This window comes from Paralteromonas sediminis (assembly GCF_003820355.1).
Lineage (GTDB): Bacteria > Pseudomonadota > Gammaproteobacteria > Enterobacterales > Alteromonadaceae > Alteromonas_F > Alteromonas_F sediminis.
The window spans coordinates 574,156-631,826 of the sequence record NZ_RPOK01000003.1 but is presented as its reverse complement, the minus strand read 5'-3'; the positions used below and the strand labels follow the sequence as shown (position 1 = coordinate 631,826).

The 57,671-nt window shown below is 44.4% G+C and carries 60 protein-coding genes (1 of these 60 running past the window's edge); 46 read left to right on the top strand and 14 right to left on the bottom strand.

Features of this window, described 5'->3' with window-relative positions; translation table 11 throughout:
- The 4 genes in view from def to trkA are tightly spaced (at most 36 nt apart) and all read left to right on the top strand, a layout consistent with a single transcriptional unit that may run on beyond the window.
- On the top strand, positions 1-168 hold the 3' portion of the coding sequence (gene def / locus DRW07_RS12015; protein ID WP_124028154.1) for a peptide deformylase. Its footprint begins 342 nt before the window's first position; the window shows 168 of its 510 coding nt (coding positions 343-510); the start codon falls outside the window, past its left edge; its stop codon occupies positions 166-168.
- A 13-nt stretch (positions 169-181) separates the two neighbouring features.
- Positions 182-1,111, top strand: coding sequence for a methionyl-tRNA formyltransferase (gene fmt / locus DRW07_RS12010; protein ID WP_124028153.1), 930 nt, complete (start codon positions 182-184; stop codon positions 1,109-1,111).
- Positions 1,108-2,382, top strand: a complete 1,275-nt coding sequence (gene rsmB / locus DRW07_RS12005; protein WP_124028152.1) for a 16S rRNA (cytosine(967)-C(5))-methyltransferase RsmB — start codon at positions 1,108-1,110, stop codon at positions 2,380-2,382. The genes fmt and rsmB overlap by 4 nt, the downstream gene beginning before the upstream one ends.
- Before the next feature lie 36 nt (positions 2,383-2,418).
- The gene (gene trkA / locus DRW07_RS12000) at positions 2,419-3,798 is read left to right on the top strand and encodes a Trk system potassium transporter TrkA (RefSeq protein ID WP_124028151.1); all 1,380 of its coding nucleotides are present in this window, start codon (positions 2,419-2,421) and stop codon (positions 3,796-3,798) included.
- A gap of 12 nt (positions 3,799-3,810) precedes the next feature.
- Here the strand turns inward: trkA and DRW07_RS11995 are convergent, their stop codons facing one another.
- Positions 3,811-5,262: a TrkH family potassium uptake protein gene (locus DRW07_RS11995; RefSeq protein ID WP_124028150.1), complete on the bottom strand. Its 1,452-nt coding sequence runs from the start codon at positions 5,260-5,262 to the stop codon at positions 3,811-3,813.
- 466 nt (positions 5,263-5,728) lie between these two features.
- Between DRW07_RS11995 and polA the strand changes: the two genes are divergently transcribed.
- Positions 5,729-8,500, top strand: a complete 2,772-nt coding sequence (gene polA / locus DRW07_RS11990; RefSeq protein ID WP_124028149.1) for a DNA polymerase I — start codon at positions 5,729-5,731, stop codon at positions 8,498-8,500.
- Between the two features lie 260 nt (positions 8,501-8,760).
- On the opposite strand, the gene yihA is transcribed toward polA, so the two are convergent.
- Positions 8,761-9,366 (bottom strand): ribosome biogenesis GTP-binding protein YihA/YsxC, encoded by a 606-nt coding sequence (gene yihA / locus DRW07_RS11985; RefSeq protein ID WP_124028148.1) that lies wholly within the window; start codon positions 9,364-9,366, stop codon positions 8,761-8,763.
- A 181-nt stretch (positions 9,367-9,547) separates the two neighbouring features.
- On the opposite strand from yihA, the gene DRW07_RS11980 reads away from it, so the two are divergent.
- The 7 genes from DRW07_RS11980 (at position 9,548) to DRW07_RS11950 (ending at position 15,629) form a co-directional block, all read left to right on the top strand.
- Positions 9,548-10,171 carry a c-type cytochrome gene (locus DRW07_RS11980; protein WP_124028147.1) on the top strand — a complete coding sequence of 208 codons (624 nt, stop codon included), beginning with the start codon at positions 9,548-9,550 and terminating at the stop codon, positions 10,169-10,171.
- A gap of 406 nt (positions 10,172-10,577) precedes the next feature.
- Entirely contained in the window at positions 10,578-11,132 is a 555-nt protein-coding gene (locus DRW07_RS11975) for a class I SAM-dependent methyltransferase (RefSeq protein WP_240630596.1), read from the top strand.
- A gap of 42 nt (positions 11,133-11,174) precedes the next feature.
- Positions 11,175-11,666: a Der GTPase-activating protein YihI gene (gene yihI, locus DRW07_RS11970; RefSeq protein WP_124028145.1), complete on the top strand. Its 492-nt coding sequence runs from the start codon at positions 11,175-11,177 to the stop codon at positions 11,664-11,666.
- Positions 11,666-12,115, top strand: a complete 450-nt coding sequence (locus DRW07_RS11965; RefSeq protein ID WP_124028144.1) for a DUF2489 domain-containing protein — start codon at positions 11,666-11,668, stop codon at positions 12,113-12,115. Before yihI ends, DRW07_RS11965 begins: the two co-directional genes overlap by 1 nt.
- Positions 12,116-12,183: 68 nt before the next feature.
- Positions 12,184-13,089 (top strand): glycine--tRNA ligase subunit alpha, encoded by a 906-nt coding sequence (gene glyQ / locus DRW07_RS11960; RefSeq protein WP_124028143.1) that lies wholly within the window; start codon positions 12,184-12,186, stop codon positions 13,087-13,089.
- Between the two features lie 9 nt (positions 13,090-13,098).
- Positions 13,099-15,168, top strand: coding sequence for a glycine--tRNA ligase subunit beta (glyS, locus tag DRW07_RS11955; RefSeq protein WP_124028142.1), 2,070 nt, complete (start codon positions 13,099-13,101; stop codon positions 15,166-15,168).
- Between the two features lie 5 nt (positions 15,169-15,173).
- Positions 15,174-15,629, top strand: coding sequence for an early set domain-containing protein (locus tag DRW07_RS11950; RefSeq protein ID WP_124028141.1), 456 nt, complete (start codon positions 15,174-15,176; stop codon positions 15,627-15,629).
- Here the strand turns inward: DRW07_RS11950 and DRW07_RS11945 are convergent.
- Positions 15,626-16,381 carry a helix-turn-helix domain-containing protein gene (locus tag DRW07_RS11945; protein WP_124028140.1) on the bottom strand — a complete coding sequence of 252 codons (756 nt, stop codon included), beginning with the start codon at positions 16,379-16,381 and terminating at the stop codon, positions 15,626-15,628. The two genes, DRW07_RS11950 and DRW07_RS11945, sit on opposite strands and share 4 nt — an antisense overlap.
- Positions 16,382-16,507: 126 nt before the next feature.
- On the opposite strand from DRW07_RS11945, the gene DRW07_RS11940 reads away from it, so the two are divergent.
- From DRW07_RS11940 to DRW07_RS11920, 5 genes are read left to right on the top strand one after another with little or no spacing between them, the layout of a single operon-like run.
- Positions 16,508-17,689 (top strand): Gfo/Idh/MocA family protein, encoded by a 1,182-nt coding sequence (locus tag DRW07_RS11940; RefSeq protein ID WP_124028139.1) that lies wholly within the window; start codon positions 16,508-16,510, stop codon positions 17,687-17,689.
- 15 nt (positions 17,690-17,704) lie between these two features.
- Entirely contained in the window at positions 17,705-18,757 is a 1,053-nt protein-coding gene (locus DRW07_RS11935; RefSeq protein WP_124028138.1) for a sugar phosphate isomerase/epimerase family protein, read from the top strand.
- 12 nt (positions 18,758-18,769) lie between these two features.
- The gene (locus DRW07_RS11930) at positions 18,770-20,002 is read left to right on the top strand and encodes an MFS transporter (protein WP_124028137.1); all 1,233 of its coding nucleotides are present in this window, start codon (positions 18,770-18,772) and stop codon (positions 20,000-20,002) included.
- Positions 20,003-20,611, top strand: a complete 609-nt coding sequence (locus DRW07_RS11925; protein WP_124028136.1) for a gluconate 2-dehydrogenase subunit 3 family protein — start codon at positions 20,003-20,005, stop codon at positions 20,609-20,611.
- 16 nt (positions 20,612-20,627) lie between these two features.
- A complete protein-coding gene (locus DRW07_RS11920) occupies positions 20,628-22,364 on the top strand; it encodes a GMC oxidoreductase (RefSeq protein ID WP_124028135.1) in 1,737 nt (578 codons plus the stop codon).
- 85 nt (positions 22,365-22,449) lie between these two features.
- Here the strand turns inward: DRW07_RS11920 and gyrB are convergent, their stop codons facing one another.
- The 4 genes from gyrB to dnaA form a co-directional block, all read right to left on the bottom strand.
- Positions 22,450-24,873, bottom strand: a complete 2,424-nt coding sequence (gene gyrB, locus DRW07_RS11915; RefSeq protein WP_124028134.1) for a DNA topoisomerase (ATP-hydrolyzing) subunit B — start codon at positions 24,871-24,873, stop codon at positions 22,450-22,452.
- Between the two features lie 7 nt (positions 24,874-24,880).
- The gene (gene recF, locus DRW07_RS11910) at positions 24,881-25,966 is read right to left on the bottom strand and encodes a DNA replication/repair protein RecF (RefSeq protein ID WP_124028133.1); all 1,086 of its coding nucleotides are present in this window, start codon (positions 25,964-25,966) and stop codon (positions 24,881-24,883) included.
- 63 nt (positions 25,967-26,029) lie between these two features.
- Positions 26,030-27,133 (bottom strand): DNA polymerase III subunit beta, encoded by a 1,104-nt coding sequence (gene dnaN / locus DRW07_RS11905; RefSeq protein ID WP_124028132.1) that lies wholly within the window; start codon positions 27,131-27,133, stop codon positions 26,030-26,032.
- A gap of 58 nt (positions 27,134-27,191) precedes the next feature.
- Entirely contained in the window at positions 27,192-28,628 is a 1,437-nt protein-coding gene (gene dnaA / locus DRW07_RS11900) for a chromosomal replication initiator protein DnaA (RefSeq protein WP_124028131.1), read from the bottom strand.
- Positions 28,629-29,182: 554 nt separating this feature from the next.
- Here dnaA and rpmH point away from each other — a divergent pair.
- From rpmH to DRW07_RS11785, 23 genes are all read left to right on the top strand, one after another.
- Entirely contained in the window at positions 29,183-29,317 is a 135-nt protein-coding gene (gene rpmH / locus DRW07_RS11895) for a 50S ribosomal protein L34 (RefSeq protein ID WP_014290886.1), read from the top strand.
- Positions 29,317-29,697, top strand: coding sequence for a ribonuclease P protein component (rnpA, locus tag DRW07_RS11890; protein ID WP_124028130.1), 381 nt, complete (start codon positions 29,317-29,319; stop codon positions 29,695-29,697). Before rpmH ends, rnpA begins: the two co-directional genes overlap by 1 nt.
- 8 nt (positions 29,698-29,705) lie before the next feature.
- Positions 29,706-29,945, top strand: a complete 240-nt coding sequence (gene yidD, locus DRW07_RS11885; RefSeq protein WP_240630594.1) for a membrane protein insertion efficiency factor YidD — start codon at positions 29,706-29,708, stop codon at positions 29,943-29,945.
- A gap of 10 nt (positions 29,946-29,955) precedes the next feature.
- Positions 29,956-31,632: a membrane protein insertase YidC gene (gene yidC / locus DRW07_RS11880; RefSeq protein WP_124028128.1), complete on the top strand. Its 1,677-nt coding sequence runs from the start codon at positions 29,956-29,958 to the stop codon at positions 31,630-31,632.
- A 21-nt stretch (positions 31,633-31,653) separates the two neighbouring features.
- Positions 31,654-32,136, top strand: a complete 483-nt coding sequence (locus DRW07_RS11875) for a YajQ family cyclic di-GMP-binding protein (protein ID WP_124028127.1) — start codon at positions 31,654-31,656, stop codon at positions 32,134-32,136.
- An 11-nt stretch (positions 32,137-32,147) separates the two neighbouring features.
- Positions 32,148-33,524, top strand: a complete 1,377-nt coding sequence (gene mnmE / locus DRW07_RS11870) for a tRNA uridine-5-carboxymethylaminomethyl(34) synthesis GTPase MnmE (protein WP_124028126.1) — start codon at positions 32,148-32,150, stop codon at positions 33,522-33,524.
- 1 nt (position 33,525) lies between these two features.
- A complete protein-coding gene (gene mioC, locus DRW07_RS11865; protein ID WP_124028125.1) occupies positions 33,526-33,954 on the top strand; it encodes an FMN-binding protein MioC in 429 nt (142 codons plus the stop codon).
- A gap of 5 nt (positions 33,955-33,959) precedes the next feature.
- On the top strand, positions 33,960-34,613 hold the full coding sequence (locus tag DRW07_RS11860; protein ID WP_124028124.1) for a DnaT-like ssDNA-binding domain-containing protein: 654 nt from the start codon (positions 33,960-33,962) through the stop codon (positions 34,611-34,613).
- An 8-nt stretch (positions 34,614-34,621) separates the two neighbouring features.
- The gene (locus DRW07_RS11855) at positions 34,622-35,437 is read left to right on the top strand and encodes an ATP-binding protein (RefSeq protein ID WP_124028123.1); all 816 of its coding nucleotides are present in this window, start codon (positions 34,622-34,624) and stop codon (positions 35,435-35,437) included.
- Positions 35,438-35,503: 66 nt separating this feature from the next.
- Positions 35,504-36,271: a DUF4097 family beta strand repeat-containing protein gene (locus DRW07_RS11850; RefSeq protein ID WP_165870485.1), complete on the top strand. Its 768-nt coding sequence runs from the start codon at positions 35,504-35,506 to the stop codon at positions 36,269-36,271.
- A gap of 437 nt (positions 36,272-36,708) precedes the next feature.
- A complete protein-coding gene (gene mnmG / locus DRW07_RS11845; RefSeq protein WP_124028121.1) occupies positions 36,709-38,613 on the top strand; it encodes a tRNA uridine-5-carboxymethylaminomethyl(34) synthesis enzyme MnmG in 1,905 nt (634 codons plus the stop codon).
- A complete protein-coding gene (rsmG, locus tag DRW07_RS11840) occupies positions 38,613-39,254 on the top strand; it encodes a 16S rRNA (guanine(527)-N(7))-methyltransferase RsmG (RefSeq protein ID WP_124028120.1) in 642 nt (213 codons plus the stop codon). The genes mnmG and rsmG overlap by 1 nt, the downstream gene beginning before the upstream one ends.
- 10 nt (positions 39,255-39,264) lie before the next feature.
- Positions 39,265-40,059: a ParA family protein gene (locus tag DRW07_RS11835; RefSeq protein ID WP_124028119.1), complete on the top strand. Its 795-nt coding sequence runs from the start codon at positions 39,265-39,267 to the stop codon at positions 40,057-40,059.
- A gap of 26 nt (positions 40,060-40,085) precedes the next feature.
- A complete protein-coding gene (locus tag DRW07_RS11830) occupies positions 40,086-40,979 on the top strand; it encodes a ParB/RepB/Spo0J family partition protein (RefSeq protein ID WP_124028118.1) in 894 nt (297 codons plus the stop codon).
- Positions 40,980-41,157: 178 nt separating this feature from the next.
- Positions 41,158-41,556 carry an ATP synthase subunit I gene (locus DRW07_RS11825; RefSeq protein ID WP_165870484.1) on the top strand — a complete coding sequence of 133 codons (399 nt, stop codon included), beginning with the start codon at positions 41,158-41,160 and terminating at the stop codon, positions 41,554-41,556.
- Positions 41,557-41,600: 44 nt separating this feature from the next.
- Positions 41,601-42,431, top strand: a complete 831-nt coding sequence (atpB, locus tag DRW07_RS11820; RefSeq protein WP_124028116.1) for a F0F1 ATP synthase subunit A — start codon at positions 41,601-41,603, stop codon at positions 42,429-42,431.
- A gap of 47 nt (positions 42,432-42,478) precedes the next feature.
- Positions 42,479-42,700: a F0F1 ATP synthase subunit C gene (atpE, locus tag DRW07_RS11815; RefSeq protein ID WP_124028115.1), complete on the top strand. Its 222-nt coding sequence runs from the start codon at positions 42,479-42,481 to the stop codon at positions 42,698-42,700.
- A 40-nt stretch (positions 42,701-42,740) separates the two neighbouring features.
- Complete coding sequence (gene atpF, locus DRW07_RS11810) at positions 42,741-43,211, top strand: F0F1 ATP synthase subunit B (protein WP_124028114.1); 471 nt, start codon at positions 42,741-42,743, stop codon at positions 43,209-43,211.
- Between the two features lie 14 nt (positions 43,212-43,225).
- Entirely contained in the window at positions 43,226-43,759 is a 534-nt protein-coding gene (atpH, locus tag DRW07_RS11805) for a F0F1 ATP synthase subunit delta (RefSeq protein ID WP_124028113.1), read from the top strand.
- A gap of 14 nt (positions 43,760-43,773) precedes the next feature.
- Complete coding sequence (gene atpA, locus DRW07_RS11800) at positions 43,774-45,315, top strand: F0F1 ATP synthase subunit alpha (protein ID WP_124028112.1); 1,542 nt, start codon at positions 43,774-43,776, stop codon at positions 45,313-45,315.
- Positions 45,316-45,343: 28 nt separating this feature from the next.
- Positions 45,344-46,204: a F0F1 ATP synthase subunit gamma gene (gene atpG, locus DRW07_RS11795; RefSeq protein ID WP_124028111.1), complete on the top strand. Its 861-nt coding sequence runs from the start codon at positions 45,344-45,346 to the stop codon at positions 46,202-46,204.
- A 32-nt stretch (positions 46,205-46,236) separates the two neighbouring features.
- On the top strand, positions 46,237-47,622 hold the full coding sequence (gene atpD / locus DRW07_RS11790) for a F0F1 ATP synthase subunit beta (RefSeq protein ID WP_124028110.1): 1,386 nt from the start codon (positions 46,237-46,239) through the stop codon (positions 47,620-47,622).
- 34 nt (positions 47,623-47,656) lie between these two features.
- The gene (locus DRW07_RS11785) at positions 47,657-48,073 is read left to right on the top strand and encodes a F0F1 ATP synthase subunit epsilon (RefSeq protein WP_124028109.1); all 417 of its coding nucleotides are present in this window, start codon (positions 47,657-47,659) and stop codon (positions 48,071-48,073) included.
- Between the two features lie 197 nt (positions 48,074-48,270).
- On the opposite strand, the gene DRW07_RS11780 is transcribed toward DRW07_RS11785, so the two are convergent.
- Entirely contained in the window at positions 48,271-48,822 is a 552-nt protein-coding gene (locus DRW07_RS11780; protein WP_124028108.1) for a YkvA family protein, read from the bottom strand.
- A gap of 106 nt (positions 48,823-48,928) precedes the next feature.
- Positions 48,929-49,537 carry a tRNA-uridine aminocarboxypropyltransferase gene (locus DRW07_RS11775; protein WP_165870483.1) on the bottom strand — a complete coding sequence of 203 codons (609 nt, stop codon included), beginning with the start codon at positions 49,535-49,537 and terminating at the stop codon, positions 48,929-48,931.
- Between DRW07_RS11775 and DRW07_RS11770 the strand changes: the two genes are divergently transcribed.
- The 6 genes from DRW07_RS11770 (at position 49,521) to DRW07_RS11745 (ending at position 55,221) form a co-directional block, all read left to right on the top strand.
- On the top strand, positions 49,521-49,871 hold the full coding sequence (locus tag DRW07_RS11770) for an MGMT family protein (RefSeq protein ID WP_124028106.1): 351 nt from the start codon (positions 49,521-49,523) through the stop codon (positions 49,869-49,871). The genes DRW07_RS11775 and DRW07_RS11770 overlap by 17 nt on opposite strands.
- 89 nt (positions 49,872-49,960) lie before the next feature.
- Positions 49,961-51,154, top strand: a complete 1,194-nt coding sequence (locus tag DRW07_RS11765) for a cyclic di-GMP phosphodiesterase (protein ID WP_124028105.1) — start codon at positions 49,961-49,963, stop codon at positions 51,152-51,154.
- A 78-nt stretch (positions 51,155-51,232) separates the two neighbouring features.
- Positions 51,233-51,871 carry a YiaD family glycine zipper/OmpA-like lipoprotein gene (locus tag DRW07_RS11760; protein ID WP_124028104.1) on the top strand — a complete coding sequence of 213 codons (639 nt, stop codon included), beginning with the start codon at positions 51,233-51,235 and terminating at the stop codon, positions 51,869-51,871.
- Between the two features lie 123 nt (positions 51,872-51,994).
- A complete protein-coding gene (locus DRW07_RS11755) occupies positions 51,995-53,503 on the top strand; it encodes a leucyl aminopeptidase family protein (RefSeq protein ID WP_124028103.1) in 1,509 nt (502 codons plus the stop codon).
- Positions 53,504-53,505: 2 nt separating this feature from the next.
- On the top strand, positions 53,506-54,423 hold the full coding sequence (gene cysD, locus DRW07_RS11750) for a sulfate adenylyltransferase subunit CysD (protein WP_240630592.1): 918 nt from the start codon (positions 53,506-53,508) through the stop codon (positions 54,421-54,423).
- 3 nt (positions 54,424-54,426) lie between these two features.
- A complete protein-coding gene (locus DRW07_RS11745) occupies positions 54,427-55,221 on the top strand; it encodes a DUF6671 family protein (protein WP_124028102.1) in 795 nt (264 codons plus the stop codon).
- Here the strand turns inward: DRW07_RS11745 and DRW07_RS11740 are convergent.
- The 5 genes from DRW07_RS11740 to DRW07_RS11720 form a co-directional block, all read right to left on the bottom strand.
- On the bottom strand, positions 55,218-55,430 hold the full coding sequence (locus DRW07_RS11740) for a hypothetical protein (RefSeq protein ID WP_124028101.1): 213 nt from the start codon (positions 55,428-55,430) through the stop codon (positions 55,218-55,220). The genes DRW07_RS11745 and DRW07_RS11740 overlap by 4 nt on opposite strands.
- Before the next feature lie 45 nt (positions 55,431-55,475).
- Positions 55,476-55,688 carry a hypothetical protein gene (locus DRW07_RS11735; RefSeq protein WP_124028100.1) on the bottom strand — a complete coding sequence of 71 codons (213 nt, stop codon included), beginning with the start codon at positions 55,686-55,688 and terminating at the stop codon, positions 55,476-55,478.
- Positions 55,678-55,857: a hypothetical protein gene (locus DRW07_RS11730; RefSeq protein WP_124028099.1), complete on the bottom strand. Its 180-nt coding sequence runs from the start codon at positions 55,855-55,857 to the stop codon at positions 55,678-55,680. The genes DRW07_RS11735 and DRW07_RS11730 overlap by 11 nt, the downstream gene beginning before the upstream one ends.
- Before the next feature lie 117 nt (positions 55,858-55,974).
- Positions 55,975-56,550: a CIA30 family protein gene (locus DRW07_RS11725; protein WP_124028098.1), complete on the bottom strand. Its 576-nt coding sequence runs from the start codon at positions 56,548-56,550 to the stop codon at positions 55,975-55,977.
- Positions 56,551-56,636: 86 nt separating this feature from the next.
- Positions 56,637-57,500, bottom strand: a complete 864-nt coding sequence (locus DRW07_RS11720; protein ID WP_124028097.1) for a YicC/YloC family endoribonuclease — start codon at positions 57,498-57,500, stop codon at positions 56,637-56,639.
- Between the last annotated feature and the right edge of the window lie 171 nt (positions 57,501-57,671).

Below are 57,671 nucleotides of genomic sequence, written 5' to 3'. Positions count from 1 at the left end.
GAAGGATCACCCTTTGAGTTGGAAGCCGACGGCCTACTCGCAATTTGTATTCAACACGAATTGGACCATTTGGAAGGTAAACTTTTTGTAGATTATCTTTCTCCTTTGAAGCGCCAGCGTATTAAAAAGAAGCTGGAAAAAGAAGCGCGTATGGCCGCCAGGGCATAAGGATAGAAATACCGTGAGAATTATTTTTGCGGGCACACCCGATTTTGCTGCTCGCCATCTTCAAGCATTGCTTGATGCAAACTATGATGTAGTTGCTGTATACACACAACCTGACCGACCTGCGGGACGAGGTAAAAAACTCAAGCCGAGTGAAGTGAAAACACTGGCACTTACCCACGATTTACCCGTTTGCCAGCCGGAAAATTTTAAAGACACGTCTGCCCAAGAAACACTGGCAAAATGGGACGCAGACATCATGGTAGTAGTAGCATATGGCATCATACTTCCTCGCATTATTTTAGATACACCGCGTCTTGGTTGCATTAATGTGCACGGCTCGCTGTTGCCAAAGTGGCGCGGCGCAGCCCCTATTCAGCGGGCTATTTGGGCCGGCGATGAAGAAACGGGGGTAACTATAATGCAAATGGATGCTGGTCTTGATACCGGCGCAATGTTGCACAAACATGCTATTCCTATTGAGCCCAATGACACTAGTGCGTCTCTATACGATAAGCTTTCCGTGGTGGGTCCAACAGCATTAGTCGAGGCGCTGAACAATGTTGCCAACTGGAAACCTGAAGCGCAGTCAGACTCACAAGCAACCTACGCAAAAAAACTCAGTAAAGAAGAAGCTAAAATTAATTGGTCGTTGGGTGCAACCCAACTAAGCCGAAATGTACGTGCCTTTAATCCTTGGCCAGTGAGTTGGTTTGAGCTCAATAATACTGCAATTAAGGTGTGGTCTTTAACAGTGACCTCACAATCCTGTGAAGATTATTCACCAGGAGAAATAATACAGGCAGGCCGAGACGGCCTTTTGGTGGCAACATCGGATTACGCTGTCAAGATCGAACATATCCAAATTCCCGGAAAGAAAGCTGCGCCATTTTTTGACGTTTACAATGCACGGCAGGCGTGGTTTGAGCCTGGTACCCATTTATGAATCTCATACCACCCAAAGGTTACAACTTGCGAGCTGACAGTGCATGGGTAATTTTTCAGGTTTTAGAACAGGGTGTATCAGCACGTGAGTGCCTGCCTAAAGTCTTGGAAAAGTATGTAGAGCCAAGAGATAGGAACTGGCTAAATGAAGTCACTATGGGGGTGTTCAGAACACTCCCCCTTTTACAAAGCTGGCTCAGGCCAATGCTCGCTAAGCCGCTTAAGGGCGATAAGAAAATCATAGAGCACCTGCTCCTAATTGGTTTCTATCAACTGGCTTTCATGCGCGTATCTGAGCATGCTGCCACCAATGAAACCGTTAACGCTGCAGGCGTTCTCAAAGCCAAATCATTGAGCGGATTGGTAAATGGTATTCTCAGACAATTTCAACGGCAAGAACATCCACCTGCAAAAAGTGAAGCTATGAAAGCCGGTTTACCAGGGTGGATTTACAAAAAGCTCGCGGAAGCCTACCCACAAAAACTATCATCGATTATTGATGCAATGAACGCTAAACCGCCTATCTGGTTACGGGTTAATACGCAAAAAACCACTATTACCTCTTTTACTCAGGTATTGACCGAGGCGGGCGTCTCATTTACGACCAGTGATTTACACCCAGATGGGGTGATCATAGGTAAAGGTGATATTACTCAGCTTCCGGGTTTTGAACAGGGCGAATTCACGGTACAGGATGGTGCTGCGCAATTGGCTGCTGAATACCTGTCTCCCCAATCAGGCGACCATATTCTGGATTGCTGTGCCGCGCCAGGCGGTAAAACAACACATCTTTATGCACACGCACCCGACAGTAGCATCGTTGCACTGGAGCTGGAGCCAGCCCGAATTGCTCGGATAAACGAAAATATGTCTCGTCTTGGGGCGCGAGCTCAAGTTGTTCAAGGCGACGCCAGTCAGCCCCATACGTGGTGGGATGGTAAGTACTTTGACCGCATTTTGTTGGATGCTCCCTGCTCTGCTACAGGCATTATTCGTCGGCATCCTGACATTCGCTGGTTAAGAAAAGTCACAGATATTGCACCTTTGGTAAGCTTGCAAGCCAGTATTCTTGATGCCATCTGGCCACTTTTAAAACCCGGCGGCACACTCCTTTATGCCACGTGCTCAATTTTACCTGAAGAAAATCAAGAACAAATTGACCGCTTCCTAGCCCGCACTCCTGACGCAACAGCAGAGGGTGTTATGCAACAAATATTGCCAGGAGAAGCACAAATGGATGGTTTCTATTATGCTCGACTGTTAAAGTCTTAAAAGCTGCTATGCATAACAAATAAACGATAAGACGTCATGAAAATCATTATCTTAGGTGCGGGACAAGTTGGTGGAACGCTAGCTGAGAATCTTGTAGGTGAAAAAAACGAGATAACGGTTATCGATGCTGATCAGGTTACCTTGCGTGCCCTGCAGGACCGCCTCGATTTACAAGTTGTTCACGGTGTAGGTTCACACCCGGATGTTTTACGCAAAGCAGGCGCCGAAGACGCTGACATGTTAATCGCGGTTACCAACAGTGATGAAAGTAACATGCTAGCCTGCCAGGTTGCCTACAGCCTTTTCAAGACACCCACTAAGATCGCACGCGTTCGCTCTGAGCAGTACATCATTTATCAGGAGCAGTTGTATAAGCAGCAAGACATTCCGGTAGACCACATTATCGCACCAGAACAATTGGTCACCCAGGCAATCAAGCGACTAATTGACTATCCCGGTGCATTGCAAGTAGTTGAATTTGCTGGCGGAAAGGCAAGCTTGGTCGCCGTTAAGGCTTATTATGGGGGATTGCTGGTTGGTCACGCACTGTCAGCCCTTAAAGAGCATATGCCGAATGTTGAAACCCGTGTAGCTGCAATTTACCGACGCGGAAAGCCCATCCGGCCACTGGGGTCGACCGTAATTGAGGCTGATGATGAAGTGTTTTTCATCGCCGCGACCAAACATATACGTGCTGTAATGAGTGAGCTACAAAAGCTTGAAAGCAGTTATAAACGGATCATGATAGCGGGCGGTGGACTGATAGGCGCAGGCTTGGCGAAGAAGCTTGAACACAAACACAATGTCAAACTAATAGAATATCATCAGGAGCGCGCAGAGTTTCTTTCGTCGCACTTAGATAAAACCATAGTATTCTGTGGGGATGCGTCAGATTCAGAATTACTCAACGAAGAAAGTGTCGAGAGTGTTGATGCCTTCATTGCGGTAACCAATGACGATGAGGCAAATATCATGTCCGCCATGCTTGCCAAGCGTATGGGTGCGCAAAAAGCCATGGTTCTTATCCAGCGCAGTGCCTATGTCGACTTAGTGCAAGGGGGCGAAATTGACATCGCCTTCTCTCCGCAACAGGCTACAATCTCAGCCTTGCTCACACATGTTAGGCGCGGCGACATTGTTAATGTCTATTCACTGCGAAGAGGTGCCGCAGAAGCAATTGAAGCTATTGCACATGGAGATAAAAACACCTCCAAGGTGGTAGGTCGCCCTATCAGTGAAATAAAAATGCCCCCAGGCACAACCATTGGCGCGATAGTCAGGGAAGACCAGGTCATCATTGCGCACAGCAATACCGTCATTGAAGCCAATGACCATGTCATTCTGTTTCTAGTAGACAAAAAGTTTATCGGTGATGTAGAAAAACTCTTCCAACCTAGCGCCTTTTTCTTTGGGTAAATGCGTTACGGGTTAGCCCCGCCAAAAAGTAGGAGAAAACAGTACCAGTAAGGAAAACACTTCCAAACGACCAAATAACATAGCGAGAATGAGTAACCATTTGCCAGGGTCATTAACACTGGCAAACGTAGAGGAAACCTCACCTAAACCAGGGCCAAGATTGTTGAGAGTGGCAGCCGTCGCAGTAAAGGCTGTTATGTTGTCGAGCCCGGTTGAAATTAAGCCTATCATAATGATCACAAAAACAATGGCATAGGCAGAAAAGAAACCCCATACCGCTTCAACGACTCTGTCAGGCATAGCTCTGTCACCTAACTTTACGGAATAGATAGCTTTAGGATGTACCAAACGGTCAATCTCACGTTTGCCTTGGAGGTAAAGCAAAAACACACGGATGACTTTCAGACCGCCACCGGTTGATCCTGCGCAACCACCAATAAAGCTGGAAAAAATCAATAATATTGGCAGAAAGGCCGGCCACGCAGAAAAGTCTGTTGTGGTAAAACCAGCCGTCGTACTGATAGATACTGCCTGCAACATTGCCTGATCAAGAGCCACTTCGGCGGAGCGGTAATAGTTACTTAGTACTAATGTTAAAAAGCATACGGAAATCAACGCTGCCTGAATAAAGAAGAAGGCTTTAAACTCCGGATCATGTCGATAATTTTGTAACGATCTTGCGCTAACCGCAGCGTAATGCAGCGCAAAGTTAAGGGCAGCAATCCATAAAAAGACCACACAGATGACATTAACCAGCGGACTCTGAAAGTAACCCAAAGACGCATCATAGGTAGAGAAGCCACCAATCGCGATAGTAGAAAAGGCGTGGCATATCGCATCGAACAATGTCATTCCAGCGAGCCAATAAGCTAACGAACATGCAATGGTCAATCCTAAGTAGATAAACCACAAGTGCTTCGCGGTATCAGCTATCCGCGGAGTCATTTTTGAATCCTTTACTGGACCGGGTGTTTCAGCGCGATAAAGCTGCATACCTCCAACGCCCAAAATCGGCAAAATAGCCACCGCCAATACAATGATCCCCATGCCTCCTAACCACTGCAGTTGCTGCCGATAGAATTTAACTGCGTGAGGCAAAAACTCTATACCTTCAATTACAGTCGCGCCGGTTGTGGTTAAGCCAGAGAATGATTCGAAAAACGAGTCAGTAATGCTCATTTGAGGTTGTTCGAGCAGCGCAAAAGGAATGGCACCAAAACTTGCAAGTACTGTCCAGAAAAGCACCACAATGAGAAAGCCTTCTTTGGCTCTTAGATCAGATTTATGTGTACGATTTGGATACCAAAACGCTGTACCCGTTAACAAGCAGAGTATAAACGCCAACACAAAAGGCAAGCCTCCACCATCCTGGTAAATCAGGGAGACTAAAGCAGGCGGGACCATGGTGACGCTAAACAAGGCTACCAACAATCCTAGAATTCTTATTATTGCCCGGTACTGCATGAATACGCGTTCTTTAGTTGAATAGCAGTATTAGCGCAGATTGCGACTTGCGGCTCAACCTTTTTTTCATAATTTGTTCTATCCCTTGTTTTTATTGGCTTATGCATTTATGAACAAAATGTAAACAAACACGAAAAAAATGTTATTAAGAAACACCTGTTCTTTTGACTTGGTTATGATACATTTTTTGACCGCTAGGAATCTAGGCGGATCGTCAGTCAAACCTTTATACACAAATCTAGATTTAAAAACATTTAGTTTAAGCTTCTTTGATAGGGCTTTTTTTCTATATAAATCAAAAATATAGATTTCCCGAAGTATTTTTATCAGTTATTCACTGATCCATTTACATTTTTCTTCACAGAGTTATCCACAAATTATCCAGATCCTTTTTTCTACATACTTGCTTTGACGCTGTGCTGTGGCATTCTGATGCCATTAAATAGTAGGAACAAAAAATAGTCTCATGTCTGATCACGCACCCGCTCCTTTTATTCTGGTCGATGGCTCCTCTTATTTGTTTAGAGCGTTTCATGGCTTACCTCCCTTAACTAACTCTAAGGGAAAAGACACCGGCGCTATTTACGGCGTCGTCAATATGCTGAAAAGCCTGTTGAAAGAATATCAGCCAACACATATGGCAGTGGTTTTTGATGCAAAGGGTAAAACCTTTCGCAATGATATGTATGCAGAGTACAAGGCAAATCGTCCTGAAATGCCACCCGAACTCAGAGATCAAATCGCGCCACTTCATGAGATTATTAAAGCAATGGGTTTGCCGCTGGTTGTAGTGCCAGATGTTGAAGCCGACGATGTCATAGGCACGTTAGCGGCGCAGGCTACGGCTCTTGAGATGGCCTGTCTCATAAGCACGGGCGATAAAGATATGGCACAGCTTGTCAATGACCATGTCACGCTGATCAATACAATGAATAACCAGATTACGGATAGAGAGGGCGTCGTTGAAAAGTTTGGTGTACCCGCAGAATTTATTATTGATTTTCTCGCCCTCAAGGGTGACAAGGTTGACAACATTCCAGGAGTGCCCGGTGTCGGCGATAAAAGTGCCCAAGCTATGATAAACGGCATCGGCGGAATTGATGATATTTACAACAACCTTGATAAGCTCGCCGAACTCTCGTTTAGAGGCGCTAAAACAATGGCAGCTAAAATGGCAGAACACGAGGAACAAGCGCGTCTGTCTTACCAGCTTGCAACTATCGTCACAGATCTTGATTTAACTGTATCACCGCAAACACTTACTCCCTCAGAGCCAGACTTAGATGCATTGATAGCCTTGTATTCAGAGTATGAATTTAAGCGCTGGTTCAGTGAAGCTAGTGCAATTAAATCAAGTGATTCTGGCGATAAAAACACGGAAACCGAGGACGTTGCAGAGGCAGGTGTTACAGAATCAGTGATAAATGCAGATAACTACCAGACCGTTTTTGATGAAGCACAAATAGAAGACTGGATCGCCAAAATTAAAGCATCAACGCTGGTTGCTTTTGATACGGAAACCACCAGTCTCGACTACATGCAAGCTGAGTTAGTTGGCATGTCATTTTGTGTAGCAGAAGGTGAAGCTTGTTATATTCCTGTTGGTCATAAAGACCCTACCGCGCCGCAACAGTTGGATAAAGCATGGGTGCTTTCTAAATTTAAACCGCTATTAGAAGACCCTTCGATTAAAAAAGTAGGTCAACATATTAAGTACGACAAAAATGTGCTGGCAAATGAGGGTATCACTCTAAATGGCATTGCTTTTGACACCATGTTAGAAAGTTATGTACTCAACAGCACAGCAACGCGCCATGACATGGATTCCTTGTCCATGGCTTACCTGCATCACAAAACCATCAGCTTTGAAGAAATTGCCGGTAAAGGTGCTAAGCAGCTTACCTTTGATCTTATTCCTATTGAGCAGGCCGCGCCGTATGCTGCCGAGGATGCTGACATTACTTTGCGGTTACACAATGCGATTTGGCAAAAGCTTGCACCACTTGAAAAACAAAAAGATGTGTTGCTCAACATTGAAATCCCCCTTAGTGGTGTCCTGTCCAGAATAGAGCAGCAAGGTGTAAATATTGACAGTCAACGGCTACAACAGCAAAGCCAGGACTTGGCCGTTCGCATTGCGGAACTTGAAAAAGAGGTGCATGAAAAGGCAGGCGAAGCGTTTAACCTCGGGTCACCTAAACAATTGCAAGCTATATTATTCGATAAACTATCTTTGCCAGTCATAAAAAAGACCCCCAAGGGCGCACCGTCAACCTCTGAAGATGTGTTGCAAGAGCTAGCTGAAGACTATGAATTGCCGCGGATGATTATTGAATATCGCGGTTTGTCTAAATTAAAGTCGACCTATACAGACAAGCTACCCAAAATGGTTAATCACAGAACAGGCCGCGTTCATACCTCATATCATCAGGCAGTTACGGCCACAGGAAGGCTGTCATCTTCGGATCCGAATTTACAGAATATTCCAATTAGAAATGCCGAAGGCCGACGGGTGCGCCAAGCGTTTGTCCCTGATGAAGGCTATGTAATTGTTGCTGCCGACTACTCGCAAATAGAGCTTAGGATCATGGCGCATCTTTCCAAAGACAAAGGATTACTTGATGCTTTCAAACATGGCCTTGATGTTCACCGTGCAACAGCAGCAGAGGTGTTTGGCATACCAACAGAGCAAGTGACGGACAGTCAAAGACGCAGCGCAAAAGCCATTAATTTTGGCCTCATATATGGTATGTCAGCGTTCGGTCTGGCAAAGCAATTGCACATTAGTAGACAGGACGCACAAGGCTATATGAACACCTATTTTGAGCGGTATCCAGGTGTACTCTCTTACATGGAGTCTACCCGAGAGAAAGTGAAGTCTGATGGTTATGTCGAAACAGTTTTTGGCCGACGACTTTACTTGCCAGAGATACGTTCGAGTAATGGCGCAAGGCGAAAAGGTGCAGAACGTGCTGCGATAAACGCCCCTATGCAGGGTACCGCTGCTGACATCATTAAAATGGCCATGATTAAAGTAGATGAGTGGATTCAGGGCCTTAAAGATGACTCAGTTAAAATGATCATGCAGGTTCACGATGAACTCGTTTTTGAAATAAAACAACAAAACGTAGAAGCACACTGCAAAACCATAAAAACCCTGATGGAATCAGCCTCTGAGCTTGACGTGCCGCTTATTGTAGACGTAGGAAAAGGACACAACTGGGACGAAGCGCACTAATTTGTGGTTATTTAATTACAAAAAGCTTGTTTTTTATTCATCTTATTTGTACTATTGCAGTTGTAGGGTACAGAGGTGAGAAGACAGATTCACGCCTTTGATTCAGCCTCGACTTTTTAGTCGGGGCTTTTTTTTGCTCTTTTTTTATTTTTTTACTGTGCAGAATGAACTTTTGAATGGCTAGGTGGGTCTATTTAATCGGTTTTATGTGTGTTTTCTTTTCTTAATAGCCTGGCATTCCTGTGAATACCAGGCTTTTTTTATGCCTCAGCCTGTAAATCCATCCACGCCGAGATGGTAGATTCCAATTCATTCATGCCAATGCCTGACTGCGCAGAAAACGCGTGAACGGTTACATCACCGCAAAATGCCAACGACGCCTCTCTGGCCATGAGTGTTTGTGCTTTTCGTTTACCCGATTTAAGTTTATCGGCCTTGGTAAGTAAAGCCAATACAGGCAGTTTTGCATCGACAGCCCAGTAGATAAGCTCTTGGTCCAAATCTTTAAGAGGATGCCTAATATCCATCAAGACAACCACGCCTTTTAAACACTTACGCTTATGTAAGTACTCACTCAGTGCTGCTTGCCACTTCTTTTTCATCGCCAGTGGAACTTGTGCATATCCGTAACCAGGAAGGTCAATCAATCGCCGGTCTTCATCTAACGAAAACACGTTGATCATCTGGGTTCTTCCTGGGGTCTTACTGGTTCTCGCTAACTGTTTTTGCCTGGCAAGTTTATTCAGCGCACTGGACTTCCCAGCATTGGACCGGCCCACAAAAGCAACTTCATAACCACTATCAGCTCCCAAATGCTGAATATTAGGTGCACTAATTGAAAATGTGGCTCTTGAAAAGTAGCTCATTGTTTTCCTTATTATAGAGAAGTATTCACAAAGCTATATTGTAAACCCAAATTACCTACAATGTGCTGTTAAAACTGATTTCAAACGATGAATTGGTTTTTTAGTTGAGCGAATTGTGTAAAATACGAAAATTACATCATAGAGCCCTTATAGTTCTGTAAAAGCAGAAAAGAGAAAAACCATGAAAAGAATCCTTTTTTTGTTGAGTTTGTCCATTGGTGTTTCACATACCGCGATAGCACAAGGCGATCCTGAAGCAGGCAAAGCCGCATCAGCCGTTTGTGCAGCCTGCCATGGAACAGATGGAAACAGTGCCATTCCAATGAACCCAAAGATTGCGGGTCAGCATGAAAAGTATATTTTGAAGCAGTTACAGGAATTCAAACTCGCCTCTCAAACCGGCGGTGAGGAAGGCCGAAATAATGCGGTTATGAATGGAATGGCGGCTCCACTGTCTGATCAACAAATGCGCGATTTAGCTGCTTATTATGCCAGCCAGGATGCCAAAGGCGGCAGTACTCCTGAGCAGTACATAGCACCTGGCGAGGCGTTATATCGCGGTGGAGATGAAGAAAGAGGTATCGCCGCGTGCGTTGCATGCCATGGTCCTACCGGAAATGGTCAAAGCCTTTCAGGTTTCCCTGATATCTCAGGTCAGCATGTTGAATATACTGTAACGCAGTTGAAGGCATTTAGAAGTGGCGCGCGACACAACGACATGAACGGCATGATGCGCGATATTGCTATGAAACTTACTGACGAAGATATTGAAGTATTGGCTAATTATCTTGCCGGACTCTATTAGTCGTTTTTGGCCCGGAACGGCCTAGTGTCACAATTGTTAAATAATTGTATAAAGTTATTGTAATTTGCAAAAATTGATGTATTCTTGTCCAAGTTTCGACGAGTAGTAAAATATTCGCGATTAACAGACTAGGACGACTAATAAAGAGTCAGGAAGACCTAAAACGATAAAACGCTCTGTCAACAACAATAAAAAGTAGAGCAAGCTAGGGAAGCATCAAACACAAAGACGTGTTATGACGGGAGAGGTGTCATCTGGCACTCAATACGAGGTGGTAGCTTAGGCTTCCACCTTTTTTCTTTTGTGAGCAATAAATCTAGTGTGCCCACTTTGTCATTTTAATCAGCACCAAACACTATTCCATTCCGATAAGAAACGCACATATATCCAGTGTCAGCGCTGCCGCTTGGTCTATGTTAGCCGAGAATGCTTACCAACATTGTTGGAAGAGAAGCGGGAATACGATTTACACGAAAATAGTTTTGATGATGAAGGATACCATCGATTCCTTTCACGAGCTTATGACGTTGCAGCGACAGAAACGGAAAACTTCATCTATGTAAAAAATGCATTGGATTTTGGGTGTGGTCCAGCACCCGTTTTAGCGGCGACTCTGTCTCGTAATATTGCTGAGGTAAGCTTTTTCGACCCTTTGTATTTTCCTTGCTTGCCTGACAAGAGGCAGCAATTTGATTTGATCACCTGCACAGAAGCCATTGAGCACTTTCATACACCACATGAAGAGTGGCATTGGATAGTGTCTAGGTTATCGGAAAACGGTGTATTTATTGTGATGACAAAGCGCGTCATTTCGGCCAGTCGTTTTGCACAATGGCACTACAAGAATGACCTAACACATGTCAGTTTTTTCAGTGACTTTACTTTTACCTACCTAGCGGCGAAAAGCGCCTTAACAGTTTCTTTCCCAAGCGATGATATTGCGGTGTTTAAGCGCATTTAATAAAGGTATAATTGTGTTTTTACTTTTACAGTCGGGACGACAATGCCAAGACAGAAAAAGACACGCAAGATTGGTCAGATAGGCACGCCCAAGTCCAGCGACAGGCATGTTCATGAAAAGACCAACACCAGGACCAAGAAGAAGGCAGGTCGCCCTTCTGGCTCTCGTAACAATATGGACAAGGCCACACAAAATAAGCCTAAGGCGAATCACAAGTCCACAGACCCAAGGCATGGCAGCAAGAGACTCATTGCCTTGACCCAAGAGATCAAGCGTTATGCAACGCCCAATGAAGAGTTAGCCGCGATTGAAGCAGACAATCGTCTATCTACACTGCTAGATAAAGCTGAGCGTGGTGAAGCCTTGAACAAGGCACAGCAGGCCTATGTGGATGAGAAGCTCAAGCGGCACGCCATATTGTGTGACATGCTTGGTATTTCAGCAGAGCAGGAAGAAGACAGCGAGCGCAGTGATCCATTCGACAAGCTTGATGCTATTTCTATGCAGGACTTTGTTGAACCGGACAAACAATAGTGTTTTACACGATATTACTATTGGGTGCGTTGATTATTGCAGCCCTCGCCTTCTATGCAGGTCGGCTCTTGTTCTTGCTGAAAAAGCAAAATGAGCGACAGGCTGTTGCCCGTCAAAAACGTGTAGCAACTATCACTGAGAGCGTGACCACAATCGCTATGGCCATGAGTCAACAGCAGTGTGATTTATCTGAAGGGGCAATAAGGATATGCCGTCTTTTAGACGCGCTACCATTAGACCCAAAGCCCGACTATGACCAGAGGTTTCCACATATTTATGGGCTGTTTATCAAAGTATCTGGCTTTGATACCCATGAGGCAAGAATGGCTCTGGACAAACGGGAGCGACGTCGCCAGGACCGAGCAAGGGAAGAAATTGAAGCCGAATATGAAAGCAGGGTTCTAGGTGAATTGGAAAAGATCACGACTTTTTGCAAAGGCTTGGGCTGAAGCCCTACACTACTGACCATTCAACCGCTATAATAGCGCCCTTTTTGAGCAAATCAGGCCATTGGTGAATGCAAAAATTTGATGTAAAAACATTCCAAGGACTCATTCTTGCGCTTCAGGATTACTGGGCAAGACAAGGGTGTGTCATTATTCAGCCGCTGGACATGGAAGTGGGCGCTGGCACGTTCCACCCAATGACATTTTTGCGTTCTTTGGGGCCAGAGCCAATGAATAGTGCCTATGTCCAGCCTTGCAGAAGGCCCACTGACGGTCGCTATGGCGAAAACCCAAACCGTTTACAGCATTACTACCAGTTTCAAGTCATGCTAAAACCCTCTCCCAGCGATATTCAAGAGAAGTACCTTGATTCATTGAAAGAGCTTGGCTTTGACCCCTTAGAGCATGACATTCGTTTTGTTGAGGACAACTGGGAATCTCCAACACTTGGCGCTTGGGGTTTAGGCTGGGAAGTATGGCTTAACGGTATGGAAGTCACCCAATTTACTTATTTTCAACAGGTCGGCGGCCTTGAGTGTAAGCCTGTAACGGGTGAAATCACCTATGGCCTAGAAAGGCTAGCTATGTATATCCAGGGCGTAGACAGTATTTACGATCTGGTTTGGGCACATACACCACAAGGCACCGTGACCTATGGTGATGTATTCCATCAGAACGAAGTTGAGCAATCCGCATTCAACTTTGAGCACGCCGATGTAAACACCTTGTTTAAGCAGTTTGATGACTGCGAAACAGCGAGTCAGTCACTGATCGAGAAGAACCTGCCATTGCCCGCTTATGAACAAGTCATGCGCGCGTCTCATGCTTTCAATCTTCTTGATGCCAGACACGCCATATCAGTAACCGAACGACAGCGCTATATTTTGCGCGTTCGCACGCTGGCAAAAGCCTGCGCACAAAGCTACTACGATGCACGAGAATCTTTGGGATTCCCGCTGTGCAAGAAAGAACAATAAGGAATAAATATGGCGCAACATGACGCACTTCTAGTTGAAATTGGGACGGAAGAACTGCCGCCTAAATTGCTAAAGTCTCTGGGGGAACAGTTTGCTCAGAACTTATATGCAGGCCTTATTGACGCAAACTTTTCACCAGAGTCGTATCAGTGGTTCGCAAGTCCCAGACGCCTGGCTATTTTGATTTCGCGTATTGCTGATACGCAACCCGATTCGGAAATTGAAAAGCGTGGACCTGCGGTAAGCGCGGCCTTTGATGAAGACGGCAACCCTACTAAGGCTGCATTGGGCTGGGCCAGAGGTAATGGCATAGATATAGCTGACGCGCAACGCCTTAAAACTGATAAGGGTGAGTGGCTGCTACATAAAGCAGAAATTAAAGGTAAAGGCCTCGAGAGTGAAATTGAGTCACTCATTACCGCTGCGCTCAACAAATTGCCTATTCCTAAACCCATGCGCTGGGCCGACTTCGATCATCAGTTTATACGTCCTGTACATACACTTTGTGTAATGTTCGGCTCCCAGGTTATTCCTGCCAGTTTATTTGGTATTTCATCGTCAAAGACCATCCGTGGACATCGTTTTCACGGTAATGCAACCTTCGATTTAACCCATGCGACTGAATACGAAAACACATTAATAAATCACTATGTGGTAGCGTCTTTTTCTCGTCGCGTAGACACCATTAAGTCGGCATTAGAGAAGCGCGCAAATGCGCTCAATCTCATAGCCGACTATTCTACTGCACTACTTGAGGAAATCGCTTCTCTGGTCGAATGGCCAAAGGTTATGCAGGCTAGTTTTGAAGAAAAGTTCTTAGAAGTGCCTAAAGAAGCCCTTATATATACGATGAAGGACGACCAAAAATACGTCCCTTTGCTAGGTGATGATGGTGTACTAAGCAATATTTTCTTGTTCGTGTCGAATATAGACAGCAAGAATCCTGATGCAGTGATTAGTGGTAACGAAAAGGTCATCAGGCCGCGCTTAGCAGATGCTGAATTTTTCTTTAATACGGATAAAAAGCACTCACTGGAAAGTCGAATAGAAAAACTGGAAACAGTATTGTTTCAAAAGCGACTCGGCACTCTGAAAGACAAGGCCATTAGACTACAAAACCTGGCTGGTGAAATTGCCGAGCAAACAAACGCAGATAAAACTGACGCGATGCGTGCCGGCTTGCTGTGTAAAGCAGATTTAATGAGCGAAATGGTGATGGAGTTCCCAGAAGTTCAAGGCGTTATGGGTAAATACTACGCGCAGCACGACGGTGAAAGCGAGGCCGTTGCCGACGCCATTGAAGCGCAATATCTACCGCGTTTTGCTGGCGATGCGTTGCCCCAATCGACGGTTGGGTTGTGTGTTTCGCTAGCAGATAAGCTTGATACCCTTGTTGGCATTTTTGGTATTGGACAACGTCCCAAGGGCGATAAAGACCCCTTTGCGCTGAGAAGAGCGGCCATTGGCACGCTTCGCCTCATTGTGGAAAGTCAGCATAACCTTGACCTAACCACATTAGTGGAAACGGCTGCGGCGCAATACCCCAAGGGAACACTGGAAGACAATACGACAGACGTGGTCGACTTCATCCTGACGCGGTTTGGCGCCATGTTGCACGATGAAGGAAATGCGAATGATACCATTCAAGCGGTAGCCATACGCAGGCCAACACAACCACTCGATTTTGTTGCTAGAGTGAGAGCCCTTGAGGCATTTCGCGCTCATGAAGCTGCAGATGCACTCTTTGCGGCTAACAAACGAGTCGCTAACATTTTGTCGAAGAACAAAGTCGACAGCGATGCGGCGGTTAACAGCGCCTTGTTCGAACTTGACCAGGAAAAAGCCTTACATTCGCACATGGTTGAACGACAAGAGCGACTACAACACAACGTTGCCAGCAGAGACTATAGCGCCTCACTGGAGGCCTTGGCAGAGCTCAGGGCTCCCATCGATGCGTTTTTTGACGATGTGATGGTGATGGCAGATGATGACGCCGTTAAGCAAAACCGACTTGCTCTGCTAAGCCAACTCAGAGCAATGTTTTTATCTGTTGCTGACATTTCAGTGATGGCGAAATAACGCTTATGTTAGGCATAGGCCGCGCTTTATTGACTGTGGTATTGGTATTGTTTGTCTCTGCCTGTACCACAGGCCCGTCCAAACAGACCGATAGGTCGCCCTATTTATCAAACATATCAGTGCCGCAGTTATACCTAAGAGGCGTGTTTAATTGGTGGGGAACGGTAGCAGCACACCAATTTAAACCAGGTAATGTCAGTGGCGTATGGCATGCTGACATCGATCTTGTTGCCGATGGTCAGCCTTATGATTTCAAAATAGCCGATGCAGTTTGGACACCTTCTCAAAGCTGTGGAGCCTTGAGTCAGGTAACCGAAATTACCACCAAGTCCAGTACGCCTGTGCACTGCAGTTCACAAGCCATGAACTTGCGCTTTACGCCATCAGATAATGGGGTTTATCGATTTACCCTGAAAGAATCAAAACCCAACTATTACACCTTAACGGTGGCCATGCGCTAATTGAGCGAACTCTCATGTTGACGTCTAATTTGCGAGGGCAAGACACCAAATAGCTGTTTAAATTGCTTACTGAAATAGCTGTGCTCCGCAAAGCCACATTTAAACGCTATATCGACAATTGAATGTTTGGTATCGATGAGCATTCTTCGAGCATTCTCAAGCCTTACTTCATTGATAAATTGTTTTGGCGTTTTACCCAGGTGTTTCTTAAATCGCCGCTCTAATGCGCTCACTGACAAACAAGCCAAATCGGCAAGTTCAGCAATAGTGATTGGCCTGTGGTATTCACACCGGATATATTCCACAGGCACTTTAACCGCTTCTACATTAGATAACGCTTGTGAAGACTGCTCAAGATATTGCGTTAGCCCATAAGTGCCCAGCACGCCTCCACTATCATCACAAAGGGGTCGCTTTGACGTTGAAAACCAGCCGAAATCACCAGAGCTCAAGTGATTAAGCTCAATCCGGTCGGTTACCAAATGCCCTGCCATCACTTTTTTGTCATCCAAGATATATTGGCGCGCCAAATGAGGCGGTGAGATAGCGAAATCATCTTTTCCCAGTAGTTGTGATACACAGCTTTTGTTTGAGTGGTCTAAAAAGCACTGATTGATATACACAAAGCGACTGTTTTCATCTTTAATCCAAAATAAAGTATTCGGTAATAAATCAAACATGATGATCAACTGGCGGACACTCAAAGCCGACAGTAAGGCATCGGTGTCTTGTGCTCTTTCTTCCCTCTGCATGGTGTTCACACCCCTAAAATACTGACTAACGCCGAATTTATCATAGTTTAAACCGATTTTTTATTAACGCCTTTTGTTCCTGTCAACAATAATAGTTACATACTATTTACAATCCTCAACATAAATATGAGCGAAAAGAGAAAGGTAAAGATGGGTATGATCGGTGGGGGGCAAGGTGCCTTCATTGGTCAGGTACATCGCATTGCTGCCGCAATGGATAGTGAAATAGAACTAGTATGCGGTGCATTTAGCAGTGACCCCGAGAAAAGCATCCTGTCGGGCAAGGCCCTTTATCTCGACCCCTCAAGGTGCTACCCCGACTTTAATCAAATGTTACAAGGTGAAGCTGCCCTACCCGCCTCGGAGCGCATGGAATTCGTCGCGATTGTAACGCCGAATCACTTACATTACGAAGCGGCCAAATGCTGTTTAGAAGCTGGTTTCCATGTGCTTTGTGATAAGCCAGCAACGTTTTCGCTTAAAGAAGCAATCGCGCTGAAAAACGTGGTTCATGAGAGTGGTAAGCTTTTTGGTCTAACCCATACTTACCTTGGCTATCCCATGGTTAAGAGAGCGAAAGAGTTAGTTGCACAGGGTGAGCTCGGTACGATCAGAAAAATCATGGTGGAATACCAACAGGGTTGGCTATCACAAAAAGAAGATGAGGACAGTAAACAAGCAGCCTGGCGCCTCGACCCTGCTAAAGCAGGGATCAGTTGCTGTATGGGAGATATTGGCGTGCACGCTGCCAATCTGGCTGAATACGTTAGCGGTGAAAAAATTACCGCACTATGTGCGGATTTAGGCACTGTGGTAGATGGCAGACGCCTTGATGACGATGGTGCAGTTTTTTTACGCTTTTCGAACAAGATACGCGGCACATTGCTAGCCAGTCAGATTGCAATTGGTGAAGAAAATAACCTTACTCTCAGACTATACGGTGATAAAGCGAGCCTGCATTGGCAGCAAGAGGAGCCAAACACGCTGATTATCAAACGGCATAACGCTAGTAGTACGATAGAGCGCAGCGGCATTGGCGAGGGTTCTTCATTTGTTACTGATGCGATGCGCGTGCCTGCTGGACACCCAGAAGGGTATATTGAAGCATTTGCGAATCTATATCGGGATTTTGCGCACAATGTAAAAATCAGTAGGAATGGCACTTTAACCGCGTCTAAATTTGTTCCTGGGATTGAAGATGCCCTAAGAGGTATGGCTTTTATCGAACATGTGGTCGCAGCAGATCGAAGTGACACAAAATGGCATGACTTAGTGACTACACATTCACCGTTCAAAGACATAACGTAAACAAGGATAAAAAGCATGAATCAAATTAAAGGTCCCGCCATTTTCCTTGCCCAATTTATCAGCGATCAAGCTCCCTTTAATACCTTTGAAAATCTGTGTAAATGGGTGAGTTCACTTGGCTATAAAGGCATTCAGGTTCCCACGTGGGACCCGCGAATTTTAGATCTATCCAAAGCCGCTGAAAGCCAGACCTATTGTGATGAATTGACTGGCGTGGCCAGTCAGTATGGTCTTTCGATAACTGAATTATCAACCCATTTACAAGGGCAGCTGATGGCCGTTAATCCAGCTTATGGTGACCTGTTTGATGGTTTCGCACCAAAGCAAGTCAGGGGTAACGCTGAGGCAAGAACCTCATGGGCAGCAGAACAAATGCGGTTGGCAGCAAAAGTGAGCCAGCGAATGAGGTTATCTGCACACGCTACGTTCTCAGGCGCACTGCTCTGGCATACTGTTTATCCATGGCCACAAAGGCCTGCTGGATTAGTCGATGAGGGTTTTAACGCACTAGCCCAACGTTGGGAACCTATTTTAAATGCGTTTGATGAGGCTGGCACAGATGTGTGTTATGAATTACACCCGGGCGAAGACTTACACGACGGCCTAACGTTTGAGCGTTTTTTAGCTGCAACCAACAACCACCCAAGAGTCAATATCCTTTACGACCCCAGTCATTTTGTTCTTCAACAATTGGACTACCTTGCATTTATTGATATCTATCACGAACGAATCAAAGCTTTTCATGTTAAAGATGCAGAGTTCAGGCCCAATGGCCGATGCGGTGTCTACGGTGGCTATGAAGGTTGGCTTGAGCGCGCAGGTCGTTTCAGGTCCTTAGGTGATGGCCAAGTAGACTTCAGCCAAATATTTTCTAAGCTAACGCAATACGGCTACGATGGATGGGCTGTTCTGGAGTGGGAGTGTTGTATTAAGCATCCTGAAGATGGAGCGGCAGAAGGTGCACCTTTCATTGAAAAACACTTAATTCGCCCGACCGAAAAGGCATTTGATGATTTTGCCGGTGCTGAGCAAGACCGAGAGAGTAATCGTCGGATTTTAGGTCTGTAGAGGAGTACTGCTATGAATCAAGACACACTGATAAAAAAGGTTTTTATACTCAGTTGCGTTGCACTGACAGCCACATCTATGACGTTTGCTATTCGTGCTGGCATATTAGTAGAGCTTGGGCAAACATACGGACTTAGTGCCACCCAACTCGGCTGGATAAATGCCATGGCTTTTTTGGGGTTTCCACTTGCGACCATGTTTGGTGGCTTCCTGTACAATGCATTTGGTGCAAAGAAGCTCATCGCTGCTGCATTCTTTTGCCACCTTGGCGGTTTGCTTCTTACCATTTCGGCTGAGGGCTTCTGGGGGTTACTTATTTCTACGTTTCTGATTGGTTTTGCAAACGGTGCGGTTGAAGCCGGTTGTAATCCACTAATCGCAGAAACCTATAAAGACAATAAGACCACCATGCTCAATAAATTCCACGTGTGGTTTCCCGGGGGCATCGTTATTGGCGCGCTGATTTCTAACTGGTTCACATCAATGAGCCTGGGTTGGCAACTGCAGGTAGCTACCATACTGGTCCCTGCCCTCATCTACGGTTATATGCTGTTTACTAGTGAATTTCCGAAACTTGATGAGCAAGCCCATTCTACGTCTCACAACCTAAAGAATTTGTTCTCTCCGTTGTACCTATTTTTGGTAATTTGTATGACGCTAACTGCGACAACAGAGCTTGGTACACAACAGTGGATCCAAGGAATACTAGGTGCGTCAGGAGCATCCCCTATGCTAATACTCGCGCTCATTACCGGTATTATGGCTGTTGGACGCTATTATGCCGGGCCTATCGTGCATCGTTTAAACCCTTCAGGTGTATTGGTATTTTCAGCCGTATTCTCAACATTGGGAATTTACCTGATGAGTATCGTGTCTGGTCCGCTCTTGTATGCAGCAGCAATTTGTTTTGCGCTGGGCGTCACCTATTTCTGGCCCACCATGTTGGGCTGTGTATCAGAGTACACCCCAAATACCGGTGCCTTAGGTCTTTCGATGATTGGCGGAGCAGGTATGTTCGCTGTCAGTATGTGGAATCCCGTCATTGGAGGGTGGATAGATGAAGCAACCGCCAGCGCTAAATCTCTCAACCTACCTGAAAACGAAGTGCAAATTGCCGCTGGGCAGGCCGTGCTGGAAAACCTCTTGGTCTTTCCCGTTGTTCTCACTGTGACGTTTGTCGGTTTGTACTGGTATTTGAGTAAACGAGCCCCTAACAAACATGACTTGCAACGAGAGGTACACTAGGTGAATAATCAAAAAGCATTATCCCGTCGGGAACTACTTCGCCACTGCAAAGATGCAGCCATTGCCGCGACGGCCGTGTCTTGGTTGTCCACGCAACACATCGCTTCAGCTTTTGCCTATACACCTAAGCAAGGAGGTGAAGTCACGGGTAAAGGAAAGTTATTGTCCTTCAGTCAATTAAAAGCTCTGCAAGCCATAGCGCAAACTATCTTGCCTGCAACCGATACACCTGGAGCGGGCGATCTGGATTGTCATGGCTTTGTTGATCATCAATTGTTTACCTGCCATACAGAAGATCAACAAGGTGCAGTAAAAGAAATATTAACGGAAATTCAACGTATTTCTGTTAACCAAGGCAGTTCGAGTTTCGAGTTACTTAATGAGCAGCAGCGTTATGACCTGTTAAGTGGCATCGAAGCTAAACAAGGCTACAGTGATACGCAAAGGTCACAATTTAAGTTTCTCAAAGAACTCGTAGTATTTGGTTATTTCACTAGTCAGGTTGGTGCTACTCAAGCGTTGAATTATCAGGCTGTACCTGGCGGTTACAAAGGGTCTATTCCAGCAGATGAAAATACCAAGTCGTGGGGCTCATTAATGAGCTATTAAGGCGCAGGAAACCGCAATGCAAACAGATGATTTATTTATTTCTGAGAGTAATGAAACCTTCGATGTCATTGTTGTAGGCAGTGGTGTTACCGGTGGATGGGCAGCCAAAGAATTTACCGAAAAAGGGTTTAAGACCCTCATGGTAGAAAGGGGTAGAAAAATAGAACATCGAAAAGACTACCCAACTGAAGGTAAGGGTCCTTGGCAATTTCCCAATAGAACAAAAGTACCATTAAAAGAGGTTGAAGATAAGTATCGTATCCAACAACGCTGTTACGCTTTTAATGACATGACAAAGCACTTTTTTGGTAACGACAAAGACTATCCGTATAGTACCCCAGAAAACAAAGACTTCACTTGGATAAGAAGCAATCAACTAGGTGGAAAGTCGCTAACGTGGGCACGCCAGTCTTATCGTATGAGTGAGTTCGATTTTCAGGCCAATAAAAGAGACGGGCATGGTATCGACTGGCCGATTCGCTATAAAGATCTTGCTCCTTGGTACAGCTACGTTGAAAGATTTGTTGGGATAGCGGGCGGTAAGGATAATTTGCCTCAACTACCTGATGGAGAACATTTACCACCATTCGAATTGAACAGTGCAGAGAAGCACGTTCAAGCTTTATTCGCACAACATTTCCCCGACCGTCCTATGGTCGCTGGTCGGTGTGCGCATTTGACTAAACCTACACAAATTCACATGCAGCAGGGTCGAATTCAATGTCAGGCACGAAATGAATGTCAAAAAGGCTGTTCTTTCGGTGCCTACTTCTCAACACAGAGTTCAACCCTTCCTGCAGCAGCAAAAACAGGATTACTCAAAATAGCCACAGACAGCGTTGTTCATAGTCTTATGTATTCCGAAAAGGACAATCGCATAACGGGTATCAATGTTATCGACGCCAAAACTAAGAAAACCCGAGAATACAAAGCCAAGTTGGTTTTCTTGTGTGCGTCAACACTAGGCTCGACGCAGGTGCTTTTAAATACCAATGCAAAGAGCCATCCTAATGGCTTTGCGAATTCTTCTGGGGCTCTAGGGCATTATTTGATGGACCATTGTTTTCATGCATATGCAGAAGGAACCGTTGAGGGCTTTCTTGATGAATATCACTCGGGTCGACGCCCAACGGGTATCTATATCCCGAATTTCCAGTATGAACCTAGTCGTTATAGAAAAGGTTATGTTCGAGGTTATGCAATGGGAGGTGGAGCCTCAAGAGGAGATTGGCGAGGTCGCTCGCATCAAGACGGCATTGGCATAAATTACAAAGAATCCATAATCAGACCTGGGCCGTGGCGTTTCAATCTGTATGCACAAGGCGAAATGCTCCCTCGCTATGAGAACATGGTTTCACTCCATCAAACTAAAAAAGACGCATGGGGCATACCACAGCTACATATCGAGTGCGAGTGGTCTGACAATGAACGACTCATGATGGCTGATGCAGTCAGTGAATTTGAAAAGATGTTTACTAAGATTGGTATGACAGACATTTTTACAGCGTCTAATCCAGATTCCGCTCCGCCTGGTTCAGCAATTCATGAAGTAGGTACGGTTCGAATGGGTAATGACCCAAAAGAGTCGGTATTAAACGGATTCAATCAGAGTCATGACATTCCTAATCTTTTCGTAACAGACGGCGCCTCATATTGCTCATCTGCAACAGTAAACCCTTCGTTAACTTTTATGGCGCTAACCGCTCGAGCTGCTGATTATGCTGTGAACGAGGTTAAGAATAGGCGAATCTAGTATTACTTCAATCTTCTATATATCGGCTATAAAAAAGGCAGTCATGATGACTGCCTTTTTAGTTTATAACGATTAATACTTAACGTTAGACATCTAAGTTCTCAACATTTAGCGCATTGGCTTCTATAAATGCCCTACGAGGCTCAACCTGATCACCCATCAGCGTAGTAAATAGTTGGTCACAGGCAATGGCATCTTCAATTGTTACTTGAAGCATACGACGGCTCTCTGGGTCCATGGTGGTCTCCCATAACTGCTCAGGATTCATTTCCCCTAGCCCTTTGTAGCGTTGTATGTATTGACCACGGCGTGCTTCATTCATAAGCCATTGAAGAGCTTCTTTGAAAGTAGCTACTGGTTGAGTCCTTTCACCGCGCTGAATGTATGCCCCTTCTTCCATCATATCGGCAATTACATCACCTAACTCTTTGATTTTTCTATATTCATTGGAAGTTATAAAGTCATGATCAAAGCGATATTCATAATCTATACCATGCATTTTCATGATTAGGGCGATATAGAAGCTACTGCGTTCTTCTTCTTGCCTCACTTCAAAACGGTAGTTTGCGCCTTCTGTTTCAGTACTGTCTAATTCTGCAATTAGGTTGTTGCCGAATACTTGTAAATCATTGTTATCGCTTGCGAGCTTAGCTTCATCAAGTTTGTCAACATACACCAAGGCAGACAGGATGTTAGTTGGCATCAATCGATACATACGGCCAATCATTTTGTCTGTACTTTGGAATTGCTTAACAAGGTTTTCAAGTGCAATACCCGTAATGGCGGGAGCATCTTCACTGGTATATAGCGATGCGTTTTCAACTGCGATGGCTGTTAAGTGCTGATTGAGAGAGTCATCGTCTTTCAGGTACTGCTCTTGCTTTCCTTTCTTTATTTTATATAGAGGGGGTTGAGCAATATACACATAGCCACGTTCGATAATTTCAGGCATTTGTCTGTAGAAAAACGTTAATAGCAGGGTTCTAATGTGAGAACCGTCTACATCAGCATCGGTCATTATTATGATACTGTGATACCTAAGTTTTTCTGGATCGTATTCGTCTCTGCCAATGCCACACCCAAGGGCAGTTATCAGTGTAGCTACCTCTTGAGATGAGAGCATCTTGTCAAATCGGGCTTTTTCTACATTCAGAATTTTACCCTTTAGTGGCAATATGGCTTGGTTTTTCCTGTTACGGCCCTGCTTTGCTGACCCGCCCGCAGAATCACCCTCCACGATATACAATTCACTTAGCGCAGGGTCTTTTTCTTGACAGTCAGCGAGCTTCCCTGGCAACCCAGCCAAGTCTAGTGCACCTTTGCGCCTAGTCATTTCTCTGGCTTTACGGGCCGCTTCCCTTGCTCTCGCTGCGTCAATGATTTTGCCCGCAATAATTTTGCTTTCTGTTGGGTTTTCTAAAAGAAATTCACTCAGCTTTTCGCCCATAGCGGTTTCAACGGCAGGTTTGACCTCAGAAGAGACCAGCTTGTCTTTAGTCTGAGATGAGAATTTCGGATCGGGCACTTTTACAGAAATGACTGCTGTTAAACCCTCTCTTGCATCATCGCCACTGGCATTAGTTTTTGCCTTCTTGTTTAACCCTTCTTTTTCCACGTAACTATTAAGTGTACGGGTTAATGCAGCCCTAAAGCCAGCTAGGTGTGTACCGCCATCACGTTGAGGTATATTGTTGGTAAAGCAGTAAATGTTTTCTTGGAAACCATCATTCCACTGCATTGCTACTTCAACAGCAATACCCTCTTCTTTTTCTAGTGTGAAGTGAAAAACTTTTTGATGCACGGGTGTTTTATTTTGATTGAGGTACTCAACAAAAGCCTGAATTCCCCCTTCATATTTGAAGTGATCATTCTTACCATCGCGCTCATCTTTTAGAATGATAGACACACCAGAGTTAAGGAAAGAAAGTTCTCTTAAACGCTTAGCCAGTATTTCGTAATGGAATTCAATATCAGAAAATGTATCTTCACTTGGCCAGAAGCGCACAGTGGTACCTGTGCTATCTGTATCACCAACAGGTGCTAGAGGGGCTTGAGGAACACCATGCTGGTATTCCTGTTCATAGCTCTTTCCTGCGCGCTTGATTTTTAGCTTGAGTTTACTAGATAAGGCATTTACAACTGAAACACCCACACCGTGAAGACCGCCAGATACTTTGTACGAGTTATCGTCAAATTTTCCCCCAGCATGAAGTACTGTCATGATAACTTCAGCAGCAGAAACCCCTTCTTCAGGATGTATTTCTGTCGGTATTCCTCTACCGTTATCAGAAACAGAAACAGAGTTATCACCATGTATAGTAACGATAATATCAGAACAGTGTCCCGCTAAAGCTTCATCAATTGAGTTATCTACAACTTCAAAGACCATGTGATGTAGGCCTGTGCCATCATCTGTATCACCAATGTACATACCCGGTCTTTTTCTTACAGCATCAAGACCTTTTAATACCTTGATACTGGACGAGTCATAACTATTTTGTTCTGACATTATTGCTTTACTCCTCTTTCACGCTTCCATGTTCCACGTGAAACATTTTCTTATTTTGATATTTTTTTATAAAGCCAAGTTGTTGCAATTCTATAGCTGTTACAAAAACCTGCGATTTTGATTCAACCAATGCATCTAAGAAAAGCTCCCTCTTTTCTTCATCAAGTTCTGCCCCCAAATCATCGAGCAGAAAAATTGGTACTTTTCCAGTTAGCTGATTATACGTTTTGGTTTGAGCCAATTGTAATGCTGCTACAGCCATCCTAAGTTGTCCGCGAGAAAGAACTTCAGAAGCTAATGTCTTACCCAACTTTATTCTTAAATCAGCTTTGTGTGGCCCGGCAGCAGTTGATCCATATTGATAGTCTGAATCGAGTTTATCCTTTAAAACGCTGCGTAGGCCTCTTTCTTTATCCCACCCTGCATTATACTCAATTTCGAGTTTAATCTCTGGCAAAAATTGCCCTAAAACAGCATCAAAATGTGCCTTTATTGACCCAATAAGGCTACATCTAAGCTGATCGATTTGATTAGCAACATCTATAAACTGTTCATCCCATACAGCTAGCTGCGTTTTGGTATTCCGTCCCTGCTTCAGTAATGCATTCCTTTGTTTATGAAGAATACTAAACTTACGATAAGTAGTCTTACTACTATGTTCCACGTGAAACACTGTCCAGTCTAAAAAGCGTCTTCGTTCACTTGGGCTTCCAATTATCAGGTCAGTGCTCTGCGGCGTGAACAACTGGATGGGGAAGTGTGTGACCATGTCTGTTAACGTTACACCGTGTTCGCCGTTAACCTGGCATCTGAATTCACCACCTAGAGAACGTGCCACACCCACTTTAACATCATCAGTACCATTAGAACGAGCACGACAGTAAAGGGAGTATTCTTTATGATCATTCCCTATCAAACTTTTTGACTTACTAGTACGGAAAGACCGCCCGTATCCGAAAAAATACAAGGACTCAATGAGCGATGATTTCCCGCTTCCATTTATGCCAATAAATACATTCAGACTATCGTTGAATTCAAGCTTAGCACGATGAAAGTTTCGGAATTGTGTTAACTCAAGATGAGTTATTTGCATGGAAGAATTTACTTAGAAAAGACTTGGCCTACTCATTATTACTGAGTAGACCAACAACTCTATCTACAAACGCATTGGCATGATGACATACAATGCAGCGCCATCCTCAGCGTCTTCTATAAGAGCACTGGCGTTGGCGTCTGACAAACTAATTTTAACGCTATTTGACTTGAGTGCATTTAATACGTCAATCAAGTAAGCAACATTAAACCCAATTTCTAAGTCCTCGCCTTGATAATCTACATCAACGATTTCTTCGGCTTCTTCTTGCTCTGGATTGTTCGCAGTAATCTTTAGCTCACCAGAGGATAGGTTTAATCTTACACCACGAAATTTTTCGTTAGAAAGGATTGCAGCACGCGAAAAGGCCTCTTTCAATACGTCTTTACTCGCTAACACCGTTTTATCACCGTCTTTGGGTAATACTCGGCGATAGTCTGGGAAACGCCCATCAACCAACTTACTAGTAAAAATAAAGTCGGATGAGAAAACACGGATATGATTAGAACCCATTTGGATCTTTATCAACTTATCGTCATCTCCGATAAGCCTGCTTATCTCTAACACTCCTTTTCTTGGAATGATGACCTGTCTGTCAGGTAAGGCATTTGTGTCGTAACTGAGACGACACAGTGCAAGCCTGTGACCGTCAGTAGATACAGTCCTAATGATACCGTCCTCTGTTTCTAGCGACATACCATTCAGATAATAGCGTACATCCTGCTGTGCCATTGAAAAGCTAGTACTTTCAATCAGATGTTTAAAATCGGCACAGGATATCTCAAATTCTGTCTCACCTTCCCAATCCTCTAGATTAGGGTAGTCTGATGCTGAAAGCGTCGATAGCGCATAGCGCCCCCTACCGGCTTTCAACACGGCTTTCGTACCATCTACGCTAAAATTGAGTTCTGACCCTTCAGAAAGACCTCTACAAATATCCAATAACTTTTTCGCAGGAACAGTAATTTCGCCTTCAACAAAATCACCTTCCAACTTAATACTGGAAATCAGTTCAACCTCTAAATCTGTACCCGTTAGCCAGAGTGCACCCTCACTAACTTTAATCAGTACGTTTGAAAGTATGGGCAAGGTATGCCGTCTTTCTACCGCACCCGAAACAAGTTGCAATGGTTGTAAGAAAGATTCGCGACTAATGGTAAATTTCATTTGTTTAGATTCTCGTTAGTCAATTTTTCGTTGAGCAAAAATACAGCTGCTTCCAGTGTTATGAAGACAACGTCCTAATAAGGTTCTTGTAGTCTTCTTTTATATCATGACTCTCTTCTCTTAGCTGCTCTATTTTTCTGCAAGCGTGCAAAACTGTAGTATGGTCCCGGCCACCAAATTGGTTCCCTAAATCAGGCAAGCTGTGATTGGTTAACTCCTTCGCCAGTGCCATCGCCATTTGCCTAGGCCTAGCGACGATTCTACTACGCCTTTTAGATAAAATATCTGACACTTTGATTTTGTAATAATCAGCGACAGTCTTCTGGATATTATCTACGGTTACCAACTTCTCTTGTAATGCTAGCAAATCTCTTAGGGCGTCTCGAACAAATTCAATCGTAATGGGCTGTCCTGTAAAGTTAGCATTGGCGATTACACGATTCAGTGCACCTTCCAGCTCTCTCACATTTGAGCGGAGTCTTTTTGCAATAAAAAAGGCTACCTCATTGGGCAGATGAATACGGTTCTCAGTTGCCTTACGCATAAGTATCGCAACCCGGGTTTCTAACTCAGGAGGCTCAATAGCTATGGTTAAACCCCAACCGAAGCGAGATTTAAGCCTGTCTTCTACGCCTTCAATTTCCTTAGGATAACGATCTGAAGTCAGAATTATTTGTTGATTCCCTTCTAACAACGCATTGAACGTATGAAAAAATTCTTCTTGAGAACGTTCCTTATTGGCGAAAAATTGTATGTCATCAATCAACAATGCATCTACGGAGCGATAAAAACGCTTAAAGTCTTCAATGGCATTGTTCTGCAATGCCTTTACCATATCCTGAACAAAACGCTCAGAATGCATGTAAACAATTCTTGCGTCTTTTTTCTTTTCCAATATTCCGTTGCCCACAGCATGCAATAAGTGGGTCTTACCTAGCCCCGTTCCACCGTATAAAAACAATGGGTTGTATGAGCCACCAGGATTGTCAGCAACCTGCGTTGCAGCAGCACGTGCTAACTGGTTCGATTTACCTTCTACAAAGTTATTAAACTTATAATTAGTATTAATATTGCTTTTGTGTTTAACGCCCTCTGGGATAGGAACGACTGAACCCTGACCAATAGATGACGGACCAGAATGTCCACCAGATTCCGGTTGTGTTCTCCCCGCTGACGTATGATTTGTTTCCGAATAATTATACGTACCAGAATGTGGCGTTTGTTCGCGTTTTTGGGTCTGAAATGAAGGTGGTGTTGCTGTGACGACATCTAGCTTTAGCATCGGCGCATCATTGCCATGGCTAACGCCCGCTATCGTTTGCGCTATTAAATCACGGTATTTGTCATGAACCCAATCCAGAACGAAACGATTAGGTGCCAAAAGGGTAATAATTCCATCCCCCATTTGCGCCTTCAATGGTCTTATCCACATATTATATTGCTGAGCGGGCAGATCTTGTTTTAACAGATCTAGACATTGATCCCACATTGACATTAAAAACAGCTCCTTTACAACCACTATACTGCGAAAATGGCCGCTTAACTAAAGAGATCACTTAGACTGACGGATCGGGCAGATCTCAATGATACATTGATTATTTTTATACTTTTTGAGGCAATTTTGACGAAAATAGAACAAATAGTTCCTTAGCCTGTGGAAATTATGAATCTTGTGTAAAACTTTGTAAACCTCGATCTTCCATTATCCAAAGTTTTTGATATATATATTTGTTTTATATAGCATTAATTATATTTTTAGACCTTATTTTCATTAAAATATTGATCTCTTTAAACATTTATGATTAGCAAAAATATTGGTTAAATAAGTACAACTGTTGGCATGAATTATGTTAATCTGTGGATAACTATTCTTTTTCTGTATTTTTTATTCACATCGATCGCAAATTAAATAATGATCAAACTCAGCAAGATTAAATTGACACAGACAAAAGACATCTATAGAATTCAGCGTCCTTTTAAACAGCAGCCCATTTTTGAGTTGTTTTTAAGAGAGCGAAATACAAACCTTTAACATGTGAGATTTAAGAAATGAAAAGAACATTTCAACCAAGCAACTTGAAACGCAAGCGTTCTCACGGTTTCCGCGCTCGTATGGCGACAAAAAACGGTCGTAAAGTACTTGCCGCTCGCCGTGCTAAAGGACGTGCTCGTTTGTCAGCTTAATGACAACAACCCTCAGTGGGGTATATCAGTTTCCAAGGGAGTTAAGGCTGTTAACTCCCTCCCACTTTGCCTTCGTATTCGACAATGCCATTCCGGTATCATCTCCTCAGTTAACATTGTTAGCCAGATATAATAGTCTTGAATATCCAAGATTAGGCATCACTATAGCTAAGAAGCGAGTGAAAAAAGCTGTCCAACGTAATCGCATTAAGCGCCTCATTAGAGAAACGTTTCGGCATCAGGCCAGTACACTCCCAAACATAGACATTATTGTAATTGGAAAGTCTGGTTGTGATAGCCTTACCAATGATGATCTCAATCGATTACTCAGGAAGTCATGGCAAAGACTAGACAAACGTTGCAGGCAAAACGATCAATAATAAGCAAAATGCTTATCTTTTTATCAGTTTGCCTCATCAAAAGTTACCAGTATGGTCTTTCTCCTTTGTTAGGCCCGCGTTGTCGTTTTCATCCCACATGCTCTTTTTATACATTAGAGGCATTAAAAACGCATGGAATGCGAAAAGGCGGTTGGTTATCTATCAAACGCATATTAAAATGCCACCCTTTGCATACAGGCGGCGTAGATCCGGTGCCTGAGAAACCAAAACAAAACACCAACAATTAAGTGATAATTTATGGAATCGCAGCGTAGTTTTCTTGTTATTGGCCTTGCTTTAGTCAGTTTCCTTTTATGGCAACAATGGCAAAAAGATTATGGCCCACAGCCTGTTCAGCCTGTTGAACAAACCGCCCCTGACGCCACTAGCAGCGTAGCGTCAGTTCCTTCAGAGGGTGTACCTTCAACAACATCTGCTGCGAATGATGGTTTTGTACCAGACAGCGATGCTGTTTTGCCTGTTGTCCAGGAAGCAGATGGCGCTGCACGATTCATTTCTGTACTTACCGATACTCTGTCTCTTGAAATTGACTTGATTGGTGGCGATGTTATTAAAGCTGACCTGATAGACTTCCCCATAAAACAAAACGAAGACGAACCATACAGTCTACTGAGACCAACTACAGGGCTTTACGTAGCGCAAAGTGGCTTAGTTGGGCCTAATGGTCCAGATGCTAATCCCAATGGCCGTCCTCAGTATGTTGCTACTGCGACAGAGTACATTCTAGGCGATAACGACCAGAGCTTGGTTATTCCACTGATTTGGCAAAGCAATGGTTTAACCGTTACCAAACAATTTGAAATTAACAGAAAAAGCCATGATGTTGTTGTTTCTTATACGATAACCAACAATACTGGCGCACCTGCACAGCTGCAACAATACGCACAGCTAAAACAAACAACACAGGTACCTGAATCGAATATGTTTATGCCTACCTACCGTGGTGCTGCGTATTCTACTCAGGAGTCACGATACGAAAAGTATAGCTTCAGTGATATTGAAGATGATGACCTAAGGGAAGCTACAACAGGTGGTTGGGTTGCGATGCTAGAACACTACTTTGTATCTGCCTGGGTACCGCCACAACAAGAAACCAATACCCTTTACAGTCGTCTATTGAATTCAGGTGATGCACTTATTGGTTATACTGGCGCACCTTTTACTGTTGCTACCGGTGAAGAATCTACTGTTACATCGACGCTTTATTTGGGCCCCAAAGACCAAGCGCATCTAGCTGAACTAGCACGTGGGCTAGACCTCACTGTCGACTACGGCATTTTGTGGTGGATTTCTCAGCCTTTATTCGACTTGCTTAAGTTCATTTATGGTTTGGTGGGTAACTGGGGTGTCGCTATTATCCTCATCACGATTATCGTTAAGGGTGTTATGTACCCCCTAACCAAAAAGCAATACGAGTCTATGGCCAAGCTGCGCAACCTAGCCCCAAAAATGCAGCAGCTTAAGGACCGCTATGGTGATGACAGACAAAAAATGTCCCAGGCCATGATGGAAATGTACAAGAAGGAAAAAGTTAACCCCATGGGTGGTTGCTTCCCGTTACTTTTACAGATGCCTATCTTTTTAGCGTTGTACTGGGTATTACTGGAGAGTGTGGAACTAAGACACGCTGACTTTGTTCTTTGGATCACCGATCTATCGGTTAAAGATCCCTATTTTGTCTTGCCTATACTGACAGGTGCAAGTATGTGGGCGCTTCAAAAGCTACAGCCCATGACAATGACAGACCCCATGCAACAGAAAATCATGCAGTGGATGCCTGTGATGATGAGCGTGTTCTTCTTCTTCTTCCCTGCCGGACTCGTTCTATACTGGCTAGTGAGTAACGTTATCACGCTTGTGCAGGCGAAAATAATTTACGCCTCAATGGAAAAACGCGGCATGAAAACCCGCTAATAGCCGAGGAGAATAAACACTATGCCTTCATTTGATATTGTTTCAGAAATCAATATGGAAGAAGTTCGCAATGCTACCGACAACGCCACGCGAGAGCTCAGTACACGCTTTGACTTTCGTGGTGTTGAAGCCAGCTTTACGTTTAAAGACAACTGTGTCCTGATGGCTGCGCAAGCAGAATTCCAATTGCAACAAATGGAATCAATGTTCAGGAACGCCTGTTCGAAGCGAAATATAGATACCGGTGCTATGGATATGCAAAAAATGGATATTAGCGGAAAAAACTATCGCCAAACCATTGCATTCAAACAAGGTATTGAGCAAAACATGGCCAAAAAGGTCGTCAAGCTAATCAAAGATGCCAAACTGAAGGTTCAAGCGTCTATTCAGGGTGACCAAGTAAGGGTAACCGGGAAAAAACGCGACGATTTACAGGAAACCATTGCACTGATAAAACAATCTGACCTCGGACAACCCTTTCAATACACAAACTTCCGTGATTAGAAGGTAGGATTGTGGAGAACACCGACACCATAGTTGCACAGGCAACACCTGCGGGACGCGGGGGTGTTGGTATTATCCGCGTGTCAGGTCCGCTGGCTGCAAATGTCTGCTCTGTTGTAACCGGACAAACTCTCACACCTCGCCAAGCATACTATTTGCCTTTTGTTGATGCACACAACAATGTTATTGACGAAGGCATCGCGCTCTTTTTTAAAGGGCCAAATTCATTTACCGGTGAAGATGTACTTGAACTCCAAGGACATGGCGGCCCAGTAATTATGGATATGCTTCTTGAATGCATTCTGCAACTCACTGGTGTTCGACTTGCACGTCCAGGCGAGTTTAGTGAACAGGCATTTCTCAACGACAAACTCGATTTAACGCAAGCTGAAGCTATTGCAGATCTTATCGATGCCAATTCCCGACAAGCAGCCAAAAGTGCATTGCAGTCACTTCAAGGAGCCTTTTCTCAGCAAGTAAATAGCCTTTCTGACCTCATTGTACATTTGCGTATGTACGTTGAAGCAGCTATCGATTTTCCTGAGGAAGAAATCGATTTTCTGAGCGATGGTAAGGTTGCTAAAGACCTTGATAATATCCGCGCGACATTGCACACGCTTACCAACTCTGCACAACAAGGAACGCTGCTTAGAGAAGGATTGCAGGTTGTTATAGCGGGTAAGCCGAATGCGGGAAAATCATCATTGCTCAACCAACTTGCAGGTAAAGAAAGCGCCATAGTAACTGATATAGCAGGTACAACTCGTGATGTGCTAAAAGAGCACATTAGCATTAATGGCGTGCCCCTACACATTATTGATACAGCAGGATTACGCGACAGTGAAGATAAAGTCGAACAAATTGGTATTCAACGTGCCTGGGATGCCATAAAACAAGCTGATCACTTACTTTTTGTCGTTGATGCCAGCACTACTGATGTTGATGACCCTTTTGATATCTGGCCAGAGTTTATGCAATCTTTACCCGAAGCCATGCCGGTATCAGTCATAAGAAATAAAATAGATAAAAGTGGCGAGACTGCCGGCGAAACCACGGTTTCTACAGCTCATGGTGCCTACCCTATTGTCAGGCTATCTTCTCTTACGCAGCAAGGTGTAGATTGCCTTCGGGAACACTTAACCCGAGTACTTGGCCTGTCTGCAGCAACGGAAGGCCAATTCATAGCCAGAAGACGCCATTTAGACGCTCTAAAGCAAGCAAGCACACATTTGCAAACGGGCTATGACCAATTACATGATGCAATGGCTGGGGAACTGTTAGCGGAAGAACTCAGACTTGCCCATCAGGCGCTATGTGAAATTACCGGTGAATTTACCTCGGACGATTTGCTCGGAAAAATATTCTCTTCTTTTTGTATTGGGAAATAACGTGTCAAAACAAATATCTATCATTGTGGGAAGTGTTCTTGGTGCCACTGAATATGTTGCAGAAGCACTTAAGGAAGTTCTTGATGAAAAAGGCTATAACAGCGCGCTTTATCTCGAGCCAGACTTTGACGATATTTCTCAGGATTCACATTGGTTAGTGTGCTCTTCAACGCACGGTGCCGGCGACCTCCCAGACAATATCCAATCTTTTGCAAAAAGACTGGAAAGCGAAGATCTGAGTGGTTTGAATGCAACTATCATAGGCTTAGGCGATACGAGTTATGACACATACTGCTTCGGTGCAATCGCACTCGAGGATAAACTCAAAGCGTCTGGGGCAAATATTACTCATCCCCCGTTACATATAGATGTACTTCAACACCCTATTCCTGAAGATGTTGCTGTTGAATGGCTTAAGGACAAATTTTAAATCCCATGCACGCAGAGGAACTCAGCGCTTTACAAGGCCCTATAAGCAACGAGGCAAGAGTGTTGTATTGTTTGTGCTTGCGGCCTTATGTAGACCTAAAAACAGGCGAGTCCCGCCCATTGGAATACAAAGCCATATTGGCAACGATAAACGCTAAACAAAAACACCTTGATCGGGGCAGACAAATAAATCGTTTAGTCAAAGAACTCGCACAGGTCGGTTTGGTTACTTTAAACACACAGCAAGATATCGAAACATCACTAAATGGTCAGAGCATTAACCTGCCCATGGTAGTCAATCACTCAAATACCCAAGACCGACTTTATGAAAATGCCAGTCCCATTACGTTTGACTGGCAACCAAATACTGAATTACTCACAGAATTGCTTTGCATGATAGGTGTCATTGACACTACTACCAAAGCAGAAGAAATCGGTGAATTTGTGGCATATTGGCGCGGCAGACCTGATATTAGACTGACTGAATATCAATGGACACAACGACTCGCACAACAAATAAAGCGAAATCGAACTGCTTCAGGTATGATACCTGTAAATCGCGTAGGCACCCAGATAGTTAACACAACAACGAGTGTCGATGCCGATGACAATGCTAAAAAGCTGGTAGAAAAATACTCAAAGGCAAAAGATAAGCGATAGATAACCCTATGCAGTCAATTAAAGATAAGTTGGACCAACTGGCCAAAGCGCTTGGAAAACCAGTGATTGATACCAAGCCACTTGATTACAGATCACTGCGTAAAGTATATGACCAACAGGCCAATGATGATATTACCCGTCTTCAGCAAAGCGCAAAAATAAAACGTATAGACAATATTTATGGTCAGTCAGACCTCAACCCTAAATGGACATTTGCCAACCTTGAACAGGATAGTCAAGATGTCATGGAAGCCTACAGTATTGCCCAATCTTTTATAGCAGCTCACAGTGATAAAGCTTGGCGCGAAAGCGGTTCACATATGATGCTGTTTTACGGTGATTATGGGCGCGGCAAGTCCCACATTGCAGGTGCTATTGCGCACCAACTTATCGAAGAGTACGAAATCAGTGTGCTCTATCGGCAGCTTTCTACATTGCTTGAAATGCGTTATTCCGCGTACGATTTTAATTCACAGGACAACATCGGCGAAAAATTTAGAAACGCTTATCAACAATTACTTGATGTTGATCTGCTTATTCTTGATGAAGTTTGTGTTAACGAAACTACACTTAAAAAAAATGCACAAAGCTGGTTGGGAAACCTATTAAGACAAAGGCTAGCCGACAATAAAAACTGCATTTTAATCACCAATCACAATCTCGCTGAACTGGAACATGCGCTGGGTCAATACTGCTTTGAGTCAATCAAAGAGTATGATACCTACAAAGTCCGTTTCAGCGGACCCAGTAGACGCCAGAAAGTTGTACCAGAGATTCCCGAAGGTCAACGTGTATCGGGCTATCAGCCAAACCAGGTTAAATAAAAAAATAGCGTTTAAACTTTCTCTTCATCTATTGCGACATAGTTAGTGTCAACCATGGAGAGTCTAATGAAATTGTTAACAAAAACCGCAATAATTTTTGCTTTAGCCACACCAGCCAGCACAATCCTAGCCGCTGATTTTTATGAAACTATTAACGCTTCTCCCGGCGAAAAACTTAACTTAGCCACACATTCTGGCAGCATCAGAATTCGCACACATAACGAAGACAGCGTTATTGTTGATGTTGATGTAAGTGGTAAACATGAGGATGAATTTACTGTCACTGTAGATAGGCGAGGCGATGAAATTGTGGTCCTTGGCGAAAAGGAAAACCGCAATTCTTGGAACGGTTTAAACGTGAAGTTTGATGTTGTCGTGCCTAAAAACTTTGAGCTAACGCTACGCACCGCAGGTGGTAGTATCGACATAGACGACCTCGAAGGCAATGTAGAAGCCAATACGTCAGGCGGCTCGATTTCTGTCGGCGATATCATAGGAGACATTGACCTTCATACCTCAGGTGGCTCAATTAGAACAGACAACATATATGGAGAGATTGACGCCCATACATCAGGTGGCAGCATAGATGTTACCTTTGCTCAGCAACCTTCTGAAAACGCGAGTTTGACAACATCAGGTGGCTCTATAAGGGCATCATTTCCAGAAAATGTTGCTATTGATATAGATGCCAGCACCAGCGGTGGAAGAGTTAAAAGTGAATTTGAGGTTGATGGAAGGGTTAAAAAACAGTCTATTCGCGGCCAAATAAATGGTGGTGGTCCTCAAATTGACCTTCGTACTTCCGGCGGAAGCGTAAGCATTTATAAAAAATAAAGCCACTATCCACAATTCACGCAGTCCTAATTCTAGGGACTGCTATCCACTTTTCCCCAAAACATGCACAAGATCATAACAGCTGTGGATAGATCCGCCTTTATTAATGTGTATAAGCCGTGATCAAACACTGAACAAAAAGATCAGTTTTCCATCATGTGGATAAGATCACAGGTTAATCACATGAATTACAAAGGCTTCAAGCCCTGTTTTAAACTGATCTATACAATTTTAACCTACTGATTTTATTAATTAAACAAGGCTTATTAACAGAAAATACGATCACTAATAAGATCAATAATAAAGATTTCTAGAGATCCTTTTAAATAATAAAGCATGCCTCTTTTAAAAGGCATTGATCCTGTTTTCAAAGAGTCATTCCAAATAGATCCGATCTCCTGTAAAATATCCGACCTTTTTTATTTGAGCGTTTATTTATGTTTTATCACCAGCATTTTGATGTCATTGTTGTTGGCGGTGGGCATGCAGGCACAGAAGCCGCCTTGGCTTCAGCAAGAATGGGCTGCAGCACTCTGTTACTAACGCATAACCTGGATACCATAGGTCAAATGTCCTGTAATCCAGCGATCGGTGGTATTGGTAAAGGTCATTTGGTAAAAGAGATCGATGCACTTGGCGGTGCAATGGCCAAAGCGATCGACAAAGGTGGCATCCAATTTAGAACGCTCAATGCCAGCAAAGGCCCAGCCGTGCGTGCTACGCGAGCGCAAGCCGACAGAACACTTTACAGAAATGCTATTAGAGCCACAGTAGAGTCTCAACCTAACCTCACCTTATTCCAACAGAGCTGTGACGATCTGATTGTTGAAAACGATCGCGCTGTGGGTGTTGTTACTCAAATGGGATTGAAATTTCGGGCCAAAACCGTAGTACTAACCGTAGGCACCTTCTTAGGCGGAACTATTCATATCGGTTTGGAAAACTACAAAGGCGGCAGAGCCGGTGATCCACCCTCAATTGCTTTAGCTGAGCGATTGCGAGCCCTACCATTTCGTGTGGATAGACTGAAAACAGGTACACCAGCAAGATTGGACATACGTTCTTTGAACCTTCAAGCCATGCAGGAGCAACCGGGCGATACACCCACACCGGTTTTTTCATTTATGGGAAGCCGTGATGATCATCCAAAGCAGATCCCGTGTTACATCACTCATACAAACGAGAAAACTCACGAGATCATTCGTGGTGGTTTGGATCGATCTCCTATGTTTACGGGTGTCATCGAAGGGGTAGGTCCAAGATATTGTCCTTCAATCGAAGACAAAATTGTTCGTTTTGCCGATAAAACATCACATCAAATATTTGTGGAGCCAGAAGGCCTCAACAGCATGGAAGTTTATCCTAATGGGATTTCCACAAGCTTACCGTTTGATGTTCAGGTTGCTCTGATACAGTCCATTAAAGGGTTTGAGAACGCCCATATTGTTCGTCCAGGCTACGCAATTGAATACGATTTCTTTGACCCTCGTGACCTTAAACAAACTTTAGAAACAAAGTTTATTCAGGGGTTGTTTTTTGCCGGACAAATCAACGGCACAACCGGCTATGAAGAGGCCGGCGCGCAAGGTCTTATTGCAGGAGCCAATGCAGCGTTACAGGTCATGGAAAAAGCACCACTTCAATTGCGTCGCGATCAAGCGTATATGGGTGTATTGATTGATGACTTAGCCACAATGGGTACAAAAGAGCCTTATCGAATGTTCACCAGTCGTGCAGAATATCGGTTGCTATTGCGTGAAGATAACGCCGACGCGCGCCTGACCGAGCTGGGTAGAAAGATTGGATTAGTTGATGACGAACGCTGGTCAGCATTTAACGCTAAAGCCGAACTTGTCGAAAAAGAAATGCAGCGGTTACGCGGTCAATGGGTACACCCTGATCACGTTGCCGTGGGGGAATTAAATCCTTTGATAAAAAATCCAATAACGCGAGAGCATTCGCTTGAAGAGCTGATAAGAAGACCAGAATTAAGCTATGAAAAGGTGACTTCTATTCCTTCATTGGGGCCTTCTATAGCGGATCCTGCGGCGGCAGAACAGGTTGAAATTCAAATTAAGTATGCTGGTTACATTGCTCGACAACTGGATGAGATAGCCAAAACGCAGCGGCATGAAAACACATTGCTTCCTGCCAATTTTGATTACAGTACAATTTCGGGTCTTTCCAACGAAGTCGTAGCAAAACTCACCGATGCAAGACCAGAAACCATTGGCAAAGCGTCACGTATTTCAGGCATTACACCTGCTGCAATATCGTTGCTACTTGTTCACTTGAAAAAACAAGGGCTCTTGAGAAAACAACAAGAAAAGCAGACTGCCTGATGTCAGCACTGAACCGAGAAGTGCTTGAAAGTCAGCTAAAACAGGCAGCGAGTCAGTTTGATTTTGGTATTAGCGAGACACAGCAGGCGAAACTGATCGATTATGTGTGCATGATCCATAAATGGAACAAAGCCTATAATTTAACGTCAGTCCGAGAGCCTGAAGCAATGCTAACAAAGCATATTGTGGATTCTGTTGCTGTTATGCCCTATTTGCAAGGTAGCCGATTTATCGACGTAGGTACTGGGCCTGGTTTGCCGGGGATCCCGCTGGCCATTATGATGCCACATGCGCAATTCACGCTTCTGGATAGCCTTGGTAAGCGAGTGCGATTTATGAAGCAATGTGCGCATGAGATGAAAATTGAAAACATTTTCCCCATTCAATCGCGTGTTGAAGACCATTGCCCTGAAAAGGTTTATGATGGAGTACTAAGCAGAGCGTTCGCTTCATTAAAAGATATGTTGCACTGGTGCGAACATCTGGTAGATTCAAAAGGCGCGTTTTTTGCGTTAAAAGGTCAACTACCTTCAGAAGAGTTAGCTCAGATACCGGGACATTTCACTGTTGAAACAGCGGAAACTCTATTAGTACCTGGGTTAGAAGGTCAACGTCATTTGGTCGTCATCAAAAAAACATAGTGGGGAAGCGGTGGCAAAAATTATCGCAATAGCCAACCAGAAAGGTGGTGTAGGCAAAACTACCACAGCTGTAAATGTTGCAGCGTCTATGGCAGCGACAAAACGGCGTGTGCTCTTGATTGACTTGGATCCACAAGGCAATGCCACAATGGGAAGCGGTATCGACAAATACGAAGTCGACGCAACCTGTTATGAACTGTTGATAGAAGATAAGCCCTTGGAAGAGGTCATTATTAAAAATACCTCGGGAAAATATGACCTTATTGCTGCCAATGGAGATGTAACCGCAGCTGAAATTAAATTAATGGAACTGTTTGCACGCGAAGTGCGTCTTCGTAATGCCCTTGCTGGGGTGCAAGACAAATACGACTTTATATTTATTGACTGCCCGCCCTCGTTAAATCAGCTTACTGTTAATGCACTGGCGGCAGCCGATTCAGTGCTGGTTCCCATGCAGTGTGAATATTATGCATTGGAAGGGTTAACAGCATTAATGGATACTATTCAGAAGCTGGCCTCAGTGGTTAATCCAAATTTAAAAATAGAGGGTGTGTTGCGCACTATGTACGACCCGCGTAACCGCTTGGCAAATGATGTCTCTGAGCAGTTAAAACGTCATTTTGGCGAACAAGTTTATCGTACCGTTATCCCCAGAAATGTGCGTCTGGCAGAAGCGCCTAGTTTCGGAGCACCTGCAATGTATTACGACAAATCATCGACAGGTGCAAAAGCGTACTTGTCACTAGCGGGAGAAATTCTTCGTCGACGAAACAGTCAGCAAGCTGCCGCGGCAAAAGCCAGCTAACTAACAATAAGAAATAGAGGAAACACATGTCAGCAAAGAAACGAGGCTTGGGTAGAGGGTTAGATGCCTTGTTGGCAACCAGTAAAGCGAAATCAGACAGTCTTTCTGATTCAGTCGCTGACGAGAGCACAGAGGCCACGTCCAATGAGCTCAAAAAACTTCCTATTGAGTTTCTTACACCTGGCAAATATCAACCGCGCAAAGACATGTCCCCCGAAGCGTTAGATGAATTGGCTTCTTCCATTCGGTCTCAGGGTGTTATCCAACCTATCGTGGTGCGCCCCATTTCAGAAGACAAGTACGAAATCATTGCCGGAGAAAGGCGTTGGCGAGCTTCGCAGCTTGCAGAGTTAGATGTGGTTCCCTGCTTAGTAAAAGCGGTACCTGACGAAGCCGCTGTAGCCATTGCGCTGATTGAAAATATACAGCGGGAAGACCTCAATGCCATGGAAGAAGCTCAGGCCCTAGAAAGGCTAATGAATGAGTTTGCTTTGACGCATATGGAAGTAGCCGAAGCTGTTGGCAAATCGCGTACAACGGTAACTAACCTGCTTAGGTTGAACAACCTAAACGATGATGTAAAAAAATTGCTTGAATATGGTGATATTGAAATGGGCCATGCCAGAGCTCTACTAGCACTAAGCGGTGATGCACAGTCAGAGACGGCACATACGGTTTCCAACAAAGGGCTGACAGTACGAGACACTGAAAAACTTGTAAAAAAAGTCCTTGAACCTGCACCTGAGAAAGCCCCGAAAGCCATTGATCCAGATGTAAAGCGGTTAACTGAGACCTTGGCCGAGCGACTCGGCGCAGCCGTGGCGATAGATCACAATGTTAAGGGCAAAGGAAAGCTAACTATTTCGTTCAATGACCTAGATCAGCTTGACGGTATTTTGCGTCATTTTCCGTTGGATTAATTATCCTGTTTGGAGCGATTTTTCAGGCCTTTGCTGAAAATATATCCTCAAACCAGTGATTATTGATAAAAATAAATATTTTTTAGGCATCCAACTGCAGTTGTAGGCCGTAATAGTTGAAAAAAATCGGTAAAACAGTATACTTCTGTCGCTTTTAAAAAAGAGAAAAAACCCGAAATTGACTGGGACACTAAAATCCATAGCGGCAGGTAAAAAGATCGCGAAAAAAGGATTAGTCCTTCAGTTAGCGTTCTCAGCGGTACTTGTGTCTCTTGCAACCCTACTTTTTGGTGCCCTCGCAGGCGCTTCAGTTGCACTCGGCGCATTCACCAGCATTCTTCCTAACGCCGTGTTTTCTTTCTTTGCATTTCGATTTTCAGGGGCTCGACAGTCAAGAATGGTCGAGCACAGTTTTAGTCAGGGCCTACGCATCAAATTGGCGCTGACATGCGGTTTATTCGCGGTTGCTTTTATTGGGTTGAGCTTGTCTCCCCTTCCTGTTATCGCAGGATTTGTAGCGGCCGTTGCCATCCACTGGATGGTTATGTTTTGGCTAAGCTCAACGTCAAAGGGCTAATCCGAAACGCGACAAGTTTCAATTTAAAATTTGGGTTTAATGAAATGGCATATGACACCACTCAAGACTACATTAACCACCATTTAACCAATGCGGCGATGTGCTCGACTGAGAACGGTATAGCGTTCAATAAAGCGTGTGCTGATGCAGGTTTTTGGCAGTGGAATGTTGACACCTTGGCCTGGTCTATAGGTTTAGGTCTTCTCTTTATTTTTATCTTCCGTCGCGTGGCAAAAAAGGCGACAACAGGCGTACCGGGTAAAACCCAGGCCTTTGTTGAAATGGTCTTTGAATTTGTTGACGACAACGTTAAAAGCTCTTTCCACGGTAAAAGCAAACTTATCGCGCCTTTAGCGCTAACCATCTTTGTATGGGTATTGCTGATGAACCTTATGGATTTGGTGCCGGTCGATTTACTTCCCTGGATTGCGGGTTTGATCGGACAACATGCGTTTGGCATGGACCCTGCTGACGTTTACATGAAAGTCGTGCCAACAACGAGCCTTAACGTCACCTTCGCTCTATCAATAGGCGTTTTTGTATTAATTATCTTTTACAGCCTTAAAACAAAAGGCGTAGTTGGTTTTACTAAAGAACTTACGTTACAACCATTACCACACTGGTCAATGATCCCCTTCAACTTTGTCATTGAATTGGTCACGCTATTGGCGCGTCCATTGTCATTGTCATTGCGTTTGTTTGGTAACTTGTACGCGAGTGAGTTGATATTCATACTTATCGCAACAATTGGCTTTTTCCAGTTGCCAGTACATTTTGTATGGGCAGCATTCCACTTACTGATTCTTCCGTTGCAGGCATTCATATTCATGATGTTGACCATCGTGTATTTGAGTATGGCTACAGAAGAACACTAATTTATAACTTTACTTTTTAACTTAACTTACTTCATTCGGAGAACATTATGTTATACATCGCTGTTGCAATCATCTTGGGATTGGGCGCACTAGGTACGGCTATTGGTTTTGGTCTACTTGGTGGTAAATTCCTTGAGTCTTCGGCTCGTCAACCTGAACTTGCACCACAACTACAGGTTAAAATGTTTATCGTTGCTGGTCTTATCGATGCGATCGCTATGATTGGTGTTGGTATCGCTTTGTATATGCTTTTCGCTGTTGGCGCATAACACATACATTTGAAGCGAACTATCAATAGGAGGAGCGGACGTGAACTTTAACGCCACTCTAATTGGACAATTAATTGCTTTCGTTTTTTTCGTGTGGTTCTGCATGAATTACGTATGGCCGCAATTAATGTCTGCAATCGAAGAGCGTCAGAAAAAAATTGCTGATGGGCTTGCTGCGTCAGATCGTGCTGAGAAAGACTTAGAACTTGCTCAGCAAAAAGCGACTGACCAGTTGAAAGAAGCGAAAGCACAGGCAGCAGAAATTATTGAGCAGGCCAAAAAGCGCGCCAACAAACTTGTTGACGAAGAAACGCAACGTGGTCAATCCGAACGTGAAAAAATTATCGCGCAAGGTCATGCTGAAATTGAAGCTGAACGCAATCGTGCCAAAGAGGAATTGCGCAAGCAGGTTGCTGCACTTGCAGTAACAGGCGCTGAGCAAATCCTCAAACGTGAAATCGATGCTAACGCGCAAAGTGACATTGTTGAAAAACTTGTCGCTGAGCTTTAATGAGGAGATGAGCCATGTCTGAATTGACAACGGTTGCTCGCCCCTACGCTAAAGCGGCGTTCGATTTTGCTGTCGAGAAGAACACGGTTGAGCAGTGGCAGGCCATGTTGTTTTTTGCAGGAGAAGTATCTGCAAACGAACAAATGCAAAATATCCTCACTAGTGGATTAGCGCCTGAACAGCTCGCACAGGTATTTATTAATATCTGTGGTGAACAACTCGATGAGTATGGCCAAAACCTTATTAAGGTGTTGGCAGAGAACCAACGTTTACAAGCTTTACCAGAAATTTCAGTCTTCTTTAATACGCTCAAAGCGGAATATGAAAAACAGATTGAAGTTGATGTTACCTCTGCTGTCGAGCTGTCCGAAAAGCAGCAAGCAGAATTGAGTGTATCGCTTGAAAAACGATTGGCACGAAAAGTGATTCTTCATTGTAACGTTGATGCCTCATTGGTTGCCGGTATGGTGATCAAAGCAGGTGACACTGTTATCGATGGTTCAATTAAATCTAAGCTGAGCCGTCTATCAGACGCGTTGCAAGCATAACGGGGATAAAGAGCATGCAACTTAATTCCACAGAAATTGCTGAACTGATCAAAAAACGAATTGAACAGTTCGACGTCACAAGCGAGGCCCGAAACGAAGGGACCATCGTTGGTGTGACTGACGGTATTATCCGTATCCATGGCCTTGCAGATGTGATGCAAGGTGAAATGATTGAACTACCTGGCAGCCGCTATGCGATTGCGCTTAACCTAGAGCGTAACTCAGTGGGTGCGGTTGTTATGGGGCCCTATGCTGACCTTCAGGAAGGCACAAAAGTAACCTCTACTGGTCGTATCCTTGAAGTTCCTGTAGGCCGTGGCCTATTGGGTCGTGTTGTAAACACACTAGGTGCGCCAATCGACGGCAAAGGCGCGATTGAAGCTGATGGTTTCGAACCAGTAGAAAAAATCGCACCAGGTGTTATCGAGCGTCAATCGGTAGACCAACCAGTTCAAACTGGTTATAAGTCTGTTGACTCTATGATCCCAATCGGTCGTGGTCAGCGTGAGTTGGTTATCGGTGACCGTCAAACAGGTAAAACTGCCCTAGCGGTAGATGCAATCATCAACCAGAAAGGCACAGGTGTTAAATGTGTTTATGTAGCGGTTGGCCAAAAAGCGTCTACAATCGCTAACGTAGTGCGCAAGCTAGAAGAGCATGGTGCTTTGGCCCACACTATCGTGGTAGCAGCATCTGCTTCTGAATCAGCAGCACTTCAGTACCTCGCACCTTACTCAGGATGTACTATGGGTGAGTACTTCCGTGACCGCGGTGAAGATGCACTAATCGTATATGATGATTTGTCTAAGCAAGCGGTTGCTTATCGTCAAATTTCATTGCTACTTAAGCGCCCACCTGGTCGTGAAGCTTATCCTGGTGACGTTTTCTATCTTCACTCACGTCTACTAGAACGTGCTGCTCGCGTAAACGAAATGTATGTTGAGCGTTACACCAAAGGTGAAGTGAAGGGACAAACTGGGTCGTTAACTGCTTTGCCTATCATCGAAACGCAAGCGGGTGACGTTTCTGCGTTCGTACCGACTAACGTGATTTCAATTACCGACGGTCAGATCTTCTTGGAAACTGACTTGTTTAACGCGGGTATCCGTCCTGCTGTTAACGCCGGTATCTCCGTATCGCGTGTTGGTGGTGCTGCACAGACTAAGATCATCAAGAAGCTTGGTGGTGGTATTCGTTTGGCCTTGGCTCAGTATCGTGAATTGGCGGCGTTCTCACAGTTTGCCTCTGACCTTGACGATGCAACGCGTGAACAGCTTGAGCACGGTGAGCGTGTTACAGAGCTAATGAAACAGAATCAGTATGCACCACTGAGTGTTGCAGACATGGCTGTATCATTGTTCGCAGTTGAGAAAGGCTTCTTGAAAGATGTAGAGCTAAACAAGATCCTTGATTTTGAAGCAGCACTTCACTCTTACATGAACGATGAGCACGCTGCTTTGATGAACTCTATCAACGAAACGGGTAACTACGACAAAGACATTGAAACTCAGTTAAGCGATGCGCTTAATACATTCAAGTCTACGCAAACGTGGTAATAACCGTTTAGTAACTGGAGAGTAAATCATGGCCAGCGGCAAAGAGATAAAAGGTAAAATTGGGAGTATCAAGAATACTCAAAAGATTACCAGTGCGATGGAAATGGTTGCTGCGTCTAAAATGAAAAAGGCGCAGGAACGCATGGCCTCAGGCCGTCCATACGCAGAAAGTATGCTTAAAGTGATTGGTCACATTGCTAACGCTAACCTTGAATATCGCCATTCTTATTTAGAAGAGCGCGAGGTTAAGCGTGTTGGTTATATTGTGATTTCCACTGACCGTGGTCTTTGTGGTGGCCTCAATACCAATGAATTCAAGCTGGTAGCCCAGCAAATTCAGGAATGGAAAGAAAAAGGTGTTGGGGTAGATTTTGCTGCATTGGGTTCAAAAGCGGTAACGTTTTTCAACCGCTTTGGTGGTTCTGTTATGGCTGCTGAATCTGGTTTGGGCGATTCGCCCCATGTCAGTGATGTAGTCGGTGTTGTTCGCGTGATGTTAGACGCGTTCGACAAAGGTGAACTTGACCGTATATATTTGGTTTATAACAAGTTTGTCAACACCATGGCGCAAGAGCCAGTGATCAATCAATTACTTCCTCTGCCTAAGTCAGAAGAGCTAGATCGTAAACACAGTTGGGACTATTTATACGAACCCGATCCGCAGCCAATTTTGGAAGCGTTGATGGTGCGTTATATCGAGTCTCAAGTTTATCAGGGTGTGGTTGAAAACGCTGCGTCTGAACAAGCGGCGCGTATGGTTGCAATGAAAGCAGCAACCGATAATGCGGGCAACCTGATAGATGATCTGCAACTGGTATACAACAAAGCGCGACAGGCAGCGATTACGCAAGAAATCAGCGAAATCGTTGGTGGCGCGGCAGCGGTATAGGCATAGGTTTAGAGAGTTAACGAGGACTAATTATGAGTCAAGGTAAGGTCGTCCAAATCATTGGTGCCGTTGTGGACATCGAGTTCCCACAAAACGAAGTACCAAGAGTATATGACGCACTAAGAGTCACGGAAGGTGACCTAGAGGGCCTGACCCTCGAAGTGCAACAACAATTAGGCGGCGGCGTAGTACGTGGTATCGCACTCGGTACTACTGACGGTCTACGTCGTGGTTTGAAAGTTGAAAATACAGGTGCACCTATTAATGTTCCTGTAGGTAAAGCGACCCTTGGTCGCATTATGGATGTTTTAGGTAACCCAATCGATGAAGCGGGCCCTATCGGTGAAGAAGAGCGTATGGCTATTCACCGCGAGGCGCCAAGCTACGAAGAGCAATCAAGCTCTGTTGAGTTGCTAGAGACAGGCATAAAAGTAATCGACTTGGTCTGCCCGTTTGCTAAGGGTGGTAAAGTTGGTTTGTTCGGTGGAGCCGGTGTTGGTAAAACCGTAAACATGATGGAGCTTATCCGTAACATCGCAATCGAACACAGCGGTTACTCAGTTTTCGCTGGTGTTGGTGAGCGTACTCGTGAGGGTAACGACTTCTATCATGAAATGAACGAATCTAACGTACTCGATAAAGTATCACTGGTTTACGGTCAGATGAACGAGCCACCAGGAAACCGCCTACGCGTAGCGTTGACAGGTTTGACTATGGCTGAAAAATTCCGTGACGAAGGTCGTGACGTTCTTTTCTTCGTAGATAACATCTACCGTTACACGCTTGCCGGTACAGAGGTATCTGCACTTCTAGGTCGTATGCCTTCAGCGGTAGGTTATCAGCCTACTCTTGCAGAAGAGATGGGTGTACTACAGGAGCGTATTACGTCAACGAAGACAGGTTCAATCACATCTATCCAAGCGGTATACGTACCTGCGGATGACTTGACTGACCCGTCACCAGCTACTACGTTTGCTCATTTGGATGCAACGGTTGTACTTTCTCGTGACATCGCGTCTTTGGGTATCTACCCTGCGGTTGACCCATTAGATTCAACGTCTCGTCAGCTTGATCCGCTCGTAGTTGGTCAAGAGCACTATGACGTAGCACAAGGTGTTCAAACTACCTTGCAGCGTTACAAAGAGCTTAAAGACATCATTGCTATTTTGGGTATGGATGAGCTTTCTGAAGAAGATAAGCAGACGGTATCGCGCGCACGTAAAATTCAGCGTTTCTTATCGCAGCCATTCTTCGTAGCGGAAGTCTTTACTGGAGCACCTGGTAAGTACGTATCTTTGAAAGATACTATAAGTGGCTTTAAAGGTATCTTGGCTGGCGACTACGACAGTTTGCCAGAGCAAGCCTTCTACATGGTAGGTTCAATCGACGAAGCGTTAGAAAAAGCGAAGAAGGCTTAATTTAACGGTTCATCAGTTGACTGATGGAGGGTATATGGCAGCTATGACAACACATCTTGATGTAGTGAGTGCAGAGGAAAAGTTATTCTCTGGTCGCGTTGAAACTATTCAGGTGTCAGGCAGCGAAGGTGAACTGGGGATTTATCCAGGTCACGCCCCTCTTCTTACGCCAATCAAGCCCGGTATGGTGCGCTTGGTTAAACAAGGTGGCGAAGAGGAAGTTATTTACGTAGCTGGTGGTGTACTTGAAGTACAGCCCGGCACAGTAACAGTATTGGCAGATACCGCAGTTAGAGCGGCTGACCTTGATGAAAAAGCGGCTGAAGATGCTAAACGTCAAGCAGAAGAACACATTGCCAATGCAGGTGCTGATTTTGATTATGCCGAGGCGGCGCAACAGCTTGCAGAAGCTATTGCACAACTTCGTCTTATTCAAAAGCTACGCAAATAGCAACATGCTAAACGTTTTAAAAAAGCCTCCATTTGGAGGTTTTTTTTTGTCTGTGTGATGGCTGTGATTTATACAAATATAAATTTAATTTTAGTCATTATATAAATGTCATTTAAAGTAAGTAAGTATTTACAAATAGAACTCTGTTCTGCACAAAAAAAGCCCCTTTTAGGGGCTCTTTATTTGAAAACGGCAGTTTACATTATACGTCCAAATACCCGTCGTCTTGTTCCAGATTTACGCTTTTTACGCATACTTGATCTGATTTGATTTCTGGTGCTGGCAAGCCAGCTCTCTCTATCAACATTAGCAGCATCACCACGACGATTTTCTTCGGTCTTACGGAAGCTACAAAACTCTTCGTAAGCATCCAAGTCGAGTGACATATCAACTATAACAAGCTCGATCATAATGGCATCATCAACATATCCAAGTACCGGTATATGGTCTGGCACCAAGTCTTGCGGTTCGCAAAAATACGCCAGAGAAGACAATACTTCTTTTTTCTCATCATCAGGCATTTGCCATTCAACATCCTGAACTGCCGCTATCAGTGCTTCAAGTGAATGCATTCGCTTTGCGACAAAATCCGGTAGATCAGCCTGTTTCATTTCGTTACATGCCGCAATTGCACGTGACAGCACCTCTTGCTCTGAATAGCTGCTCGCATTCTCAACGGCAGTTTTCATCATAGTGCGGAAGTGCTCCAGATCATTGTCTGAAAGCTCAAAACTTACTTGAATAGACATAGTGATATTGTTCCCTTCTTTATTTAATTAGAAACATACGCAGCATAACTAAATCTGTCAATGCGAATGCGGCTTAGCTTCGCGATTACCCTAAGAAAATCTACGACTATACGTGTCGTCTGTGTGAGGTTGGGCCTTGCCAATGGTTTTGGAATTCGTCCAATAATGCTAGCAGCGGATGCTGTGATATATCGAAAAGTTTATCAAGTGCCACCGCAACAGCCTCAAGTGTTGATAGCGCATATTCCTTATTAGTATGCCTTATTGTGTAGCGACTTGATGGTATTGAATTAAAATGGAAAAAATCTAGGCGTTTATCAGTCGGTAACTTTCTGGCTATGCCCCCTGCTTGCTTCCAGCTGCCATCGATAAACACAAGCGCGGCATAAAGGGCTGGCGTAATGTCTTCATGTTTTTCCTCCAGCGTGAAGCTTCTCTCACAAGGGTAAAACACTGCTAACCTGCCTGAGGGCAATGCTTCTATTGCATTCACAATATCTTCGTCATTTTCAATACAATGTACAAACAGATCGGGTATGGCTAGTTGTACCAATCGTACGGTATTTTTGGCATTACTACGCTCTCTTTTGTGCTGAAGAACGTGAATCTGAATAGGCGACGCAATAACGGGCACAAACTGACAAACACAGACACTTTGTGGATACTGGCATTTTTGACAATAAGTTCTCAACGCGGCGATGACCAATACTGACACTTCAATCCAAACCAAAATATACCATACGGTATCCTGTGTACCCAAAGGCACAGTTTCTAGTTACGGTCAGATTGCTGATCTAGCAGGACTTCCAGGCCGTGCAAGAGCTGTCGGATATTGGCTCAAACGTACACCACAGAACCTAGTTCTACCCTGGCACCGTGTGCTGAGAGCTGACGGTAAGATAGCTTTTCCACCAGGTTCTGAAACATTTATTGAACAACGCAACAGGTTAATTGATGAAGGTGTAGCGGTAAAATACAACAGAGTGGAGCTAGATAAGTTTGGTTGGAAGCCCGATCTCAGCGTGCTTTTACACCAGCTATACTATTAATTATTGAACAGAAGTCGTGTTACAAAAGTTAAATTGTGCTTTTTAAACAAATGGGGTAATTTACGTGTCCCCAGCAGTAGTTTTTTCCTATGACAAATAGCCATCTCAAAAAAATTACTATTGATGAATTGGCCGTGGGCATGTTTGTGCATGCCATTGCAGATCAACAAGGGAATTTATCTGTAAAAACGCAAGGAAGGGTGACGAAGCCCTCTGTCATCGATGGTCTCAGACGCAAAGGTGTTAAATCACTTGTTATTGATTTGTCTAAACAAATTGAGGACGAGTCAAAAGCGCCCGCGCCTGAACCTGCACCCGAAGAAGATAAAAAGACGGTTTCCTTCGAACAGGAAATAGGTAAAGCCAATACGTTACATAAACAAGGCAAACATCTTCAAAAAACCTTGTTAAGGGCAGTACAAAAAGGACTGCCGTTTGATGAACAAATACCCCGTGAATTTACGCAAAGCATGGTTGGCTCTATCGATCGCAATCCTGATGCGCTTATGTGCCTGACTAAAATCAGGGAGAAAGATGAGTACCTTTTGGAACACTCATTAAATGTTGCGATTCTCCTAGCTAACTTCGGGAAATCTGTTGGCATGAGCATTCAAGCTGTTGAGGAATTAGCACTTGCGGGTTTTTTGCACGACTTAGGCAAGATTAAAATTCCTGATGACATTCTGCACAAACCAGGGCGACTGACTGATGAAGAGATGGATGTTATGCGTGATCACGTCAAATACGGCGTAGAAACCCTGGAAAAGGAAGGCATTGATAAGTCTCTAATCAGAACGGTTTCTGAGCACCATGAAAGGCTTGATGGTAAAGGATACCCTGCCGGCAAATCGGGCGAAAAAATTAGCCAGGAAGGCAGAATGATTGCTATAGCCGATGTGTATGATGCCCTTACCGCTGATCGCGTGTATAAGGCGGGTATGCCTAGCCAGAAAGCCCTACAAATCCTTCTCAAAGACAGCCCGCATAAATATGACCATGACTTGCTTCAAAAATTTATAAAATGTATGGGCATTTATCCGGTTGGCACGCTGGTTAAGTTAACCAACGAACGGGTTGGTATGGTGATGGAGCAAAACAGCGATGCGCCTTTAAAACCCATAGTGAGAATGTTTTACTCAACACGTGGTAATCATTACTTAGAGCCTAAAGATCTTGATCTCAATTCCAGTACCACAGTGCGAATAGAAAAACCCGTCGTAGCCAGTGAGTATAAGCTTGATACTAAACAGTTTTTTGAACGTTCTGTGCTGAATATTGTATAGCCAGCCTCATTAAGCATTAATTTTGCATTCAGCTAACGGCTAATACAGTAAAGATTGAAAATTATTATTGAGGTAAGCATGAATAAAGCAATCAGTATGACACTTTTGGCAGCATCCCTGACACTTGGCGGGTGCGCTGCTAACTATCAGGCAAACAATACACAAAAAGGTGCAGCAATTGGCGCAGTAGTGGGTGCGATACTGGGTAAAGCCACCGGCGATCACGATAAAAAGCGTTATGCCTGGGGAGCTGTTGTGGGTGCTATTGCTGGTGGAGCCATCGGCAACTACATGGACAAACAAGAAGCTGCACTGCGAGAAGAATTAGCAGACAGTGGTATCGAGGTCGTGAGAACAGGTAACAATATCGACCTCATTATGCCCAGCGACGTGACCTTTGCAACGAATAGTGCAAGCGTCAGTCAATCATTTACCCCTGTGTTGCAGGATGTGGCCAGAGTACTAAACGAATATGAAAAAACTGTCCTCATGATTGAAGGTCACACCGACAGCGATGGTACTGAGCAGTATAATCAGGGACTTTCAGAACGCAGGGCCGAGTCGGTTAAAAATATTTTGCTGGCAAACAGTGTAAATGCAAGGCGAATGACAACCTTAGGTATGGGCGAGTATCAGCCAAAAGCCAGTAATGCTACACCAGAAGGTAAGCAGCAAAATAGGCGTGTTGAGTTGACCATTCAACCTTTAGGTGAGTAGTAGCAACGCATAGTTCGGTTAAGACTGATTGATGTGAAGATTTTATCTTTTGGTGAGGCTAAACCCTATTAACGTATCCTTACGTACAGATATAGTTACACTTACGTTTAAGGATAGATAAATATGGTTACACGCTTTATTGCGTTCGCAATGCTTGTTGCATTCACTGGTTTTGCAAGTGCTCAGCCTTCAGTGTCATTTTCAGCCTCACCAAATGAAAAAGCCTCACACAAGGTGGTCATTTTTCAGGATGATATTGTTCCTGATGAACACAAAGCTTTGTTCACTGCTTTTGAAACTGCGAAGGCACTTAACAATGGCTCAACGTCTCATCATTATGCGACATTTGGTGCAAAGCACATTATCGCTTTACACACTGATACACCATTAGATAACCCCGTTGCGCTGCAGAATTTGGGTGGACAAATCGCTGCGGCTTTACCAACAGATATTACAGAGACCTATTCGGTTGATTTAAGTGGTTTGAAGTCCAACATACAGCATGCCGCTGCTTTTATTGCAGAAGGTGCTATGTTGCGTGGGTATCAATTCCAAACTTACAAAACTACTAAGAAAGCCGACTTTTCAATTGAGTTTACCACGCCTTCTGCTAAGGACGATGCTACTTACTTCGAGTCACAGCGTCTGCCTGTTGTAGAGGGTGTATATATGGCGAGAAATTTTGCCAGCGAGCCTGGTAATACGATTTATCCAGCATCTTTTATCGATCGGGCTAAGGCCGCATTGCGAGGGCTTGATGACGTAAAAATTCGCGTTTTGGATCGCAAAGATTTAGAGAAAAACAACATGGGCGCTTTGCTGGGTGTGGGTAAAGGTTCGATACATGATCCTGCAATGCTAATTGTTGAATACAGTGGCGGTAAGAAAGGCGAGGCGCCTATTGTGCTTGCGGGTAAAGGCATCACTTTTGACACAGGCGGTACCAGCCTAAAACCAAATAACAACATGTGGCAGATGAAATCTGATTTATCAGGTGCTGCCGCGGTCGCAGGTACACTGCATGCCATTGCAAAACAGGGGCTTGCTATTAATGTAGTGGGTGTTATGCCGCTTGCTGAGAATATGCCTGCTGAAGACGCTATTCGTCCGGGTGATGTGTTAACCACAATGCAAGGTACAACCATTGAAATCATTTCAACTGATGCCGAAGGCCGCCTCATTTTGGCCGATGCAGTGCGCTATGCGCAGGATAAATATAAACCCTCTATGCTGCTCAATATTGCAACCTTAACAGGATCTGCTGCCCGAGCGCTGAGTGACGAATATGCCGCGTTGATAACGCGTGACTGGGACTTATCTGTTGCCATGAAAGCAGTGGGTGAGCAAAGTGGTGAGCATGTGTGGCCGCTTCCTTTGCACCCAAATCATTTCAAGCAATTGAAATCTGATATCGCTGATATTAAGAATTCAGGCGTTGGTAACCCAGGCGCCAGCATTGGTGCTGCGGTTATTGGTACCTTTATTGATGAAGACTTGCCATGGGTGCATTTAGATATAGCCGGAGTTGATTACTTAACTGAAGCAACCGATGTTGCACCAAAAGGTTTTCACGGTTGGGGTGTTCGCTTTATGACTCAACTTATTGCGAATGAAGCAAAAAAAGGAAACTGAACATGCAATCCATGTCACATCTGGCACAGCTAGAAGCTGAAAGTATTCACATAATGCGAGAAGTGGCGGCTGCATTCGACAATCCCTGTATGTTTTATTCCATTGGAAAGGATTCAACAGTCATGTTGCATCTGGCGCGAAAAGCTTTCGCGCCAGGTAAGATCCCCTTCCCTTTGCTGCATATAGACACCACATGGGAATTTGGCGAAATGGGCCGATTTCGTGACTACTTACGTGACAAGCACGAACTAGATATTCGCGTGCACATTAACCAGAATGCATTGGACAATGGTGTTCATCCAGTTGAATCCGGCTCCGTCATTTACAATGACCAAATGAAGACCGTGGCATTAAAGCAGGCTCTCGATCACTATCAATTTGATGCCGCGCTTGGCGGCGCAAGGCGAGATGAAGAAAAATCGAGGGCTAAAGAGCGCGTGTTCTCTGTGCGCTCTGCAGACCACCGATGGGACCCAAAAAATCAGCGACCTGAACTTTGGCATATATTCAATAATCAAATAAATAAAGGCGAATCAGTGCGGGTATTTCCTCTGTCTAATTGGACTGAGCTGGACATTTGGCTTTATATACTTCGAGAGAATATCGAAATTGTGCCGCTGTATTACGCCAAAGAACGTTTAACCTGGTTAGACAGAGACGGCACCATTTTGGCCATGGATGATGAGCGAATGATGGATTACCTGACTGACGAAGAGCGAGATACGCTAGATCATCGCTGGGTGAGATTCAGAACCCTAGGCTGTTATCCGCAATCAGGAGCGGTGCTAAGTAAAGCAACACAAGTTCAGGATATTATTGCTGAAATGTTGCTTACGACCACCAGTGAACGAGCAGGCCGGCTATTGGACAAAGACCAGGTTGGGTCTATGGAGAAGAAGAAACAAGAAGGTTACTTCTAATCTATGCCTTCAGCGGTCTTACTCACTCGTCATTGCAAAGCCAAGTGGATAGCGCCCGCTCTACTTCCTGTGGGCTTTCAGGTTGTAGAATATACTGATTTTGACACTGACAAACTGGGCACATTCAGTGGTGAAGTAGTACGCGAAAAAGATGCGAGAGCGACCGCTGCATACAAAGCCAAGCTGGCTTGTGAACTTAGTAAGTCGCGTTACGGTTTAGGCAGCGAAGGCAGTTTTTTTCCACATCCCCTAGCGCAAATCACTTGGGAACAAGAAATAATTTGTTTGTTTGATGCGCAAAAGGGAGCGCTTTTTTATGGAATGAGCGAAGGGCCCGCAGAGGTAACAACACAAACAATAGAAACCGCGCAGGCACTGGATGACCTAGATGCGTTTTTAGGTGCTGAGCAGCGGTGGATGTGGCAAGACGTTTCAGGGAATTGGCATAAAGGTCTAAACATAGAATTGGTAGCTGAGCTATACAAAGAACATAGTGTTTCCTACCCGCAAGCACTTGTCCCTGATTATCGAGCCATGTATTGCCCTAGTCGGCAGAAAATGCTTGAAAAAGCCGCCACTGACTTGGCCAACCGGTTACTATCCACCTGTCCACAGTGTGGTACACCCGAATTTGTTTACGAAAAGCCGCAATCAGGCTTACCTTGCAGTGCTTGTTCTCTTCCCACAACACAGGCCAAGGGCTGGTGGGCACAGTGCAAAGCGTGCGGTTTTAAAGACCTCAAACACCATTCTTCCCAACACACAGACCCAGTTAACTGCGCGTTTTGTAATCCTTAATCTACGTCACGGTTTAATGTGCCTGTTAATAATGTCGATTTAGAACGCAACACGGCGATATTTACAATCCCAAGAAGAATAAAAAATGGCATTAATTGGGTATCAAAAATGAATACAAATTTACCTTCCTGAAAAAAATTCAGTGTATTGGTGTATACAGCGTACAATCCCATGTAGTGAAGAACGTGGCTAACCAGTAGCTTAAACATGAATCCTCCCGACAAAAAAGGCAGATATTTCTATCTGCCTTGTTCTTAAAGTAAAGGGTCACTTTGGTTGCTTAAAAACTCATCTAAGTTTCCAGCTGAGCCTAAATCATGCATATCCTTAGATTGTTTACTATACGCTGATTCGGCCAGCAGACTTCCTATCGCTGAGCCTACGTCATGCCAGAAGTCATCCCAAGCTCCACCACCCGACACTAGCGATATTTCACTACGGTCCATTTCTACCAGTTTACCAACCATTTTTTTCCCTCATTTCGTCTTTTGCATTATTAAAACCTTCTTGAAACCCATTCTTGATATTCAGGGCAGCGTCTGTAGTAGTGAAGGCCGCGGCAGCTGTCTTCCAAGCAACTCCCCACAGTAGGCCTCCTGAAATTGCTTGAAGTTGGTTGGGATCTATTTCTTTCATTATCTCTCCTTGACAATTAATTGAGCATGCAGGAATCGATGATCTATCCTGCTATGCAAATCATGTACTATTCCACAGAAAGATATAACTGTACGAAAGTGGGGGAAATTGACTGGTCTAGCTTTGTTTCAGCGCCACTATCTGCTGCACTTTCAGCGCAAAATCGCCAGGGTTTTTATCAGCCAGCAAAAAGCCCACTTGATAAATATCCTCAAAGCGTAATGCAGGCGCGCCAGAAACTAAGCGCCCGCGCCAGACAGGTGTGAAGTCTGATAATTGAAAAGTATGCGTGGTCCACTCCCCACTGGTAGTTTCAAAGCTGGCAGAATAGGATATACGAGGAGAAGCGAGGGTTCTTAAGCGCAACTGGTAGGGCCTACCATCACCTTTTACGGTAATGCTAATACGCTCGCTGTCGTCACTGAACAAGCCTTTTTCCGGTGTTCGCCACACACTGACAAATCCACCGTTATATTCCAGCCTAAGCTCTCCACTGAAAAGAAGACTCTCACCTTCTGCCGTTACTGTGGAAGATGAAATACCTCCCATTACGGTATCGTTGGAGACTCGCCATTTTTGAATTTCTTGCGGGGAATCAAACATTGTCAAGTTCATAGCATGAGCAGAAAAAACAAAGCAGCATACCACTAAGCAGAGTAATGTAAGCTCAACCTGCAAATTTGCTTGCTTCATCAAGTATTCCCTTTAAAAGACAATACTATCTTTACTGGTTACCGGCCCTAAATGTTCACAAGTGCAGCGTATATCGATTAGGTCATTTACTCAATATTCTGGATCTGCTCACGCATTTGCTCAATCAGCACTTTTAGCTCAACCGCAGACTGGGTAATGTCTGTATTGATAGATTTAGAACCTAAAGTGTTAGATTCACGATTGAACTCCTGCATCATGAAGTCCAGACGCCTGCCAACAGCCCCGCCCTTTTTCAGAATCTTTTGTGTTTCGCTAACATGGGTGTTGAGTCTGTCCAGTTCTTCTGCCACATCAACTTTCTGTGCCAGCATAATCATTTCTTGCTCTAGTCTGCCTGGCTCGAGTTCAATGTTGGCCTCTTCAAAACGTTGCTGAAGTCGCTCCCGTTGCCAAGTCAATACGCTGGGCATGTGCGTTTGCACTTTTGCAACTTCAACGGTAATCGCATCAAGACGTTCTTCAATGAGTCGCTTAAGACTTTCACCTTCAGAGGCTCTGGCCTGAATAAAGTCTGACAATGTGTCGTCGAAGCACTTCATTATGTCTGCCTGAATACTATCCATATCGGCTTCTTCTGCGGCAACCACGCCTGGCCAGCGAAGAATATCCACCGGATTCACACCCGTAGACTGTCCGTGCGACTGCACCCAGTCAGCTGCATGCAAAAGTTGCTTCGCCAAGGATTCATTAAGTTGAATTTGACCAACAGCCGCTTCATTGGCACTAAAGCGCAGTGCACATTCTACTTTGCCCCGTTGTAAGCGCTTCTTAAAGCGTTCCCGAAGTACAGGCTCTAATGACCGAAACTGCTCTGGGAGTCGAAAATAGGTTTCTAGAAAACGCTGGTTGACCGAGCGAATTTCCCACACAGCCGTGCCCCACTCTGCTTTAAGTTCCTTGCGTGCAAATGCAGTCATGCTGTAAATCATAGTGAAGCCCTTGTTAACTGTTGATTTAGCGCGAATTCTACCGCAAATGTATAGTGACTTCTCTAATTGAATTGCAAAATCCCGTGAAAGAGCTTGCAAGATTGCCCAAGAAAACCTGCAATACTTTGCCAATACGCTATAATCGCGCCAGATTATTTATTCGGAGTTAGT

Excerpts from the sequence above, each read along its gene's own strand:
- rsmB (WP_124028152.1), top strand. The coding sequence starts at position 1,108 with ATGAATCTCATACCACCCAAAGGTTACAACTTGCGAGCTGACAGTGCA.
- trkA (WP_124028151.1), top strand. The coding sequence starts at position 2,419 with ATGAAAATCATTATCTTAGGTGCGGGACAAGTTGGTGGAACGCTAGCT.
- DRW07_RS11995 (WP_124028150.1), bottom strand. The coding sequence starts at position 5,262 with ATGCAGTACCGGGCAATAATAAGAATTCTAGGATTGTTGGTAGCCTTG.
- polA (WP_124028149.1), top strand. The coding sequence starts at position 5,729 with ATGTCTGATCACGCACCCGCTCCTTTTATTCTGGTCGATGGCTCCTCT.
- yihA (WP_124028148.1), bottom strand. The coding sequence starts at position 9,366 with ATGAGCTACTTTTCAAGAGCCACATTTTCAATTAGTGCACCTAATATT.
- DRW07_RS11980 (WP_124028147.1), top strand. The coding sequence starts at position 9,548 with ATGAAAAGAATCCTTTTTTTGTTGAGTTTGTCCATTGGTGTTTCACAT.
- yihI (WP_124028145.1), top strand. The coding sequence starts at position 11,175 with ATGCCAAGACAGAAAAAGACACGCAAGATTGGTCAGATAGGCACGCCC.
- glyQ (WP_124028143.1), top strand. The coding sequence starts at position 12,184 with ATGCAAAAATTTGATGTAAAAACATTCCAAGGACTCATTCTTGCGCTT.
- glyS (WP_124028142.1), top strand. The coding sequence starts at position 13,099 with ATGGCGCAACATGACGCACTTCTAGTTGAAATTGGGACGGAAGAACTG.
- DRW07_RS11950 (WP_124028141.1), top strand. The coding sequence starts at position 15,174 with ATGTTAGGCATAGGCCGCGCTTTATTGACTGTGGTATTGGTATTGTTT.
- DRW07_RS11945 (WP_124028140.1), bottom strand. The coding sequence starts at position 16,381 with ATGCAGAGGGAAGAAAGAGCACAAGACACCGATGCCTTACTGTCGGCT.
- DRW07_RS11940 (WP_124028139.1), top strand. The coding sequence starts at position 16,508 with ATGAGCGAAAAGAGAAAGGTAAAGATGGGTATGATCGGTGGGGGGCAA.
- DRW07_RS11935 (WP_124028138.1), top strand. The coding sequence starts at position 17,705 with ATGAATCAAATTAAAGGTCCCGCCATTTTCCTTGCCCAATTTATCAGC.
- DRW07_RS11930 (WP_124028137.1), top strand. The coding sequence starts at position 18,770 with ATGAATCAAGACACACTGATAAAAAAGGTTTTTATACTCAGTTGCGTT.
- DRW07_RS11920 (WP_124028135.1), top strand. The coding sequence starts at position 20,628 with ATGCAAACAGATGATTTATTTATTTCTGAGAGTAATGAAACCTTCGAT.
- gyrB (WP_124028134.1), bottom strand. The coding sequence starts at position 24,873 with ATGTCAGAACAAAATAGTTATGACTCGTCCAGTATCAAGGTATTAAAA.
- recF (WP_124028133.1), bottom strand. The coding sequence starts at position 25,966 with ATGCAAATAACTCATCTTGAGTTAACACAATTCCGAAACTTTCATCGT.
- dnaN (WP_124028132.1), bottom strand. The coding sequence starts at position 27,133 with ATGAAATTTACCATTAGTCGCGAATCTTTCTTACAACCATTGCAACTT.
- dnaA (WP_124028131.1), bottom strand. The coding sequence starts at position 28,628 with ATGTCAATGTGGGATCAATGTCTAGATCTGTTAAAACAAGATCTGCCC.
- rpmH (WP_014290886.1), top strand. The coding sequence starts at position 29,183 with ATGAAAAGAACATTTCAACCAAGCAACTTGAAACGCAAGCGTTCTCAC.
- rnpA (WP_124028130.1), top strand. The coding sequence starts at position 29,317 with ATGACAACAACCCTCAGTGGGGTATATCAGTTTCCAAGGGAGTTAAGG.
- yidD (WP_240630594.1), top strand. The coding sequence starts at position 29,706 with ATGCTTATCTTTTTATCAGTTTGCCTCATCAAAAGTTACCAGTATGGT.
- yidC (WP_124028128.1), top strand. The coding sequence starts at position 29,956 with ATGGAATCGCAGCGTAGTTTTCTTGTTATTGGCCTTGCTTTAGTCAGT.
- DRW07_RS11875 (WP_124028127.1), top strand. The coding sequence starts at position 31,654 with ATGCCTTCATTTGATATTGTTTCAGAAATCAATATGGAAGAAGTTCGC.
- DRW07_RS11860 (WP_124028124.1), top strand. The coding sequence starts at position 33,960 with ATGCACGCAGAGGAACTCAGCGCTTTACAAGGCCCTATAAGCAACGAG.
- DRW07_RS11855 (WP_124028123.1), top strand. The coding sequence starts at position 34,622 with ATGCAGTCAATTAAAGATAAGTTGGACCAACTGGCCAAAGCGCTTGGA.
- DRW07_RS11850 (WP_165870485.1), top strand. The coding sequence starts at position 35,504 with ATGAAATTGTTAACAAAAACCGCAATAATTTTTGCTTTAGCCACACCA.
- mnmG (WP_124028121.1), top strand. The coding sequence starts at position 36,709 with ATGTTTTATCACCAGCATTTTGATGTCATTGTTGTTGGCGGTGGGCAT.
- rsmG (WP_124028120.1), top strand. The coding sequence starts at position 38,613 with ATGTCAGCACTGAACCGAGAAGTGCTTGAAAGTCAGCTAAAACAGGCA.
- DRW07_RS11830 (WP_124028118.1), top strand. The coding sequence starts at position 40,086 with ATGTCAGCAAAGAAACGAGGCTTGGGTAGAGGGTTAGATGCCTTGTTG.
- atpB (WP_124028116.1), top strand. The coding sequence starts at position 41,601 with ATGGCATATGACACCACTCAAGACTACATTAACCACCATTTAACCAAT.
- atpE (WP_124028115.1), top strand. The coding sequence starts at position 42,479 with ATGTTATACATCGCTGTTGCAATCATCTTGGGATTGGGCGCACTAGGT.
- atpH (WP_124028113.1), top strand. The coding sequence starts at position 43,226 with ATGTCTGAATTGACAACGGTTGCTCGCCCCTACGCTAAAGCGGCGTTC.
- atpA (WP_124028112.1), top strand. The coding sequence starts at position 43,774 with ATGCAACTTAATTCCACAGAAATTGCTGAACTGATCAAAAAACGAATT.
- atpG (WP_124028111.1), top strand. The coding sequence starts at position 45,344 with ATGGCCAGCGGCAAAGAGATAAAAGGTAAAATTGGGAGTATCAAGAAT.
- atpD (WP_124028110.1), top strand. The coding sequence starts at position 46,237 with ATGAGTCAAGGTAAGGTCGTCCAAATCATTGGTGCCGTTGTGGACATC.
- DRW07_RS11785 (WP_124028109.1), top strand. The coding sequence starts at position 47,657 with ATGGCAGCTATGACAACACATCTTGATGTAGTGAGTGCAGAGGAAAAG.
- DRW07_RS11780 (WP_124028108.1), bottom strand. The coding sequence starts at position 48,822 with ATGTCTATTCAAGTAAGTTTTGAGCTTTCAGACAATGATCTGGAGCAC.
- DRW07_RS11770 (WP_124028106.1), top strand. The coding sequence starts at position 49,521 with ATGACCAATACTGACACTTCAATCCAAACCAAAATATACCATACGGTA.
- DRW07_RS11765 (WP_124028105.1), top strand. The coding sequence starts at position 49,961 with ATGACAAATAGCCATCTCAAAAAAATTACTATTGATGAATTGGCCGTG.
- DRW07_RS11760 (WP_124028104.1), top strand. The coding sequence starts at position 51,233 with ATGAATAAAGCAATCAGTATGACACTTTTGGCAGCATCCCTGACACTT.
- DRW07_RS11755 (WP_124028103.1), top strand. The coding sequence starts at position 51,995 with ATGGTTACACGCTTTATTGCGTTCGCAATGCTTGTTGCATTCACTGGT.
- cysD (WP_240630592.1), top strand. The coding sequence starts at position 53,506 with ATGCAATCCATGTCACATCTGGCACAGCTAGAAGCTGAAAGTATTCAC.
- DRW07_RS11745 (WP_124028102.1), top strand. The coding sequence starts at position 54,427 with ATGCCTTCAGCGGTCTTACTCACTCGTCATTGCAAAGCCAAGTGGATA.
- DRW07_RS11740 (WP_124028101.1), bottom strand. The coding sequence starts at position 55,430 with ATGTTTAAGCTACTGGTTAGCCACGTTCTTCACTACATGGGATTGTAC.
- DRW07_RS11735 (WP_124028100.1), bottom strand. The coding sequence starts at position 55,688 with ATGGTTGGTAAACTGGTAGAAATGGACCGTAGTGAAATATCGCTAGTG.
- DRW07_RS11730 (WP_124028099.1), bottom strand. The coding sequence starts at position 55,857 with ATGAAAGAAATAGATCCCAACCAACTTCAAGCAATTTCAGGAGGCCTA.
- DRW07_RS11725 (WP_124028098.1), bottom strand. The coding sequence starts at position 56,550 with ATGAAGCAAGCAAATTTGCAGGTTGAGCTTACATTACTCTGCTTAGTG.
- DRW07_RS11720 (WP_124028097.1), bottom strand. The coding sequence starts at position 57,500 with ATGATTTACAGCATGACTGCATTTGCACGCAAGGAACTTAAAGCAGAG.